Genomic DNA, 57,180 nt, shown 5'->3' on the forward strand with positions numbered 1-57,180 from the left:
TGCTGTTGGTACTAGAAGAACCGCCGTAATGAATTCACGTACTGTACGACCTTTCGATACGCGTGCGATAAACATGCCCACGAATGGTGACCAAGAAATCCACCAAGCCCAGTAGAATACAGTCCAGCCTTGGAACCAAGCTTCGTCTTCACGGCCGTGAGGGTTACTTAAAGGTACTAGGTTCTCTAGGTAAGCCATTAACGTTGTACCAATGTTACCTACTACGATTGCATAGCCAATTAGTGCAACTAGAATCAGCAGTAAGAAAGCAACGATCATATTGATGTTACTGATTACTTTTACACCGCCATCAATACCACGCAGAACCGAAACCACAGCAAGCAATGTCACCACTGTAATCACGACAATTTGCAGGCCGAGACCAGATTCAACGCCAAATACGTGGTGAATACCACTTGCTGCTTGCTGAGCACCTAAGCCTAATGAAGTCGCAAGACCGAACAAAGTCGCCAATACAGCAAGAATATCAACAATATGACCAGCCCAGCCCCACGCACGATCACCAAGAATTGGATAGAAAATCGAGCGAATAGAAAGCGGTAGGCCTTTATTGTATGCAAAAAATGCCAGTGACAGTGCAACAACACCATAGATCGCCCAAGGGTGAAGACCCCAATGGAACATGGTGGCACCCAATGCTAGTTTAGCTGCTTCTGGTGTGTTGGCTTCTACGCCCAATGGTGTTTCATACCACCCAGTAAAATAGGCGACAGGTTCTGCGACACTCCAGAACATCAGGCCAATACCCATGCCCGCAGCAAACAGCATTGACAACCAAGAAAGGTAAGAATAGTCTGCCGTCGCGTCTGTCCCACCTAAACGAATTTTACCAAGAGGCGAAACAATCAAAGCTAAACAGAAAACTACAAAGATGTTACCTGACCAAATAAACAACCAATCAAAGCTGCCAATGATCTGCCACTTAATGCCATCTAGCGTCGCTTTTGCCGACTCCGCGTCCATAACTAGAACAGCAATCAAAAATACTGCTATAAGACCTGCACTCCAGCCAAATACTGGATTGTGCACATCGAATCCCCATTTCTGTACGTTATCTTGACCGATCGTATAGTCGGTACTGTCAATACTGTACTTATCTATGCCTTTAGTCATCATTCCTCTCTAGCATCTGATCCTTAATGCGTATCAGTAAATCACACTCAAATCATTAGAGTTAAAATTGATTTTCATAGCAATACTATCTGATACAGCTCTCAATATTGTACGCTTCTCGCTGTTTTGTTCCAGTAATAAGCTGTTTTTTCGCCACAATTTGGAAAAATGGTGACTTGTTCGGTTGGATATTAACCAATTTAAGTTACACTCAAAAATCCATATTGTTCGAGTACTAAGTAAGTACACCAATCCATAAAGAGAAGCAGGCAAAAACAGAGTAAAAATTTGTGATAATTGAGACTTTTTTTCGTCGACTATTTCCTGTATTTTTCGCCTACTTTTGTCCACTAACTCGCTAGGGTCTGTTGACCTAATACCAAGGAAACGCATTGGAAAAGCACGAAGAAGTTCTGGTCTCGATTCGCCAAATCATTAGAGCGATCGATTTACACTCAAAAAAACTCAGTAAGGAATCTGGTCTTACTGGCCCGCAACTGATCCTAATGCGTTCAATCAAAGAATTAGGTGAAGTCACGATTCGCCAACTGTCAGATCACACCAACATGAGTCAAGCGACGGCGACCACAATCTTGGATCGTCTTGAACGCAATGGCCTAGTGCAACGTGTACGTAGCGTTAAAGATAAGCGTAAAGTCCACGCTCATTTAACTGATAAAGGACAAGCGTTGCTACAAGAAGCTCCAACCCCTCTCCAACAAAGCTTTATTACTAAATTTCAACGTTTGGAAGAGTGGGAACAATCATTGCTGCTTTCGTCAGTTCAGCGTATTTCATCTATGATGAACGCAGAAGATATTGATGTCGCGCCTGTACTGGAGCTAGGCAGTATTACCAAACCTGAATAGCTACCTAGAAATTTGCTTTCATCCTGCTTTGAGCATACGTTTATTGATACCACAATAAACTCTCATGCACTCAAAGAGGTTGTAATGGGTAAGAGTGATATATTACACAAACCAGATGACGAAGCGATTCTCGACTTAACACAGCAAAAGAAGCTATTGAAAGTCATCGCTACCATCACCCTGCTTGTGTTTGTACCACTTGGTATAAAAAACATTATTGTTGGCGAGCTAATGCTAGGCATTGTATTACTCGCCTTTGAGATTTCACTGTTATTAGAAGTCGCTGCCATTGTTTATAACAAGCAGACTTTTTTCAGCTACTATTTACCTCTTTGCCTACTAGTCACCTCTTCCATACTGACGGTGGGCATATTTGGTACCCTTGGTACATATTGGCTCTATCCGGTCGTGATAGGCATAATATTTCTTCTACGTAAGCGAGAAGCTATCATTTCAAACGCTATAGTCATCAGCGCGTCTGGGTATGCGACAACGATGCATGTAGACTATTCGGTTAGCGCTCGATATGTCATCTCGCTAATTGTCACTGCTATTTTAGTTCATGTTGTTGTTAAAGCAGTGCGTAAACTTCAAGTCGACATGCATAATCTGCTAGTGCGCGACCCCATGACGGGAGCATTTAACCGTCATGAGCTTAATATCTCGCTAGAAAAGGCCATTCAACAATACACCACTTCAACCATCGCCATTATTGATGTCGATAGGTTTAAATACATCAATGATCGATATGGCCATGATGAAGGTGACAACGTGCTTATGATGATTGTAAGAACATTCAATCGCTTTACGGGACCTACAGACAAACTATTTCGTCTTGGTGGTGATGAGTTTCTATTGCTATTCCATGGTAGAGAACGTGTGCTGACAGAAGAAATCATGAACTACATTGCTAAGGAAATCAGACATACAGTTCACGCCAACTCTACAGGAGTAAGCATTAGCGTAGGTATCGCCGAGTCCGAGCCTTTTAAACATATCCGAGAGTGGATGAAACGAGCAGATCTGGCCCTGTACGAATCCAAACGTTTGGGGCGCGATAGAGTCTCTTGCTATACCCCCTCTATGTCAGCGCAGTTTGAGCAGCGAGAAGTAGAAATCTCTCGTCGCACTAACCTCCGTTAAAAATTGGCAATTCACTGCCCCCTTTCACTTGGCGAATCGCTAAATGGGTGTGAATATCTTTGACGTTTTCTAAACGTTGAAGCTTGCGGGTGAATGATTCATATCCTGCCAAATCATGACTTACCACCTCCAGAAGATAATCGTATGCGCCAGACACGACGTGGCAACTGATCACTTCATCCATTTCTTGGACTGCCAGTTCAAAGTCTTCAATGCTTGATGCTTGATGATTGTTTAGGCTGACTTCTACAAACACCGTCATACCCACACCAATCAGATCTTTATTAAGTCTGGCGCGATAGTTGGCTATGATGCCTGACTCTTCTAGCCGTTTAATTCGCCTAGCACAAGGCGAGGCAGATAGGCCGACTTTATCTGCAATGTCTGCAGTTGACTGACGAGCGTCTTGCTGCAGCAAACGCAAAATATGTTTATCAATTCTATCCATAACTTTAACGCTAGTTTCTAGCTCAATATCTAGGTATATTAATTGTTTTAACCAAAACTATTAGTAAACATAATAAATATTGCCAGATATCACCTCCAATTACGTTCCATAATGTTTACAACTTTCGCTTTGGTCACATATGGATATGCTTTCTGGATACTTGGCAATGATTGCCACCCTATTACTTTGGTCAGGTTTTTTCCTTTCGCTCAGAAGCGGCGCACACTCAGAATTGCTCACCGCTGATATCGCGCTGGCTCGTTTTATTATCCCCTGCGTGATCCTTCTGCCCTTAGTTGTTAAAGCCAAAGACGCAATATTGACTGTTCCAAAGCGATATCTGCTGGGCATGTTTATTGGTAGTGGTTTGCCCTACCTGCTTGTCGCAGGCACTGGAATGAGTTACGCGCCCGTTTCTGATGGCAGTGCATTGATACCTGGAACCCTTCCTTTATTTGTCTCAGGAATAGCAGTGGTACTTTTTAAACAGCCGCTTAGCTCACACAGAATTGGGGGCTTGTTCCTGGTAATAGGAGGAATTGCACTCTTTCTCATGCATAGTTTTGGCAACGCAGATTCTGAACTATTGCAAGGCCACTTACTGTTTCTACTCGGTAGCAGCATGTGGGCAACCTTCACCATTTGTGCGCGAGTTTCAAACTTAAATCCTTTAGCTGCTTCAGGACTTGTTTCACTGATGTCTATGCTTGCTCTGTGTATTCTCATCGCGACTGGGGCTTTGAACAGCTACCTTTATCAGCAAAACGTCAGTGACTGGCCGTGGGGAGAACTCAGTGGCCATATCTTGCTTCAAGGTGTCGGTGCTGGTCTCATTGCCGCCTTTACCTACCTCCACGCGATTTCAGTTTTGGGGGCGGAACGAACCGCAGCTTTTGGTGCAGCCACACCCGGTATTGCAACGCTACTGGCCATACCTGTATTTAATGAGAGCCCTTCGCCACTAAGCTGGGCGGCCCTAGCGTTAATCTGCATCGGCAGTTTAATTGCCAGTAATGTTCTACTGAAAAAAGATACATCTCTGCAGTATCAACCACCGTCATTTAAGAGCGATACCGAGTAAGGCAATAATACGGGTATTTTTGAAGTTGCGCGGTTAACTGGGTATAGTTCTACTTTACCTAACTTGAACGGAAACACGTTTTGAAGACACCTTGTATCGCGGCTTGCAAAAATAACGAAGGGATCTGTAGTGGATGTCACCGCACCATGGTTGAGATAGTAAACTGGTGTCATCTGTCTGATCAAAAACGGGATGAACTTATGGCGAACCTGAGTGGCGAGACGTCTACGCATACCTGCCCTTCGTGCAGTCAGCCTGCTCAATGTGATATCAGCCAAGGTAAGTCTAACTGCTGGTGTTTTGAGATTGAAAAGCGCGATACCTCCCTGCTACCAAACACTGGAACCTGCTTGTGTCGCCAGTGTTTATCTAAGCTGCCTACCGCATAAACCCAGGCTTTAACAACACACAAATAAGGATAAGTTTTTCTAATCCAAACCCGAAAATTTTATCTCGCTTAAGATCACACTTTTCGATTGCCACATAGCCCAACTCACTCTAATATCTCGCGCCTGAAAGCTCCCTTTATTTATTCTAGTTATTAGCTTTGCTTACGCAATGCTAGTGTTTTTTACGCGTTGATTTTAGGTGTTTAAGAAATGTCTGCGTCTTCTCAAGTGATGAAGTTAACCTTCTTGATTGCAATTTTGACCGCGGTTGGTCAAATGACTCAAACCATGTATGTACCCTCGATTGGTCATATGGCAAGTGAGTTTTTGGTGTCACCAGCCGCATTGCAAGCAGTCATGGCGTGTTACTTGATCCCGTACGGTTTGTCGCAATTTGTTTATGGGCCACTGTCAGATCGACTTGGACGTAAGCCAATCATTGTCGTTGGTCTACTGATCTATATTCTTGGAACCATCATTGCCCTATTCGCCCACAGCTATGATTGGTTCTTAGCAGGTAGCTTTATTCAGGGTTTAGGTATTGGCTGTGGTGGCGCCATGTCACGCACACTAACGCGCGACTTGTTTGAAGGAGCTGAGCTGCACAAAGTAAACAGCCTGATTAGCATGTGTGTGATCTTCTCACCTTTGGTAGCCCCAGTATTGGGGGGATACCTAACAGAAACGTTAGGGTGGCGCTCGAGTTACTTATTCCTCGCACTATTTGGCATCGCCGTGGTTATCACTATGATGACAAGCTTTATGGAGACATTGCCACGTGAAAAACGTCGCTATGAGAAAGTCACCAACAGCTACCGATATGTTCTGTCAGATCGTCGCTTTCAAGGCTATTTGATCTGCTTGGTTGCAACGTTCTCAGGCATCGCTATTTTTGAAGCAGCCGCTGGAGTTCTGCTCGGGGGTGTTTTACAGCTTCCTGCGACAACCGTAAGCCTATTGTTTGTATTGCCCATTCCAGGCTATCTATTAGGTGCAGGGTTATCGAGCTATATCGCAAGTAAGCGCAATGAGAAAAGCGCACTGATCGTTGGTTTAGTTGCCATCATGCTTGGCTCCATCATTATTTTGTTGCCAGGGTTACTTGGTGATACCAATGCCATGAGCTTAATTGGTGGGGCAACGATTTACTTCTTGGGCGCGGGCATACTGTTTCCGGCGGCAACCACAGGAGCTTTATCTCCGCTACCCTACCACGCAGGTACTGGTGGTGCTGTGTTAGGTGGTATGCAAAACCTTGGCGCAGGTTTGGCAACATTAGGCGCATCATTAATCCCAACTCCAGACCAAATGCCACTTGGCGTTCTAATGCTGGTGATGTCTGTACTGGCGTTAATCGGTTTAATTCGCGTTTACCGTAAGAAAGATCCGTCCAACGACGAAATGCCCCTAGCGATTTAGCCAATAAATAAAGGAGCTCACTGAGCTCCTTTATCGTTTAGCGATTACCATTTCTTCATTAATCGGCCAACCAAATTCGGGTGGTACGCCCAGCTATGGTCGAACATGGCCATAAGCTCCGGATTACCATACTTTGACAAGCAAATCGCATGAAAGCGGTTCTTCCTCGCTCTAAGCTCTTCAACTCTGACAAGTATCTCATCCGACTGCTTAGGGGCGATAAAGTCAGAAATCACCACCAAGTCAGCATTCTTGTATTTGTCACCACACATCAAATCAATCGATTTCATGATCACAGGGCCAATATCCGTACCACCGTGAAAGTTATAGCTCAAGAAGTCACTCGCTTCACGTAAACCATCTTGCTTGGTTAGCTCATAGGTAATCTGCTCTGTGGAAAACATCATCACATAACAGTCTCTGTCTTCCGCTAAGGCAATTTGCATTAAGGCGTAAGCCATTGCTTTAGCACACTGCTCTGGGAAACCATTCATCGACCCTGAAGCATCTACACAAATAATAAACGGCCCTTTTTCTACATCAACTTGCTTGCTATCTGGTTGCTGAGCACGAATTTTACGTAGCGTTCTTGATTTACCCTGCATTCGGTAATTCATCAAACGCTTATCTACTAGATGTTTATAGAACACGACTTCAAGTTCTGGATAAGCAAGAAACATGGTTTCATTAGGTAGAAGCTTATTGAGATCATCACTTTCATGGATACCCACTATGTCGTCAGTCGCTTCGTCTGACTTCTCCTCAACCATTTGCAATTCTTCAGCTGGAGTGCGATTTAGTTCAGGGTCATTGACTTGGCCCGCCATCCGACCTAGCTTCTCACTGATCTCTTGCAAACCTTTGTTCTTTTTCAAAAACTCGGCGTGACGTTTCATTACGTTAAGGTCAGATTTGCTTAATTTTGCAGATGCCATATCCCACAAACGACCAACACTACTTTCATCACCTTCTTCGGCGACCTTATCCATGTTTTTCATGGTTTCCATTCGTTGGTAGAGGTCTTTAAGTACTTTTTCTTTGTTTGCTTCCAACTCAGTCACCTGAGCTTGACGAATAGCATCTGAGAGACTTTGATACCACTGGTCACAGAAGTAGTGTGGGAACATGGGGTTATTTAGCCCTTTGTTCTTCTCTATTAGACGGCGAGCTTGCAAGTAGAAAGCAGAATGCCATTCTAGCTTCTTGATAACATCTGATATTTCGTTAAAGAATCGAGGTTCATCCCAATGAATCACTTCTTGATACAAGGCTAATTCTTGCTGGAACCGGTCGGTTTCACACACCTTAGTAATGCGCTTTTTAACGCTACTACGCCATTTAAGCAGGTGATTTTTTACCGAGCTTTTGACACCACGGTTTTCCGCCATCGCCATCACTTGCGTACGCGCTAACAGATCATTCACCGCAGAGTCTATTATCCCTGAATCTGCCACCGCTAACGCTAGATTTAAACCGTCTGCTCCTAACATGTCGGCTCCTTATGAGAAGAACTGATTTAAGTTCTTAAAACGGAAAACCGTACGCTCACACTCGGTTTTAGCAGACTCCAACACTTGCTGGAGATTTTGTAGGCTTGCTTCCATAACTCGTGGAAGTTCTTGATCTATAAAGCCATGTGGCAATGCACCATGAAAATTCGAACGCACTTTACGTAAATGATGCTCGGCGTGCTCCAACTGCACCATTGCTTGTTCAGACTTGGTTAACCACTCTTGATAGATTGAGTCGTCTAGACCCTTGTTAGTCACCACTGACACCAATACGCCACGATTCGCGATATCCTTGATCACTAAGTTGTTCGCCGCATCGACATCAAATCTTAAACGGCACATATTGGTATTTTGGTTAACATAGCCATAAACATCCCCTTGCCCATCTTTTATCACCCGCTCAAGTTCATTTTTCGGAACATATACCCAGCGGCTATCACCTTTTTCTGATTCAGAAACCGACATATTACTTTGTAATAGAACGAGCTTCACAAGGCCAAAAGTACTACCCACTTTGTAGCTCTTAGCATTGGAAAGATCATAGCTATTGATTTGCTTCTTGAGTAAGCCTGTCGTCGACTCCATCGAGAGCATGATACCGAACTCTGATTCAAGCTCTTCTTGAATGTCGCCCAGCTCTTCACGACACAATGTAATCTGTTGCTCGACTTCTTGCTGATCAAAAGCGTGGTTGAGAGCAAACTGCTTGATCACACTCCGCACGACATCGCGCGATTCGGGGCTATTCCACAAGCAGTCTTGGAGCAAAAGGAGATCAAGTGGGTTAATCGAATCTCGTCCGTTAAAGTACGCACTTGCTTTAAGCAACTTTACGGCTTTCTTCCAGCGGCGGTCTGAGACATACATGTCGGTATCTGCCACATCGACACCACTTTCTGCTGTTGCGGCACTTTCTAGCATACTCTTAAGCTCAAACAGCTTTTCAAATACCTCATCAGATAGCTCCAACTGTTCCAGCTCAGATTGCCACTGATGATACTCTTGATCGGTAATTGCTAGCCCCTCAGGGATTACTGCCTCTTGAGGTGTACCTACCGTCAGCATGGATTTGAAGTTTTGCTTGTTTTGGATTCTATTGACGAACACGCGCACTAGCATACGATCGTATAAAGCTTCTAGACCGCTGTCTTGATCTGGTAGCTCGTTAGATGCAGAAACTAACAGCCTCATTGGTACGCGCTCAATATCGCTACCATTCTTAAAGGTCTTCTCGTTCACCACTGTCAGTAACGTATTAAGAATCGCAGGACCCGCTTTCCAGATCTCATCAAGGAACACCACCTGAGCCGTAGGTAGATACCCTTTGGTCAAACGTAAGTAACGGCCGTTATCTTTCAGCTCTTGAATGCTCAAAGGGCCAAACACTTCTTCCGGTGTTGAAAAGCGGGTCATTAGGTATTCAAAGTAAGAAGAATTATCGAACGCTTGAATAAGGCGCTTTGCAATAAGGCTTTTTGCTATACCTGGAGGCCCTAACAAGAAAACACTCTCTCCGGCCAAAGCGGCAAGCAAACACAATTTGATGGTTTCTTCACGCTCATAAACGCCGTCAGATAATGCTTGCGCCAACTTGTTGATTCGTTCAGAGAGCAACGCTTTTTGTGAGTGAGACACTCGATTCTGGCTAATCATATTCGCGCTCTCCTAAGGCTAACTGGATGGTATGTATGTATAATTTTATACATTTGTTATCACTTTGTTACAAGTGCAATTTGCAAATTGGACAAATCTTTATATCAGATGGAGTTTTTACGTAACTGGCTGAAAACAATGTTTGCACTTTTGAGATATTCATCACTTAAGGTGCACATAGTTTGCGACCCATTCTCGAGATTGAGCTTTATCTCCAAAGCTTGAGACGTTAATGTACCTCCTGTCAGGAGCTAGGACTTAACAAATATCAAATGGAAAACAGTATAAAAACGATCCATTCATGGAAGCGTATCTCCCTTATCGAAGAGTCAATCCCTCTACCTAACGGCCAAGAGATCACCCATACAACGATATCTCATCCGGGCGCTGCAGTGATTCTACCCATCAACGAGCATGGCCATATCATTGTTATCAATCAATACCGCCCCTCCCTAAAGAAATGGTTATTGGAACTTCCAGCAGGTACATTAGAGTCTGATGAGCCGATTGAATTCTGTGCGCACCGTGAGTTGGAAGAAGAAACTGGTTACAGCGCGAAAAGAATGATATCTCTAGGGCAAGTAACACCATTGGCCGGGTTTTGTGATGAAATTCAATATTTGTTCGTCGCTAAGCAACTGACCCAAACAAAACGTTACCAGTGCGATGACGATGAAGTCATAGAAGTACTTTCTTTGTCAGTACAACAACTCGAACAAAAGATTATTGATGGCGAAATCACCGATGCAAAAACCATCGCGTGTTTGAGCAAAGCAAAGCTGTGTGGATATATTTAGGAGTTAAGATTATGGATTTTCGTTCAGATACAGTGACCAAGCCAACTGAAGCAATGCGTAAAGCAATGGCGGAAGCGCTTGTAGGGGATGATGTGTATGGCGATGACCCAACCGTGAACGAATTAGAACAATGGACGGCAGAGCGACACGGATTTGAAGCAGCACTGTTTACCACCTCAGGAACTCAAGCTAACCTGCTAGGTTTGATGGCTCACTGTGAGCGTGGCGAAGAGTACCTTTGCGGTCAACAAGCGCACAACTACAAGTATGAAGCAGGTGGTGCAGCTGTGTTGGGGTCTATTCAGCCTCAACCGATTGAAAACAATCCAGATGGAACGCTCGACTTTGCCAAACTCAAAGCGGCAATTAAACCTGACGATTCACATTTTGCTCGCACTAAGTTACTTAGCCTAGAAAACACCATCAATGGAAAGGTGTTACCACTTTCATACCTAGCTGAGGCAAGAAAGTTCGTTGACGAGCATGGCCTGTCACTTCACCTTGATGGTGCTCGCGTATATAACGCTGCCGCCGCACTCGATGTTGACGTAAAAGAGATAGCTCAACACTTCGACTCAATGACCATCTGTTTATCAAAAGGATTGTGTGCACCCATTGGCTCCCTCCTTCTAGGCAGTAAAGCCTTCATCGCCAAAGCTCGCCGACTGCGTAAAATGGTGGGTGGTGGTATGCGTCAAGCAGGTATTCTTGCTGCAGCGGGTAAACTGGCATTAACCGAGCAAGTTGAGCAGTTAGACGTCGATCATCAAAACGCTAAGAAATTAGCAATAGGTTTAAGTAAGTTGCAAGGCGTTCATGTCAACCCAGACTTTGTACAAACCAACATCGTGTTTGCCAAACTGGATGCAACCGTTCAAATCGAAAAGATTGCCAACCAATTGGCTGATGACGGTATTACCGTATCTCCGGGGAATCCGATTCGTTTCGTGACCCATAAAGATGTATCAAGCGATGATATTGAGCTTTTATTAGCGAAACTTGCGCAATACATCAAATAATAGACTTTGAGCTTCCCCTAGGGGGAAGCTTTATTGTTTGCGTATTGACGGCTAAACGAGAGGCAACAATGATACGCACTCTTCCCTTACTGCTCTTAATTCCTTCACTCGCCCTAGCAAGCAACCAATTTGGCGATCCGGAATTAGGTAAAATCAAATCACCTAGCTGCGTATTTTGTCACGGTCAGGACGGCACTGCATCCAATCCTGCTTACCCTCACCTAAAAGGGCAAAACGCCCAATACCTATTTCAATCGATGAAAGACTATCAAGATGGCAATCGGACAGGTGCACTGGCCGAGATGATGAAGGTTCAGCTTTCTAGGCTCAATAACCAAGATTTGAAAGACATTTCTGCTTACTTTTCTAGCCAAGAATAAAGAACACGAAACGCTTCGGAAAATAAATCGCGGTAGTTCTCGTTTAACTTAAGTTCTGTATAACACCTTCACTACATGCCAACCAAACTTGGTTTTAACTAAATGCGGAACCAGAGTTTCGCCAGAAAAACACACTTTATCGAATTGTGGTACCATCTGGCCTTTTCTGAACTCACCTAAGTCCCCCCCTTTTTTACCCGACGGACACGTTGAGTATTTCTTCGCAAGGGTCTGAAACTTTGCGCCTTTCTTTAGTTGCTTGATGATGTCTTCTGCTTGCTCTTTATGCTTAACTAAAATATGAAGTGCGTGCGCTGTTTTAGCCATAATGATGCCTCTGATAATGACTCTGTTTTGCGGGAATTGTACCCGAATAAAACGAGATCTTCACCCAAGCAATTGTCGTTCTAAATAACGAATGTCTATCTTATCAGCGTTTAGAAGCAAATTTGATTTGCATCCATTGATCATCGGGGTAAATCCGTTACCATTTATAAATATAGTCGCACATACGAGAAGCCCATGGCCAAACCAGCTAGTAAAGCGAATCAGTCTCAAGGCATGCTGATGTTTACTTTAACCAGCAGTAAACAGTTGTTCGCAATTGGCACTCTAAAAGTCAGAGAAATTGTGCCATTTCAACCGACGACTCAGATCCCTTACTCGCATCACCATGTCCTTGGAACGGTTACGATTCGTGATAAGACGATTCCGGTAATTAATATGCCCGCCGCGATTGGTTTTCGCCCAATCCAACCCGACGAGTACGATTCGTGCTATTTGATTGTCACGGACTGTCTACGCACCATTGTTGCCTTTATGGTGCGTTCAATTGAAAAAATCATTGAGTGTGATTGGAAATCGATCGAGTCTACTCCTGCAAGTGCTGGCTCTAATGTATTCGTGACAGGCATTACTCGCTTTGAAGATCACATCGTGCAGATGTTGGATGTTGAGCTGTTATTATCTAAAATCTATCCGCAGTACGAATCAACCAGTATCCCAATGCTTACAGACATTGAACGTGAGCGATTAAAAGCGCTCAATATTCTGTTGGTAGACGACTCTTCTATTGCTCGAAAACAGCTATCCGATGCGTTAGATAGCATTAATATTTCTTACCAAATCTGCAACAATGGCCTTGATGCACTTGAGCTGATGAGAAAAGAAGCATCTGCTGATCGGGCGATCGATCTTCTGGTGAGCGATATCGAAATGCCAGGGCTCGATGGTTATGAACTCGCATTCGAGACTCAGAATGACCCTGCCCTAAAAAACAGTTATGTAATTCTGCATACTTCACTTTCCAGTGAGATATGTGTTGATCGCGCCCAACAAGTCGGTGCTCATGAAGCACTCGAAAAGTTTAATGCCGGAGAGTTAATTCAAGCGATGTTGCGTGGAGCAAGCAAACTTGAGTCAGGTAATGTTCGCGAAGAAGTACCGCAAGGGGTTTAGCGCAATGTGATAGCTAGTTGTATCGTGATTCTGACCTTGCTATCGCTATATTTTGTCAATATAAACATATACATGTGATAAAGTTTATATAAACTATTAATTAATCGTCCAAAAGTGATACAAAGCATACATCCAGAGTAGAAATCCGCTACTCTTAATGTACAGGTGTCGAGATAAGAATATTCCTAAGAAATGACTGACAACGACTTCAAAAAATCGACGGATAATTTAAAAAGAGCCGTCCCATTAATGATGAAAAACCATGTGGCTGCCACACCTGCAAACTATGCACTCTGGTATACCTATGTGGACAACGCGATTCCCCAGCTCAATCGTGAGCTAGACAGTGTCGTTGAGAATTACGGTATCTGCCCACCAGCAGCAGGCGAGCAGCTATACAACAACTATGTTGCCAGTCGTTCAGAAACAGATATGCGTGAACTGCGCAACAGCATAGAAATCCTAGTGAACGAAGTTGCTAGCTCGATGAGTGACACCCTTTCAGACACTTCACAGTTTTCACAAATGATTGACAAAAGCTTCGACAACCTAGAGCGTGTGGAAGATCAAGCGATGTCAATGGATGAAGTCATGACTGTAATTCGTCAACTGGTCGCGGAGTCACGAGAAATCAGGCACTCAACCCGTTTTCTGAATAACCAGCTCGAAACGGCTTCCAAAGAGATCAGCCTACTAAAAACTCAGCTTGCAGAGGTTCAGCAAGACGCGCTATTTGATGCATTAACGAGCTTGTACAACCGCCGCGCCTTCGATAATGATATTAGCACCTTGTGCCGCTCTGAGCAGAAGATGTGTCTAGTACTGGCAGATATTGACCACTTTAAATCATTCAACGACACCTATGGTCACTTGTTTGGTGATACCGTCATCAAGGGGATTGCACGTAGACTTCAGCTAGGTTGCCGAGACGGTATCCAAGCTTATAGATTTGGTGGCGAAGAGTTCGCTTTGATAGTACCAAATAAGTCACTGCGCATTGCAAGGCAGTTTGCTGAGAGCTTACGCCGCACAATAGAGAAGCTCTCGATCAAAGATCGTCGCACTTCGCAGCAGGTTGGCAATATTACGATTTCTATGGGCGTTGCTGAGCTTCAACCAGGTGAAGCAGCAGAGTCTCTGATCGAGCGCGCAGACAAGCTTCTGTATGAGGCCAAAGAACTAGGGCGAAATCGTGTAATGCCGTTATAAGTCACAAAGCAAAAAATTGACAAGGCCCTAAGACATACTCTTAGGGTCTTTTTTATCCATCAGCAGTGATAGCGGTAATCAGCTCCTGCTGAACAATGTCGGCTTTATCATTGTCGATCTGACAAGTCCCCGCAGCTTTATGCCCTCCACCTCCATACTTGAGCATTAGCTCTCCTACATTGGTTTTAGAACTGCGGTCAAAAATGGATTTCCCAGTGGCGAACACCGTATTTTGCTTTTGAAAACCCCACATTTTGTGAATAGATATATTGCACTGCGGATACAGAGCATAAACAATAAAGCGATTACCTGCGTATATAACCTCTTCCCCGGTTAAATCGAGCAGGATAAGATTGTCATACACTGTCGCGCATCGTTGAATCTGCGCTTTAAATAAATTTTCATGCTCTCGATATAGCTCGATGCGTTCCTTGACATCAGGTAGCGCAAGCAATTCATCAATCGTATGATTTTTGCAATACTCAATTAAGTCCATCATCAAAGCGTAATTAGAGATACGGAACTCGCGGAAACGCCCCAGTCCAGTTCTTGCATCCATCAGGAAGTTCAATAGGTTCCAACCTGTCGAGTCCAACACTTCATCACGATTAAACTGCGCAGAATCCCCCTTATCTACCGCTTCCATCATATCGTCCCATTCGGTTGGAAAAACCTTATTCCCGCCATAATGCTCCCAAACTACGCGCGCGGCTGAAGGAGCATCGGGGTCGATGATGTGATTTTCATACCGTTCAGGGTTGCGTAACAATTCAGACAAGTGGTGATCAAAGACAAGGTGTGCCTGTTTTACATAAGGCAGGTTAGTCACAATATCATTAGAAGTAATCTCAATGATTCCGTCTTGCATGTCTTTAGGATGGACGAATTTAATATCGTCAATTAGGTCAAGTTGCTTAAACAAAACGGCGCACACTAGACCGTCAAAGTCGCTTCGCGTAACAAGTCGATATTTTTGCTCGGACATCTGGCACTTCCTATGCTTAGTCTTCTTATGTTAATACTCATTGGTCATACAAACGCATTTAGCTAAGTTATATAGCTTTGTTGTATAACTTCTTTTAATTTTAGACATCACTAACTTTTTAACAAATTCTAGACAGAGTTTTTCATACCTTACCCTATAATCGATATGCTACTCATTGATTCAATATAGGTTTTATTATGAAGAAAACGTGTTTTGCCGTCTCTATTGCTAGTGTCGCAATACTCTCTGGTTGTGCAACCAAAACAGACGAATACGAAGTCAAAGGCTACACTTCGATGGCAAACCCTGCTTCGGTGTACTGTGTCCAGCAAGGAGGTACACTAGAAACGGTCACTGAAAATGAACAACGTCTGACCTACTGCTTGTTGCCAAACGATGAGCGAATCGAAGAGTGGGATTATTACCGCCAAAACCATAAAGAGCAGTAAACGCCAACGAAGGAGAGAGTAAGTTAGCGACTTTGTAGTCTTCGTTTAATCACCTCGCAATTTAGACATCTATTAGGCTTTGTCTTTCGGGATCATAGCGGCGGTTCATTTTGGTTAAATGCTTATCCAGAAGTGCTAATTGCTGTATCAAATCTTCAGGTAAAGCTTCAACGCATGTCTTATTGATCGCTTTCTCTATCGTGCTCAACGAATACAGATCACTAGGGTCAGAAATAAGATCTTTCAGCGCTTCCAGTGCTTTACGCGCTGCTGCGTAGGGCTTTTCCCTGACTATCTCCAAAGGTCTGGCAAAGGCTTGGTTTTTCACCCCTTCAAGATAAACGCGATAAGTCGTCAGCTCATCAAGTAACAAGAATATCCGACCTAGAGTATTGTGATGTGGGTAAGGAACTGCGGTATGCTTGTCGAGTATTGGGGAGATAGCCAAATCCAAACCACTTTGAGCACATTGGTTTCTCAATGTGGTCAGTAGACCCTGTTCATCCATGAGTCGCTGTATTTCAAAAATTCGATTAAGGTGATAATCGTTTGATACAAGCAACACGTTGATTACCTGCCCTACCCGACACAACTTACTCGCGACTAGCTTATCTGCTGCGTTACAGATGTTCTCAATCGTATTGGTCGATTGGTCTTCGAGGATAATATGAGGCGGCATTTGCCCCTGATGAAAAGACTTGAAGCAATCAAACATAGCTTGAGCTTCAGTTTGCATTTGCCCTTCCGTCGCACCACCACAGAAAATGACTGCCGTTTGATCGAGGTTTAATGTATTTAACGTTGCGCTTAACGCTTGGACTCTTGATCTACCCTCTAACGTAAGCACATTGTTGACGAGCCGCTTACCCAGTATCAGTACAACATTAATAATGTTCATTATTTATCCATGTCTCAATTATTCCTACTGAGTAACGCTTAAACTGTACAAGCATCCACTTTATCGCTAGCTTATCAGAGGTTAATATTTTGTTAACAGGCCGCATGCGAGACGTTATCTCCACTTGCGTGCCATACTTGTAATTAAAAGAGCCTGAAAGACAGGCCACTACAACAGGAAGTAAAGTTTATGCTGTCGATATTTGATATCTTCAAGGTGGGAGTGGGGCCTTCAAGCTCTCATACCAACGGGCCAATGCTCGCAGGTTATCATTTTACGCGCTATCTCGCCTCATCAATCACAAAAGTCAGTCGCGTACAGGTTGATCTTTACGGTTCACTATCTCTGACTGGCAAAGGTCACCACACAGACCGAGCGGTTATCTTAGGCTTGCTGGGCAACAAGCCCGACACGATTAAAATGGGCAGTGCGAAACAAACACTGGCAACAACATTAGAAGAAGGCAACTTAGTTCTTGCTGGGGCCCACACTATAGATTTCAGCTATGAAAGCGATATTTTGTTTCATGACGACAACCTACCCCTGCATGAAAATGGGATGACCGTTACCGCTTATGATCCATTCGGCCATCAACTTGCACTTGAAACCTACTATTCAATCGGTGGCGGCTTTATTGCTACGGCAAAAGAGCTCGAAGAAGGTGGCTCGGCCAACAAAGTGGATGTTCCATTTCCTTTCACCAGTGCTGACGAAATGCTAGAAATGGCAGAAAACAGTGGCCTCAGCCTTGGCGGAATGATTCTGAAAAATGAGCAAAACTTCTTTTCAGACGATGAAATTACCCGCAAAGCAGAGCAAATCTGGAAAGTCATGTCGTTGTGTATGCAGCGCGGTTTTGAAACCGAAGGCATTTTGGAAGGCGGCCTCAATGTCACTCGACGTGCGCCAAACTTACTAAAGAAACTTGAGGCCAATGCCTCAATTGAAAACGATCCTATGGAAATCATGGATTGGATTAACCTATTCGCATTTGCCGTAAGTGAAGAGAATGCTGCCGGTGGGCAGGTCGTCACATCGCCAACCAACGGTGCTGCTGGGGTCATTCCTGCGGTATTAATGTATTACCATAGATTTGTTAAAGAACTCGACACTAAGCAGCTCAAAGACTTCCTTGCTGTGGCGGGTGCTATTGGTATTTTATATAAAACCAACGCTTCAATCTCGGGGGCTGAGGTTGGCTGTCAGGGAGAGGTTGGCGTGTCATCATCGATGGCAGCCGCAGGGCTAACAGCGCTTCGCGGTGGCAGCAACGAGCAAATCTGTATTGCAGCTGAAATTGCTATGGAGCACTCATTGGGGATGACCTGTGACCCGATCGGTGGATTAGTTCAAGTACCTTGTATTGAGCGCAATGCGATGGGCGCTATGAAAGCAATCAATGCATCCCGCATGGCACTCAAACGCACCAGCAAATGTTTAATCTCTCTTGATAAGGTCATCGCGACCATGTATCAAACAGGTAAGGATATGAATAAGAAGTACCGCGAAACATCACTCGGAGGTCTCGCTGTTATCCATATGTCCCCGCCTTGTGAGTAGTTTAATGGAAAGGCGCGGAATTGTCCGCGCCTTAGATCAACGATGAGTGTAAGACGATTAAATCTTATCGACCACTGCGAGAGTTGCCGTCAGCATATCGTGCCCGAACTTAACACTGCGCTCAGGTGACCAGCCGTATAAAGGGTCTGGGTACTCATTGTTGTCTTTAAATGGCATCTCTACCGTATAAGACAAACACTTAAATTGCTCACCAACCCAGTTTGAGCCTACTGTTAGGTTTGCCTTACCTGGCTCATCTTTGTCATAACCCTGCTCATCTTGAAACTCTGGGGTAACCGTAAGCAACGCTTGCTTAAACGCCGCCTCTAAATTCGCTAAACGCTCGTCATAAGAAGGAATGCCTTCAGAGCCCGCAACAAAGTTAAATGGGATCGCTTCATCACCGTGGATATCTAGGAACATATCAGCACCCGTTTCCAGCATTCGCTCTCGTACCAAATAGACTTCTGGGCTACGCGCCATAGACGGTGTTTGCCATTCACGGTTGAGGTTAACACCAATTGCATTACAGCGTAGGTGGCCACGAATCGAACCATCTGGATTCATGTTAGGTACGACATAAAGTACAGCCTTCTCTAACAAAGCACGCACTGTGGTGTCATCATCATCGAGCAGACGTTGAATTAAGCCTTCTATAAACCATTCCGCCATAGTCTCACCCGGGTGTTGGCGGGCAATCAGCCAGATTTTCTTTTTCCCTTCTTCAAATTCACCAAACGTCAGTAGACTCATATCATTACCATCTAACGTACCACCTAGTGTTTCAAGCCGACAATGATGAGCACTCTGCGCCATATGAAGCAGGTCTAGATGGCGGTCGTAAGTATAAGGGGCAAAGTAAGCAAAATAGATAGAACCACGTTCTGGAATAACCTGAAAGGTCAGCGTATCACCATCAAATTGTGCCGGAATACGGAACCATTCTTCACGGTCGTATGAAGCTACGATATCGTAGCCACTCCACCCTTCCGGGTAAGCTGAATTTTTTAGATCGAGCAATTGAATAGTATGTGACTGCTCAGCTTGCGTTTCTAGTCGAAAGTGGAACCACTGATAGAACTCTGACTGATTGTCGTTGGGAACCTTGAGTTGAATCTGATCTTTATTCTCGATACTCACGACTTCTATGCTGCCACTATCGAAGTTACTAAAAATCTTCATGCTTACATTCCTTAACTATTTAAAGAGCAAAGTAGGAGGCTAGCACAGTTCTCAGTCGATAATAAGTCTCTTTACCATGCTTTCTCGTACAGGTATTGCCGAAAAATATCCCACGCAAACGTTTTGGATCAAACTCATTATAAAAAATTATGCGAACTTGAGAAAATATCGTGCATAGAATAGTAATTCTGCGATAATTGTTTCAATTTATAACATAGCGCAAATGATAAGATAATCAGATATTAACTCTGTGTTATATCAACAAAAAGAGACTATTATGTGGAATAAACTCAATAAATCAATGATGTTCTGCCAAGCAATGTTTGGCCTATCATTCTATGGTGTGATGGTAATTTTGACCCGTTTCTTCTTAGAAGATCTAGGGTACAGTGAAGCAGATACCATGATGGTTGTCGGCGCATTCTCATCCATTGGCCCACTTTTTGCGATTGCCGGTGGCTTTATTGTCGACAAGTTTCTTGGGGCGTACCGTTCTTTAACTATTGCTTATGGTGCATTTGCAACTGGCTATACACTACTGGTTCTAGGCGCTTCAACAACCAACATTCCAATGAGCTTGGCAGGTATCGCACTTGCTAGTTATGCTCGTGGATTGATGTCCCCTTCTTACCCAAGTCTTTACAAACGTACCTTTGCTTCAGAAGAGGAATTCGAGAACGGCTACCCCGTCAACTACTCCGTCAACAACGTCGGCGCTTTATTAGGCCAATACCTTTTCCCAATGTTTGTATTGGTGATTGGCTTCCACGGCAGCTTCACCCTATCGGCAGTCATGGCCGCGTTCGCATTTGCGGTACTTGTTATTTTCAACAAGCAGCTAGTTGGTGCAGGGGCAGAAATTGACCAAAAACCAGTGAGCGCGAAAAACTGGGCAGCTTTCTTAACCGTCTCTGCCGTAATGATTGGCCTAGTGTTCTTCATGTTCTCTAACATGGATATTGGTCAGAATATCGTTTACGCCATCGGCGCTGCAGCGATCTTGTACTTCATCTCTCTGATGTTTAAATCCAGTAAGTCAGATGCACTTAAGATGGGCACTATTCTCATTATGACGGTACTGACAACCTGCTTCTTCGTTTACTACGGTCAAATGATGACATCAATGACGATGGTCACCATCAACACCATGCGCGGGGATCTGTTTAACCTGATCCCAATTGCTCCTGAAGCTTCAATGGCGATGAACCCTCTATGGTGTATTGTTGCTGGTCCTGTTATTGCGATGACTTTTTCTTCCCTTGAGAAGAAAGGCATTAACTTTTCAACAGCAACTAAAATCGGGTTTGCGTTTATCTTTACTGCGATTGCCTTTGGTATCTTAACCATGGCTGTTATGAGTATCGGTGAAGACGTCGTGATTCGCCCTGAAGTTTTCTTAGCCATTCACTTCTTCCAAGCTTTTGCTGAAGTAATTGTTGGCAGCTTAGTGGTCGCCTTTATTCTTTCGGTCGCGCCCAAGCATATCGAAGGTTTCTCGGTGTCACTTTTCTCAGTAGCTATCGCATTAAGTGGCATTGTTGGCGCAGTGTTTTCTACCTCTATCGCACTTGAGAAAGGCCAAGAAATCACGCAAGAAATCGTTCAAACCGTTTATGGCGACTACTTCCAACTACTGACTGTGCTAGCGGTTGTAATGGTGGCGATTGCTCTGGTTTCTTCACTGGTTATTCGTAAGATGCTTGAGGCGGCTCGTGCAGAGGAACAACCGGAAATGGTTGAAGCGGAAAGCTAATTTCTAAACACGTTTAACAAATAAAACCCAAGCAACAAGCTTGGGTTTTTTATTATTTGCTAGCAAAACGGTATTTCTATAATTAATCTCGATCACGAGCTCTGAACTCGTAGCTGACATTAATAACAGGTTGGAAAGCAATTTCACCTTCACTGGTTACAATTTCATTTACTGTTACGTGTGAACCCCGAAGTTCAAATGAATTAACATCGACAAGGTCGTTGCTTGGGTATGAGACCGCGCGGCTCAATTCATATGGAGATTTATCGTTGATTTCCATAATCATTGTTTTACCAGCAGCAAGAGCGGCTTCTTTTGATGCCATAGGGTTACCATTCATAGTTTCACTTTGAACCACTGTATTGTAAGCGCCACCCAAACCTGCCATTGCGACTGAACTAAACAACATTAAGCTTACTAAACTCACTACTTTAATCATAACTGACTCCTTAGCTACCTATCTTACTTACCTTAAACTTACTTAAATATTTTTAATAATCAGGCGTTATTCCATTGCCCGAGTACATTTATAGTACGTAACAGAAGACCAGTTTGAATTAGAAATAGTTGCACTTCTTATTCGAATAATTTGAAATAGGTAATGCAATAATCATCACATTAAATGTAAGGGAATATTGGCTTGTTTTATGCCGGAAATTAAAGTCGAATCCCTTCAATATGTTGTTAGTTCGATTCACAAACGAAGAAAGAGAAACCACTTCATACTTTAGAGTTATTTGTTATAATACTGAAAGAAAATATCATATAAATTTTATGAACTTTCCGATAATTTTGTCTTCTTTTTACGTTATACAACCGTGAGGACAAGCCCTACGAAGATTAACCCTGTACCTACACTTCGAGTTAACGCCAAACGTTCACCAAGCAAAACAACACCGAAAATCATGCCAAACACGATACTTAACTGTCGAAGCGCCACAACATAACTGACATTCTCCGTCATTGTCATGGCGTACAGCACCAAGCCATAAGTGGTCGACATCATAATTCCCGCCACTGTGGATGTTTTCTTAATGCTCCAAGCTTGCGAGAACTCATTCCACTGCCGTGTTCCTATTACGTAGATGGTGATCACCAAAAATATTGTCCAAAATTGAATTCCTAGATAAAAGATGGCTGACTGTAGATTCGAGATAATCGCTGACAACTCGACATCAACAATATGTAGCGCTTCTTTATCTAAGATCGAGTAACCTGTTGTTCCGATTGCTGCGATCAGCGCCCATAAAACACCAGTATTCATATAATCAGAAACACTCAATTGTCTCAATGAAGTAAGCGGTACAAGTAGGCAACCGATGGTAATTAATATGAATCCCCCCCAGACTAGCGTCGTCAATTGGTAGCCGAGAATCGCCGTTCCTGCTCCCACCATCAGTACTGGCAACGCGCGTGCAATAGGATATATTACTCCAATATCACCATGTTTATAGGCATGGCCCAAGCCAATGAGATAAACAAACTGAGCCACCCCACTGATGAGCAACATCCACCAAAATGTCGAAGGAATATTAGTGACGCCAACCTGGCCTAAATACCAAATGACATAAGGGGCTAGTACTAACGAAGCGGCTGCACTACTGGACAAGAAAAATGCCGTTCCTGACGATTTATTGCTTTTGCTTAGAAGGTTCCATCCTGCATGCAGAAATGCCGATACGACAACCAAACATATCGCCCATACTGACATAGTCATTCCTTATTTTTAGAGATGCTGGAATATAAAGGGCTTCTGGTCACCGAACAGAAGCCTAAATAGAGGTTTCAATTTAACGTTGAAGCTGCGCCACTGACTCGATGCTGATTGCATCGTGTCTCCAATACTCGATATCACAATCAATTAACTCGCCATTTTGATTGTAGTTAATCCGCTCAACCACCATGGCAGGTGTCCCTGAGGTAGCGCGAAGCGCTTGAGCAGTGTTACCAAGTAAAGTACTGGTACTAATGCGGTAACGGATTTTTTCATACACAATACCGTAATGTTCTCGGTAAATATCGGTCAGAGACTTAGACAAATCGAAATCAAGTAAATTTGGAAACAGCTCAGGACGAATATAGTTCGTTACATACACCACTGGGCGATCTTCTAAATACCGTACCCTATCGACTCGATATACATCCGAGAATGGCTGTAAGGCAAGCAAACTGGCCGCTTGTTTATTTGCAAGTATGCCTTTCGCTGCAATTAATTCCGTTTTTGGTATCCGGTCTTGCGACTGTGCCATGTTAATAAAGTTGAGCGTTTGCGTCGGATCATATCTAAGTGGCTGCGGAGAGATAAACCAGCCACGTCGGTCTTCTCGGTAGATACGTCCTTCTGCTTCAAGCAAGGATAACGCCTCTCTGAGCGTGACTCGTGTGGTATCAAACGACTCTGCAAGCTTCCTTTCTGCTGGCAATTTCTGCCTTGGCGATAACATGCCTGATTCAATTTGCTCAACAATTGAATCTTTAATTTTTACGTACTGCACCCTTGTCCTTACCTTTTACGCCATGCTTGCGTTTTATTTTCTAGCCACTTACCTAGCGTCATATGCGCTATTTTAGCAACAGCAGCAGACATCATGATCATCACTGCCATCGCCGCAGCCGCACCAGTTTGCCCTGCATCATCCATATTCAATACCGACACTGAGGCAGGGATAGTTTCCGTAGAGTAGATAAATACTACCGCAGAAGTGGTGGTTAATGCATTAATAAACAAGTAGGTAGCGATATCTAGTGTCGCGGGGACGCATACTGGCAGCGTGACTTTAAAGAATAACTTGTATTGCGGAAGCTTTACCGAGGCCGCTGTTGCTTCAACTTCTGCTGGGATTTGCTTCAATGCTGTAACCGCTGTCATATGTCCGACAGTGTAATAGTGAACCACGGTGTTAATAACAAGAAACGCCATGCCGCCGTATAATACACTGAGTGGGTTGTTGGCATCATTAAAATAGAAGATATACCCCAACCCCAGTACCATCCCCGGCACTGCCATAGGAACAACACTGAGCATTTGCATAGCTTGTCGAACAGGCGCAAACGCCCGCCCTTTCTCAATACAGTACGCTCCAACAAAAATAATTGCTGTACCAATAATTGCAGTCCATGTTGCGAGTGTGAGCGAGTTAAAGTATGGAGACCACCCATAGGTACTCATTTCAGCAAAATTATAGTTGTTTAGAGTCAAAGCCTTATTCCAAGGCCAGAAGGTCACCAATGAGCCATATACTGCCATCCCAAGTACGACAATCACCGCTGCAGAAATCACCAAACAATAGGCAAAACAGATCCCATCCCTGACTTTATTAGGCTCTGGTTGGTAAGGTACAGAACGAGTATCAAATAGGCTTTTTTGTTTCTTTTGTACCCAGCGGTCAGCGATGAATGCGAGCAAAGCAGGCATTAGCAGTAATATACTGGTCACCGCACCCATAGAGAAGTTTTGCTGCCCCACAACCTGTTTGAAGATATCTGTCGCCAGAACGTTGTAATTCCCGCCGATCACTTTAGGTACACCAAAATCGCACACAACCAAAGTGAACACGACAATCAAGGTACTGATCAAGCCATACTTAGCAGCAGGAAGAGTGACAACAAAGAAAGTCTTAAACGGTGACGTTTTTAGCGCTCGCGCCGCTTCATACAATCTCGCGTCCGAGGTTCTCAATGAGGTGGTGAGTATCATCAGGGCATGAGGGAAAGTCCAAAAAATAAGGCCTAGTGAGATGCCCACCAAGCCGTAGACTGAATGACCACCGAGCATCTCTTTAGCGATACCTTGATTACCAAACAAAAAGATAAGACTGATCGCAGGAAGCAACGAAGGTGCCAAAATAGGAGCCGTCCCTAACATGTGGAACACGCCTTTCATTGGCATGCACGATCTCGTCAGTGCGTAGGCATAACCAAAAGCGAGCACACCTACTACGGCAGTCACCAGAAGCCCTAATGTAAATGTGTTGCCAACAGAGTACCAAAGGCTGTCATTGGCAAAATAGGTAGCAAAGTTCTCCAGCCCAACAAACTCGCCACTGTTGTTCTGAACACTTTTTGTCAGCATCGCCCATAGAGGCATCACAATAAAAATCGTGAGCGCTGAAAATAGAAATACCAATAAGCCAAATAGCACTAGGTTATCTTTACTGACCCTGTGTAAAAGAGATGAAGGGCGAAATGAGCGAGAGTTAACCCCAGAGTTGTACATAGTTCTGCTTTCCATTAGTGATACCTTAAGCCGCAATTGCTTTAGTGCCATTGGGGCTTAACGTTGGGTATGCACGTATTCCCTGTTTTGAGAACTGAATGTATCGAATATCGCCAATACGCAGCTTTTGCTCGGTGACCACTTCGCCAGCGACATCGATGAAGATCGGCGCGGCTTGTTTATCATGCTGAAGTTCACATTCAAAGCGGTAAAATGCTCCGAGGAACTCTCTGTCTCGGATCTTCACTGGTAGCGCATTATTAAATTGCTCGGCAAAACGAATACTTTCTGGACGTATAGCAAGATCAAAACAATCCCCTCTCACCACCTGTTTGTTTTCAATAACGGGAGCAGGAATCAGCGACTCTGCGATACGAAGTTGAGTATCTGTCGCTGCTGAGGCAGAAATAAAATTCATACTGCCAACAAACTCAGCAACAAAACGAGTAGCAGGGTGTTGATAGATCTCTTGTGGCGTGCCCACTTGCTCAATGACGCCATGATTCATCACAACGATTCTGTCGGCCATAGATAGCGCTTCATCTTGGTCATGAGTCACCATGATTGTGGTAATACCCAGTTTGCGCTGAAGCTTGCAAATCTCATCTCTTAAGTGAACACGAACTTTGGCATCAAGTGCAGAGAGAGGTTCATCCAGAAGCAATAACCCTGGAGACAAGGCTAACGCTCTCGCAAGGGCAACACGCTGCTGCTGTCCACCAGACAATTGGTTAGGGTATTTCTCACCAGAAGTCGGTAAACCAATCATATCAAGCCAATATTCAACCTTTTCTAAAGCTTCTTGATTGGTCATCCCTTGGTTCTTTAATCCGATGGCAATATTCTCTTGCACGGTTAGGTTTGGAAATAGCGCGTACGATTGAAAAACAATACCAAAGTCGCGTTTTTCCGGAGGGAGAAAGGTCGTCTCTTGTCCGTCTTGATAAATGCCACCTGAAGTCGGTAGGTCAAGTCCAGCGATAGCTCGCAGTAAGGTCGTTTTTCCGCAGCCAGACGGGCCAAGAAAGCAGACAAACTCGCCCTTCTCTATCGCCAGTGAAATTTGCTTTAACGCAGTGAACTGGCCAAATTGCTTCACTACATTTTCAATTTGTAAGTAAGGTTGGTTAGTTGACATAACACACTCTCCAAATGGTATATACCAACCTTAAATCTGGTTTATTTCAGTGGCATGACAAATTTATAGAGCAAAGATGACAATAAAATGAATTCACTCGGTTAGCGTATTGTCTGTGACCGAACAATTAGCTAGGTCAATTTACGCCCTAAACCTCACAGCTCAATAGACATCTTAAAGTACGGAATTTCCCCTTTGTAAAAGCGCTCACCTTGTTTACTCATACCGAATTTGCGATAGATACCCAGTGCTGATTCACGTGCATCACACCAAAAAAATGTCACTTGAAAATCTCGAACTTCACTTAGCATGGTTTCCAACATCATTGAGCCTATACCCTGCCCTTGATACTCAGGCAAAACAGCAAATTTGCGTAGTCGAGCTTCATCTTGCTCAACAAAGACCGATGCGACACCGGCTAACTGATCTCCGATAAAGCCTCCGTAGTGAAAGCCAAATTCATCTTCTGCCACGCGACAAAACTCTAAGCTCTTTGTCGGCCATAACACCGCATGCCTCAACGCGAGTGTTTGTTCTGCTGTAACTCTTTCTACTCTCATGATGCTCTCCTTGCCCTCCAGTTATCCCGTTATCCCGTTATCCTGTTATCCTGTTATCCTGTTATCCTGTTATCCTGTTATCCTAATTCGCACTTAACTTTGCTGAAAAGCAAAAAGGAGAGCAACCCTGCTCTCCTTTGTTATCTCAATGACCAATCAGCTTACGATTTCGGCTCTGATTTAGCGTCAAATTTCGCCGACCAAGCCGCTAGGATATCCGCACGCTTGCTGCCCATCTGAGCAAAGTCCATCCTAGCCATATTCGCTTCAACATTCGGGAAGTTAGACACCGTTGCTTTCACATCTTTGTGACCAACCACTGGGTACATCTCTATATAAAGCTCATTTGCTGCTTTCGAAATAGACCAATCAACAAGACGCATAGCTGCGTCAGACTCTTTCACTAAGCCGACCGCTTCTGATTCCCAACCGATGCCTTTAGGTGTAATCACCGCTAAAGGAGCGCCTTGTGTTTTTAGCTTAGCGCCACGACTTGCCATTGAAATACCAATCGCAACTTCACCCATGCCTGCTTGTACACATGGCTTAGAACCGGAATGCGTGTAGTGTGCAATGTTCTTATCTAGATCGCGCATGTAGTTCCACGCTTTGTCTTCGCCCATATTCTGCAGCCAAGCTGAAACTTGCATATAGCCAGTCCCTGAAGAAGCTGGGTTAGGCATTGCGATATGACCTTTGTATACAGGTTTAGTCAGATCTTGCCAAGACGTCGGCTTTGGCAGGTTCAGCTGCTTAGCAACCGCTTCGTTAAAACATACCGCGTTAAAGAATGCGTCGTTACCAAACCAAGCTTGGTTTGATTGCGGGTCATTCAAACTGGCATTCAGTTGATCCAGGCCTTTAGGCGTGTATGGCTGTAGAAGACCTTCTTCTTTTAGTAACGCCATTGAAGAACCAGCCAGGCCCCAAACAACCTCTGCACGCGGGTTGTTTTTTTCTGCAAGTAGCTTAGCAGTCATGATGCCTGTTGAGTCACGAACCCATTTGATTTTGATATCAGGGTTTTCTTTTTCGAAAGCATTTTTGTACTTTGCCAGAATGTCAGTTTCGAAAGCCGTGTAAACCGTCACTTCCTGTGCTGCCATTGCGTTTGTTGCCAGCAGAGAAACAAGTGCAGCTAGCGATCCTTTCATCAAACGGTTTTTCATCATCTTCTCCAATTAAGACTATTACGTTTGTTAAACCTTGCCGAATTAGCATTGGTCTGTACCAGTTGACGTAATACACCCTAAAAGCGCTTTATTACGATTAAATGAACAAAAAATGGCACTTTTTTAAATAATTGACGAAAAACTGCGCGGAATTTTGCCGACGAATTTTTCATATGAAAGTTTTATTAAATTCGATTTTCTGACCTTTACTGTTGTTTTTTCCTCTTGCTAAAGTAAATCTAAACTCTGGTGTAGACCACTTATAGTTAAAATGGAAATCGAGATGAAAAACGAATACCTACTGCTGACTCCGGGTCCTTTATCGACATCTGAAACCGTTCGTGAAGCCATGCTTAAAGATTGGTGTACATGGGATGATGACTACAACAAAGACATAGTAGAAGTTATTCGCACTAAGCTAGTAAAACTCGCAACAGAGCAAGATGGCTACACTAGCGTACTGATGCAAGGCAGTGGCACTGCATCTGTAGAAGCGACGATTGGCAGCGCGATTAGCAAAGACGGCAAATTGTTGGTTGTTGACAACGGCGCATACGGCGCACGTATCGCTCAAATTGCTGAGTATCTAAATATTCCATGCCATGTAGTTTCCCCTGGCGAAACATCACAGCCACACTTGAATGAGGTGGAAACTGCATTGGCATCGGATCCTACCATCACCCATGTTGCGATTGTTCACTGCGAAACCACGACAGGCATGCTTAACCCAATTGAAGCTTTTGCGTCGATGGCAAAAGCGCACGACAAAGTGGTGATTCTCGATGCAATGTCGAGCTTTGGTGGGATTCCTATCGATATTGCAAAGCTCAACATCGACTTTATGATCAGCTCTGCAAACAAATGTATTCAAGGCGTACCGGGTTTTGGCTTTGTAATCGCAAAACAAACTGAGCTAGAAAAATGCCAAGGTCAGGCACGCTCTTTAAGCCTTGATCTTTACGACCAATGGCATTGTATGGAAGCGAACCACGGTAAATGGCGTTTCACGTCTCCAACGCACACGGTTCGCGCTTTCTACCAAGCTTTGTTAGAGCTTGAGCAAGAAGGCGGTGTCGAAGCGCGTCACAACCGTTACCAGACTAACCAGAAAACACTGGTTGCGGGTATGCGCTCTCTGGGTTTTGAACCACTACTGAATGATGAGCTTCATTCACCAATCATCACCTCTTTCTACTCTCCAACACACAGTGACTACCAGTTCAAAGAGTTCTACACCCGTTTGAAGGAACAAGGTTTTGTGATTTATCCGGGTAAGGTATCGAACGCAGATTGCTTCCGTATCGGCAACATTGGCGAAGTGTACCCTGCGGATATTGAGCGCCTAATCGGTGCGATTAAAAAAGCCATGTACTGGCAAGTTACTTAAATAGCCTTCAGGAAGAGATAGTGTTATGACTGAAAATGTACAACCGACCCATTTCCGTAGCGAAGGGGACGTCAACACCACAGCAGCGCGCCAAGCATGGAACGCGTCTATGAATGACAAGCGCACACAAGCCTTACTGAAGCGAGATTCTGATGTGTTTCTTCATCAGGCAATGTCGACGCCTTGTCTCGATACATTAGAGGTAGCAGAAGGCATCTACATCCAAGATTCGACAGGCCAAAAGTACATGGACTTCCATGGCAATAATGTTCACCAGTTGGGTTACGGACATCCACATGTGATTGAGCGTGTGCAAGAGCAAATTGCTAAGTTGCCGTTTTCACCACGCCGTTTTACTAACCAAACTGCAATTGAATGTGCTGAGAAGCTAACGCAAATCTGTGGTGGTGAGTTAAATCGTGTCCTGTTTGCACCGGGTGGCACATCCGCTGTTGGTATGGCGCTAAAACTGGCACGCCATATCACAGGCAACTACAAGGTTGTCTCTTTATGGGATTCTTTCCATGGTGCGTCACTGGATGCAATCTCTGTCGGTGGTGAAGCCTGCTTTCGTCAAGGTATGGGACCACTAATGGCCGGCGTAGAACGTATACCACCAGCAGTATCTTACCGAGGCGCCCTTCCATCACCAGACGGCAGTGACGTGCATTACGCCGACTACCTTGAGTACGTGATTGAGAAAGAAGGCGGTGTCGGGGCATTTATCGCCGAAGCAGTTCGCAACACTGATGTACAAGTGCCAAGTAAAGCCTACTGGAAACGCATCCGTGAAATCTGTGATAAACACAATGTCATTCTGATTATCGACGACATTCCCAACGGAATGGGTCGCAGCGGCGAATGGTTTACCTATCAAGCTTACGATATTGAGCCAGACATTCTGTGCATTGGTAAAGGTTTAGGCGGAGGCTTAGTGCCTATCGCCGCTATGATAACCAAAGATAAATACAACACTGCTGAGCAAATCTCTATGGGCCATTATACCCATGAGAAAAGCCCAATCGGCTGCGCGGCGGCACTGGCAACCATGGAAGCGATAGAGCAAGACAGCTTGCTAGACAAAGCCAAAGCCGACAGCCAGTTCATGCGTGACAAGCTGCTACAAATGAAAGCCAAATACCCAGTAATTGGCGATGTGCGCGGCATCGGCATGCTGTGGGGTATTGAACTGGTCACCGACCATGAGAGCAAGCAACGCGCCTATGACGAAGCCGAAACTGTACTCTACCAATGCCTCAACCACGGTATGAGCTTTAAGGTGTCACAAGGCAATGTGATCCAGCTTAGCCCACCGCTGATCATCACTCGCGAACAATTGACAGAAGCCTTAGCCATCTTCGAAGAAGCCATCGCCAAAGTGTGCAAAGACTTTAACTACTCGTAATACGAAACCCATTATATCCGGAGCGTAAATACGCGCTGTAGCAAAACAAAAGGATTAAATATGAACAACTCACCAATTCAGGCAGTCATCTTTGACTGGGCAGGCACTATCGTCGACTTCGGCTCATTTGCGCCAACCAGCATCTTTGTTGAAGCATTCAAACAAGGCTTTGATTTCGATATCGACCTTGAAGAAGCGCGTGAACCAATGGGCCTTGGTAAGTGGGACCACATCCAGGCAGTGGGCCGAATTCCTGCGGTAGATAAACGCTGGAATGAGAAGTTTGGTCGCTCGATGACTAGCGAAGACATTGACGCAATCTACGCGGCGTTTATGCCTCTGCAAAAAGCAAAAGTGGCAGACCACGCAGAACCAATCCTGAATGCAATTGAAGTGGTAAACGACCTCAAAGATAAAGGCATTAAGATTGGCTCTTGTTCTGGTTACCCTCGTGAGGTGATGGACGTACTGGTTCCTGTTGCGGCTGATTACGGCTACAAGCCCGATTACGTAGTGGCAACAGATGATCTTCCTCAAGGTGGTCGACCTGCACCATTTATGGCATTGAAGAACGTGATTGAGCTGAATGTAACCGATGTTAATGCCTGTATCAAAGTCGATGATGCCGCACCGGGCATCGATGAGGGCCACAACGCCGGTATGTGGACTGTTGGTCTGTTGCTTTCTGGTAACGAAGCTGGATTGACGTTTGAAGAGTACCAAGCAGCCGATGAAGTAACGCTAAGTGCCGCTCGTGAAAAGGCGCGCACCAAGCTTATTCAAAGCTCACCACATTATCTAATCGACACAATTGCTGATTTTCCAAAAGTCATCGCTGATATCGAACACCGCCTAGAAGCCGGCGAACGGCCGTAATTAATTAGGCGACTAAACAAAGCAAAGGGCTCACGAGAGCCCTTTGCTGTATGTCTGCGTTAATACAACCGAAGCTGATAAATCACCTGTTGCAGTATCATCGCGCCTTCGTCGGTAATCATCCAGCAGTAAAGTAGGATGTTGATCACGAGTGTTGTCCAAAACAAGAACTTAAAGCCAATATCATGATACTTGTGGTGCATAAACGACTGAGCAAATAAAGCACCAATCCAGCCACCCAACAGATTGAGCGCGTGAAAACTCACCTCAGGAATGCGCCAACTACGCGTCATTTTGGCATGTTTGTCAAACGCATAAACGGTGTAGGTAACAGTACTCACAGCAAAGTAGAACAAACAAGCGACAACTGGAAAATCGAGCAGCACAACACTACCAACCAAAGCGCTACAAAACCAAATAGCAATAGCCAATGAAAAGTTAAATACGACTGGTCTTTTAATTTCAATGGCGCGCATCATTCCATTGCTATCTGCACCAAGCCTAAATATTACGGGTTCACTTACGCTGGGTATCTGAGATGCATTGGCTAAATCGCTAATATGAAATCGAATCTGAGTATCTTGATTCTCAACCGAAATATAGCCATACCCCTTATTCTGATCCCAACAAGCAATCGTTCCTTGAATTGACATGAAAGTCCCTCGCCCTAGCAACAACGTTAATTAGATTTTCATATTGTTAAATAAGCTATAGCACACATAATCCACCATGTGCATATTCTTGCAATTTTCTGTATTTTTTTTGACATGAAACACTACTGACAAGTTCTGACACAAGCTTTGCCTATTCTTATTCCGAATCTAAAACACAAAATAAGGAATATGATTATGAAAAGTGTCATCGAAATCGTTCGCTTCAAGCTATTAGAATCCGCAACGTCAGAACAACTCGTATCAGCTAGCGAACAAAGCCAAAAGTTTGTTTCATCCCTAGAAGGGTTTGAATATCGCTCACTAAGCTTTGACAAAGATTCGAACACTTGGACAGATGTTGTCTATTGGAATTCAATGGAAAATGCACAAGCAGCTGGCAAACAATTTATGTCATGTGAAGACTGCCAACCATTAATGGCATTAATTGACCCGGAGTCGGTCATCATGCAACATCAAACAATCATGATGAGTGACCTTGCGGAAAAATACCAATAGTCTCGCATCGATAGGTAGGGTGTCCTAGTTGGCCTCTACCTAATCAAAAAAACTCTATTGTTGAGAGGAAATGTGAGTAAATCAGAACGACTATTTGAACTTTTAACCTTACTTCGAGCCAAGCGTTATGCGGTAACAGCCGCTCACCTTGCCGAGCAGATGGAAGTCAGTGAAAGGACCATCTATCGTGACATTCAGTCTCTACTTAACTCTGGGGTTCCCATTCAAGGAGAAGCCGGTGTTGGATACATGCTTCAAGCTGATTCTCACCTGCCCCCTCTTATGTTTACTGATAAAGAGATGGTAGCGCTAGAGCTTGGAATGCGCATGGTTCGCGCTTGGTCTGACGATGAACTCGCGGCCGCTTCTAAATCTGCATCATCAAAGATCCTCTCGGTGCTACCCGATAAACTTAAGCAGCAAATTGAACGCTTTCCTATCTTAGTACCTGAAATCCATGCTTCAACAAGAAACGCCACCCGCGGTAAAATGCTTCGCCATGCAACTGACGCCAAATTGAAAATCGAAATTGATTATTGCGATCAAAAAGGTGATAAAACTGTACGCAAGTTACAACCGCTAGGACAGATCTTTTGGGGGAAAATATGGACATTGGTTGCGTGGTGTGAGCTAAGAGATGACTATCGGCATTTTCGCATTGATAGAATTGAGAAACTCAATATTCTTGATGAGGTATTCGAGACATCAACGGAAAAATGCCTCGAACACTATATTAAACAGCATGCACCAGATGCTTAAACCTAGTTCTACTTTGTCAGGGTTGGCAATATATTGAGAGCGAGCCGACAGCCGCTCAGATCACACTCAACATCGAACTCCACCAACTCATTTACATGGGGATCAATTGTTGATTCCGCTATATCTCTGACATGGAAAAATACTTTCCCATCTTCATTTTCTTGTTTAATAAAGCCGTAGCCATGACTTTCATCTAGATCAACGATTTTTCCCAATACCGACATCTTTAAGCCCCTTCAACACAAACTTTAATACTAAGTACTGGAAATTCGCGCAATGGGATCACTCATTAAGCAACTAATATATCTTTCAACTCATGCAACGAACTTACTGTGTAACATGGTGAAATTGAATCATCACTTTCAACATCACTACTATTCAGCCAACAAGTTTCAATACCAAAGTTGATCCCACCCAGAATATCAGAGTGCTGATTATCACCCACCATCAAAACCCTACTCTTGCAAGGCATGCCCATTTTTTCTAACGCATGACTAAAAATTGCCTTATCTGGCTTTGCCACTCCAACTTCTTCTGAGATAATCACGTGTTCAAAGTATTGGCTCATCCCCGTTTTCTCAAGTCTGATCGCCTGAAGGTCTGTAAAGCCATTGGTGATGATGCCCATCTTCGTTTTACCATGTAGGGCTTCCATCAATTCTTTCGCACCGGGCAATACCGTGCATATATCAGCCATCGCCTCCAAAAACGCAGAGTTTAGCTCAGATGTGGTCGTTTCAAGCTTGTCTGCCCACTCTTGAAATCGCGTGTGTTTCAACTCTTGCGCAGTTATCGCTCCATTTTGATAGTCCACCCACAACGGCTTGTTGACCTTTTGATAGTAATCAAAATCGCCTTGAGTGAAGTTTATTCCTTTACGAGAGAACATTAGCTGCATCCCTTTAAAGGCATCGAAGTGAAACAGGGTTTCGTCAGCATCAAACAAGATCCAATCGTATTTCATTATTATCTCCTCAAAATCTTGCTGCTAGTGTAAATTGTTTTCTTTTAGATGATAATACTGCCTATTAGAAACTTATTGTTTACTGGAGCTCAACCATGCAAGCATTCTCTGCCATCCCTATCTTCGTGTCTGTCGTAGAACGTGGCAGTTTTTCTGCAGCAGCCAGTAAACTCAGCATCACGAAATCTGCGGTAAGCAAACGCATCACGCAACTTGAAGATGAACTAGGTATTCGGCTCATCAATCGTACCACAAGAAAACTCAGTCTAACCGAAGCAGGACAGCGATATTATGATTATGTTGTTCGAGCGCTTGACCTCGCCCAGCAAGGTATTGACGCCGTCACTGAACTGCAAGGTAACCCAAGGGGAACTCTCAAAGTCACTGCTCCAATGTCTTTTGGTGTTTTACATATCGCGCCACTTATCTCTGAATTTCTGGCTCTCTACCCTGATATGGAGGTCGACCTAAACCTTGAGGATCGCATGGTGGATCTGGTTGAAGAAAGCGTTGATGTGGGGATCAGAATTGGTCACTTACCTCTATCAAACCTTGTCGCAAAACGTCTTGCTCCATGCAAAAGTGTCTTGTGTGCCTCACCAGCCTATTTAGCTGACAATGGGGTGCCATTGAAACCCAAGGATCTATCTAACCATAGCTGCCTACAATACAGCTACTACCGCGGGGGGAGCGAATGGTCTCTTAGCTCTTCAGGCAACGAGTTTAAAGTCATTCCCAAAGGTCGCTTGATTGTCAACAACAGTGAAGCGATACGCAGAGCCGTCCTCGGAGGAAGCGGTATCGCTAACTTGCCTACATTCATCGCAGGCAAAGATATTGCTGCTGGCAACTTACAGGTGGTTCTTACAGACTATGCTCTACCTAGCCATGCAGTCTATGCGGTGTTCCCCGAGCGCAAAAATATGCCGCATAAAGTAAGAGTATTCATTGACTTTATCAATCAGAAACTAGGCACTGAAGCCCCCTATTGGGATAGCGGTCTGATCTTACATTCTCACAAAAAGTGAGTGTGACACTAAGCTCATAATTTTATACTGGAATAGTTTCTCAGCCAGTTTATGACTTGAGACAAGTTATAGCGCCTATCATCCGTTCAGAATGGTCTTATCACTGCTTCTCTAGGAGACATTGCCAATGAAACGATTCTTCCCATCAAGTGTCATGCTTATTCCGTTTGTGGTTAAAAACTATTCTGAAGAAGATCGAGAAGATAGCTCAAAGCTGGAACAAGAATCTGAATCAAACCCTGAACTCGAACTAGAAGAATGAGATGTCCATCAGATCGTCTCAAAAGATTTTTTACTACCCTAATAGCGCATATTTATAAGGGAAAATGAAATGAAAAAGATTGCAGTTCTTCTCAGTGGCTCGGGAGTATTTGATGGCGCAGAAATTCACGAATCCGTACTCGCGCTACATGAAGTTGAAAAGCAAGGCGCAACATGGCACTGCTTTGCCCCCAATATCGAACAGCTTCATACCGTTAACCATAAAACGGGAGAAGAAATGGATGAGACTCGCAACGTTCTTGTCGAAGCTGCACGCATTGCGCGTGGTAAGATTGAAGACGTCGCTAAGCTTAATGTTGAAGAGTTTGACGCACTTTTGGTCCCTGGTGGGTTTGGCGCAGCTAAAAATCTTACTGATTTCGCGGTAAATGGTGCGGAATGCAGTATTAACACTCATGTCGCATCGGCATGTCGGGCGTTTGCGCAAGCGAAAAAACCTGCGGGTTACATATGTATTGCACCGGTTATTATTCCTATGATCTACGATCACGGTGTGATAGGTACTATCGGCAATGATGAAGCCACAGCCGCGGCTTTCAACGCATTGGGCGGTGTACATGTTGAATGCACAGTGGATGAGATTGTCGTTGATGAACAACACAAGGTGTTATCGACTCCTGCTTACATGCTGGCTGAAAGCATTTCACAGGCAGCAAGTGGTATCGAAAAACTAGTTATGCAATTAATCAAACTCGCATAAATTTCAGTCATTCTTAGCCCCCACCCACATTATGTGAGTGGTTTTTTTTTGTTTTTAATCGGAGATATGAACCTTAGTTAATCCCCATATGTGTTGATTAAACGATTGCTATAACTCACTAATATTTAACAACTTTACATGTAAAAAACAGGTAACAAGACTAACTTCACACTTCACGGCCGATCATACTACTTTTGGGTTAATTACTTGTCTGAGATCAAAATTTTCGACGGGATAGTTATGCGAATCTAATTGCACTTTTTAAATCTATAAGAATATGGAGCAATCCAATGACAAGTGCATTTTTCATCCCTACAGTTAACTTTATGGGTGCTGGCTGCCTAAAAGACGCTACCGATAGCATCCAATCTCAAGGCTTTAAAAAAGGCCTTATCGTTACAGACAAAATTCTTAGCCAAATTGGTATGGTTAAACAGGTTCAGAATTTGCTATCCGAACGTGATGTTGAGACTGTAGTCTTTGATGGCACCCAGCCGAACCCTACAATTGGCAACGTCAATGACGGCTTAGCTTTGCTCGCAGACAACGAATGTGATTTTGTTATCTCTCTAGGTGGTGGGTCACCTCATGATTGTGCAAAAGGCATTGCGCTGGTGGCTGCAAACGGCGGTAAAATTGGCGACTATGAAGGTGTAGACCAGTCAGCGAAACCAATGCTGCCACTGATTGCAATCAACACCACTGCGGGTACCGCCTCTGAAATGACGCGCTTCTGCATCATTACTGATGAAGCGCGTCATATTAAGATGGCGATTGTCGATAAGCACACAACTCCGCTAATTTCGGTAAACGATCCTGAACTGATGCTTGCTAAACCGGCTTCACTAACCGCCGCAACTGGTATGGACGCCTTGACGCACGCGGTAGAAGCGTATGTCTCTATCGCTGCTACGCCAATCACTGACGCGGTAGCAATCAAAGCGATTGAACTTATTCAAGCACACCTTCGCAAAGCCGTAGAAAATGGCGACGATATCGAAGCTCGTGAGCAAATGGCTTACGCCCAATTCATGGCTGGTATGGCTTTCAACAATGCCTCTTTGGGTTATGTACACGCGATGGCACACCAACTAGGTGGCTTCTACGACCTACCTCACGGCGTGTGTAATGCCATTCTTCTTCCGCACGTTCAACGCTACAACGCACAAGTTTGTCCTCAACGCCTACGTGATGTTGCCAAAGCAATGGGTGTTGAAGTTGAGGGTATGACAGACGAGCAAGGCGCTGAAGCGGCAATTGACGCGATTGTTGCACTGGCAAAAGACGTAGGTATTCCAGCAGGTATTCAAGAGCTAGGGGCAAAATCTGAAGATATCCCTACGCTTGCAGACAACGCACTAAAAGATGCCTGTGGTTTCACTAACCCGAAACAAGCCACTCATGAAGAGATCTCTGCCATTTTTGAAGCAGCGATGTAAATCGCTTGTTTTTCTTACAGTCAAAACCTCCTTCGGGAGGTTTTTTTACAGCCTTTTTTGGACATTGGTCAAGATCGTATACTCAATTTCAGGCCTGAAGTGCGTTACCTAATTAGAGAATTTACAATGTAAAGGGCGTTAATTACGGGGCTTAGAAAGCAAAAAAGCCCCAAAAAAATCATCTTGGGGCCTTCATTTTAAGTTCTGCTATTAGGGCGCAGTATCTATCTCCACGGGTAGATAATGTTTAGGCTCTAGTTTCAGCCATTCTGGTAACACGGTTCCCATCGATATTGACGACCAAGTACCAGACAAAATCCCTATGAACATCGCAATTGCAAAGCCTTGCAGCGCACTGCCCCCGAGAATCCACAATGCTGATACCGTCATTAGCGTGGTACCCGATGTCACCATAGTACGCGAAAATGTAGCTATTACGGCTTGATCATTGATCTCTTCTGTTGGCTGCGACTGTTTCGCAACAAGCAACTCACGAATTCGGTCTGCAATGATAATCGAGTCATTCAGTGAGTAGCCCAAAATCGCCAAGATCGCGGCAAATACAGTTAAGTTAAACTCCATCTGTGTCGCAGCAAAAAAACCTAACACCAATACCACATCGTGAATTAAAGCCAACAAAGAGCCACTTGCCAATCGCCATTCAAAGCGGAAACAGAGGTAACCTAAGATACACATCATAGAGATCATCAATGCTAAGCCGCCTTGGTCTACCAAGTCTTGACCTACTTGAGAACCCACCATGCTATTGCTGATCACATCCACTTGGTGAGAGATTGGCGACAGCGTTTTAGCAAGATCCGCAGATTGTTCTCCCTGCTCAGGAATCGGATAACGAATCACCCAGCGACCATCCTGATCTGAATGAGTCACATTGGTGAACTGCCCAAGTTCTGGCTGCAGCACATCAACGAGTTGTTGATGAGTAACATTGTTGTCTACTTTAACTTCAGTCACCATACCGCCAGTAAAGTCTAAGCCCATATTCAGGCCATTCAATCCAAGCGCAACTAACGAGATTATCATCAACGCGAAAGAGACAAAGTTAGTAATGTAGCGAATTCGACGAATATGCTGTTTAAAAAATTCAACCATGGTTACACCCTCACATCGCGACGCGCATCGCGTCCCCAAATTAAATTGATGATTGCACGTGACGCAAACACACCACTAAACATGCTGGTTAATAGACCTAGACCTAGCGTTAAGGCAAAGCCTTGAATCGGACCATTACCAATTGAGTAAAGTACGACTGCAGTGATCATGGTGGTGATATTGGCATCGAGGATGGTACTGAGTGCACTATCGAAGCCAAGATCAATTGACTGGGCAAACGAGCGCCCTTCAGCCAGCTTATCCTTGATACGTTCAAAAATAAGCACATTGGTATCGACGGCCATACCAACGGTCAAAACAAGGCCAGCGATGCCTGGTAAAGTCAGTACTGCACCAGGAAGTAGCGCTATTAAACCTAGCAAGCTCACCATATTGACCATAAGTGCGACGTTTGCCACCCAACCTAGTCGGCGATACCAAAGTGCCATGAAAGTCAGAGTCATCGCCAGGCCAAGTGCCAGTGCAGCAAAACCATTTTGAATATTCTCAGCACCCAATGAGGCACCAATTGTGCGCTCTTCTACGATAGTAACCGGAGCTGTCAATGAGCCCGCACGAAGCAGTAGCGCAAGGTTCTGCGCATCTTCCACTGAGCCTGCTCCTGTGATTCGGAATTGGCTGCCTAGCTGAGATTGAATCGTCGCAACACTAATGATGCGCTCACTACGCTCAGTCTCACCTTTCGCATTGGTTGTATACTCACGGTACACCGTCGCCATTGGTTTACCGATATGTCCGGCGGAAAAGTCACTCATCATCTTGCCACCTGCGTGGTCAAGCGAAATGTTCACTTCAGAAAAACCCATTTTATCGACACCTGCACGAGCATTGATAATGTGCTCACCTGTCAAAACAGGGTGTTTAGCTAACGTAACATCATGGCCATCGTTATTCTTTAGTACCACATCACCATAGGCTTTACCTTCTGACGGCGTACGTGACTCATGAAAAGCGAGAGTCGCAGTGGCACCAATCACGTTTTTAGCCAATGATGGATCTTGTACGCCCGGTAGCTCAATACGGATACTGTGTTCACCTTGACGCTGAACTAGAGCTTCTGTAATACCTAGCTCTTCAATTCGATCGCGCATGATCTTCAAGTTTTGCTTGATGGTGACCGACTGGAATTCAGATTTGCTCACTGGCGTTGGCTTAACTGCTAGGTAGTCAGAGTGACGCTTCACATCCCAGTTTGGGTAGTTCTGTTTTAGGAAGGTGTTGACCTTAGTTAGCGCAGTATCCGTGTCACTTTTAATATCAAAAGCTTCAGAACCTACAGAGGAAATTTGGATTCCACGTAGTCGCTCTTGACGCAAGAAGTCTCTTACTTCATCTACTAAGCTGTTACGCTGGTCTTCAAATGCTTTGTCAATATCGACATTTAGCAAAAACTGCACGCCACCACGTAAATCCAAACCAAGCTTGATTGGACTAAAACCCATCTCACCTAGCCATTTCGGCGCAACGGACACATACGAAAAGGTAATGGTGTCTTCTTTACCGAGCAGTTTATCTAGCTCCTGACGTGCCTGAGTTTGTTCAGTTTCATTTTCAAATACAAGTGTCGTTTTACTACCTACTTGCTCGATTTCGGCTACTTGAATGTCGCGTTGGTCAAGATATTGGTTCAGTTCAGTGACGTTATTAAGAATACTGCTTTGGACATCTAGTGACGTTGTCACCTGTATCGAAGGTTTTTCACCATACCAGGTTGGGATTGCACTCAGGGTTAACATAACCACAGTGGCAATAAGAACCACGTATTTCCACGCTGAATAGTGGTTCATCAGACGAGTAGACTTCGCCTGTTTTACAGGAATTTTTTTCATAAAATTTCTTAACTTAACTGGGAACAGACGGATCTGTGCCTAGGAATAAACAATGAAGGCGAAAGCACTTCGATAGAATAAGTTAGGAAATGGTTAGGTATTGCCCATTAAGCGCAACATAAAGGGTATTCGAGTCTTTCCAACCGGAAATTCGATAAGGAGAGCAATAGCGATTTGTTAAACCAAAGTTGGCTTCTACTTTTGGTAACTTATAGAGCCTAAACAACGCAATTGCGACGGGGTCGAAATCAAGTAGATTGAACTCAGAGGCTGAATCTCCATCATCCAAATAACGAGTAACATTTATGCCACGGTTAGCATTAACAATAGCAAGCCAGTTTTGGGAAAAGTCAGCTTTGGTGGCAGGCTCGGATTGACGCTCTTGCTTCACTTTATCAAATAAAGCTTGTTCGTCACTTTTTGAATGTGGAAGTAAGGTGCTTGCACGATAGTTTAGGCGTGCAGATGCTTCATTTTCAGCTTGCTGTAAATAGGCAAAAGCCTGCGTTGGCAAGGCCATCGCAAGAATACAAAGCCATATATAAGAAACAATTCGTTGAAGCATTGATGAACCAAATAATAATCAGCAACGAGATAGTAGATCTAACCTCTAACTCACACAACTAAAATAATCTAAAAGCTAACATTCCAAATTTGATAAGCATTAGCGATAGAAAATCTTACCCGTTTGCACATCCAAATAGATCTTATTGGCTTGCTTTAAACCACCGCAATAAACAAAGTACGCATCAATATCCTCAAACGTCACTGAGCGTATCCAGCCCTGCGTTTCCTCAAAGTCCTCTGGCGTACAGGTCCCTTCTTTCAGTAAGCTATCCGTTGTTTTAATGAATATCTCAAAATGCAGCTTAAAGTCATCTGAATTTTCAATATAAGTAGTAACGGTTTCAACACGCTCTTGCTTAGTAATGGTAGGGGCTACCTCTAAAAGTGCTTCCATCGGTACCCATTCTGCAACTTCAGGCCCCCCCTCTTCGTACACATAGTAAGGAGAGATTCTTCCCCAGCCATCGCGTTTTTCAAGGATATGAAGCTTGTCGCCACGATAGACCACATTTTCAACAAACGCAGAATAGTCTGGTGCTTCTCGAACCCCCAGTTTAGGTGGGCTAACGTAATAGTCTGTGATAGACGGCAGTGGCTCAACTTCTTCCTCTTCTTCGACTAAAGGAATCGGCGTTATTGGTTCTTCTTCCTCTGCCCCTTTCATCGCCAATGCGTCTTGCTGAGGTTTGTAATAGAAGATGTAATAGCCACCCGCTGCGCAGCCTATTCCAAGTAGCAGCAAAAGGATCATTATAACCTTTTTCATATCGCCTTAATTCTTTTCCTATACTTATGAGGTGACAAAATTCGCAACCATGATAATGAAATGGCACAGTATTAATATAACTATAGCGGCAGCAATGCTGATCACTTTACCTTCAGGGGTAAATAGTGCTCACTGTGACGCTAAATCTTGGAATCGTGCCCTCAAACTGCAATATGAGTTAGAGCAGCTATATAACTTCCATTCCAATCGATTCAATCAGTTCCTGCAAATACATCAGATCCAACCTTTTTTGTATCAAGAGTTCACTGCAAAAGAGTTGAGCAGCCTTTGGCAAAGTGGTAATCAAGCCTTTCATCAGCAAATGCGCTCTCAGGCTGAGGCCTCCGCGGCTGTAATAGAGAGGATTGAAGAAGAACAGAGTCTGCTTATTCCTTTGAGCAACCAAGCCCGAGCATTGGAGCAGCGTTGGATTACAATTAGTCAGCACTGTCAAGATACCGGAAACCAGCCGAACGTCATTAACAGTTGGCAGTATTCACAGCTCAACCAAGCACTAAATGTCGATATTGAAGACCTGATTAGTAAGCTCAATGTGCTCAAATCTCGCTATGGGAGAGAAATCGAAGCTTTAGAAAACGCCAAACCTCACGATACTCGGCCCGAAAACTAGAGCGATGTACGCAAATCCACAACAAGCACAGAAACCAACTCATTCGCAATGACAATTAAATCAACTCTCACAGTCACCCTAAAACTTAGCCCATTCAATATCAATTATCATTTGCATTAATATCAATTGCAGTTACCATTTATGTACACGTAACAGACTATCGCTGAAACTACCTTGAAACTCGCTTTGTCTCTTAAACATCTCGCACTCATTTGGTTGATTGGTACCTCCTTTGCAGCAGCAACCTACCTGACTGTTCACCATTACGAAACCCAAAAGCTCAATGCTCAGCTTGAAGGGCAATTGAATAACCAGGTACAAACTCTCCAGCAGTCACTCTACACTATTAAAAATCTACTCTATTCAACTAGGGCATTTCTATCCCATGGGAATCAACCAACCCCTAAGCAATTTGAAGCCTATTTTTCAGAACAATCGACTCAACTTTCAACCATTCAATCCGTTGTTTGGGCCCCTGTCGTTTCAATAAATGATGTCGATAAATTTGAACAAGTCGCACGAAAAAATGGATTTTTGGGCTTCAAGCTCGCGCCCCCTTTATCGAGTAACGGCTCCAAGGCGTGGTTTTTAGACAACGAGACTCTTCCAGTGTTTTACCTTTCTTCCTCTTTTGAAGGAAGTGATTACCTGGGCTTTCGATTAGAGAGTGAAGACACATTGGTTAACGCCATGTCACGCTCCATTACCACCAAGCGAATAGGTGCTGTCGACTTTATTAAAGAGGGACAGTTGGGCGCACACCTTGTTTTACCTAAGTTTTCGAACAATGGAAAGTTAGACGGATTTATTGTTGCTAAGGTAGTTTTCCATGAACTACTTGGCGAAATATGGCAAAGAGAAGTCAACTCCGCATCGTCAGAGATTGAAGTTTACACCCAGCCCGGCCATGAGCTTGCGTTCGAATCACACATCAATACTAAGCTGAAAGAAGAGGGGCTAACAACTCGACTTGTTTCTCTAACTCAGAACATACAAGTCCCTCTGTTTAATCAGGAGTGGATAGTCTCAGTTTCTAAAATGGACAATAGCGGAAGCACAGTACTCTACAGCACCGCATCTGTACTTCTTATTTTTCTGTTAACGGGCACCATCAGCATAGCAGCTAACTTTTACGCCACCCGACTGAAAGTCTCTGACCAACTAATCGAAGAGAAGACTCGAACACTTGAAATCCAAGCGGTGAGGGACAACTTAACTGGATTAAGTAATCGAACTGCACTCAACCGAGAAGTGGAGAATCAACTCCAACAGCTACGACAAGCCTCATCTTGTGGTTTTTCAATACTCTTTATTGATCTTGACCGATTCAAAGTCATTAACGATTCCATGGGACATCTACATGGCGACAAATTGCTCATGGAAGTCGCTTCACGATTAACAAGCCACTGCCGAGATGATGATATGAGTTTCCGATTCGGCGGTGACGAATTTATCATCTGCTTACCTCGCTTAACGTCACGTGGTGCACTCACTCACATTTGTCATCGCTATGCTAAAGTACTGAGCCAACCATATGTTATTGAGGATCAGGCGTGTCATATTGGCGCGAGTATCGGGATTTCTGTGGTAACCGACCCCAATCAAACCTTGGCAGGCATATTGCGTGAAGCTGACACCGCTATGTATAGAGCCAAAAACTCTTCCAATGAAAAAGTGGTATTTTTCCACGAGCAAATGTTTAACCAAGCCAAAAAGCGCTTTACGTTAGAGCAAGAGCTGACAGGAGCCCTTGCCTTCAAGCAGTTGTCTTTGGTCTATCAACCCATTTATTCGACCAGCAGCGATACCGTCGTAGCATTTGAATCCTTGCTCCGATGGAACCACCCTAAACTTGGTTTTATCTCACCTGAAGAATTCATTCCAATTGCAGAAGAGACAGGACAGATCATATTAATTGGAGATTGGGTAGCCCAAGAGTGCTGTAAAATAATAGACAGACTTTGGCACACGCATTCAGCAAAGCACGTCCCACGTTTTAACATTAATGTTTCAGCGAAACAGTTTGAGTCTGAACATATTTACCACACGCTATTACACCTTCTAGACAAGCACAATTTTCCAGCCCACCTAATTGGTATTGAGATAACAGAGTCTATGCTTTTGGCTGACGAGTGTACGGCAACTCAGCTACAGCGGATTAAGGATCTGGGCGTATCGCTCTATTTGGATGACTTTGGCACCGGGTTCTCATCTCTCTCAGTACTGAATGATTACCCAGTCGACGTCCTTAAAGTTGACCGCAGCTTTGTTAGCCGCATTGCACTAGGCCAACACAACGCCGACAGCCTTTGCCAGGCAATTATCAACATGGCTCATACCATTGACCTTGAAGTCGTCGCAGAAGGCGTAGAAACACCAGAACAGCTCGCTTTTCTCACTCAGCATCGCTGTAACTTCATTCAAGGATATTTAAAGTCTAAACCTCTTACAGTATGTGGGTTAGAAAGTGTGCTCAATAGCCAAACAAAAGTGTCAGCCTAACCTTATTCGAAAATTCTGAACAACAATAACGAATTTATATTATTTTTTGTGAGTTAATTCACACATATTATTTCTCTCAAGCGCACAAGACGCAGTTTACAAACTTAAACCTAACCAAGCGTTGAGAGGAATAGATTATGAGAACAATACTTAAAGCCATCGCACTTACAGCTCTAACTTCTACAGTAGCATTTGCAATGCCAGCGAAAGAGCAGTCAATTAGAATCAAAACGATTGAAAACCAAGCTATCGTGACAATTCTTGAAGGTGGAACTCCGGTCAGCGATGTAAAAGTTAGGGTTTTAGGCAATGGGGTAAAATACTTCACAACAGGTGAAAAAGGCACTTTCATGGCCGCAAACCTGCTGGACAATGGACGCACATTTACTTTCGAAATTATTGATGACAACGGTGACATTATCCGTGAGCAACGCTATCTTTCATCGTTCTAGTCACTGAGAATGAGTTTATAATGCGAAAGCCTGAGTACTGCTACTCAGGCTTTGTTTTTTACTAGTCTAATCTGTCGCACTTGGCAGCACATATAAAATCATTCTGATGCAGCCCTTTGATCGAGTGGCTCCACCAAGTAATGGTCACCTTACCCCATTCCAATAAAATTGACGGATGATGAAATTCGTCTTCAGCAAGTTCAGAAACTTTATTAGCAAACGCCCACGCCAACTTATAGTTCTTAAATTTATACTCTTTTTCAAGTTGAGGAATACCATCACGTTCCAATATCTGCCAGCCTTGTAACTCAGTAAGTAATAGCCGTCTTTCTTCTGCCCCTAATGCCACTGCACTACTAGTACAAGACTCACAACGTAATTCATCAAGCATGTGTCACTTCCTTTGGTTCAAATAATGGGGGTAATAGTCCCGCCTGCATGGCTTGTTTGACATGAAACATCAAATCCATTTTGCTGAGCTTGTACAGTTGTTGGATGTTGTCCAAAACAAAGTACTCAGGCTGCATAATGTCGATTCGGTAAGGAGTACGAAGCACAGTATGAATATCAAACTCTACTCGTTGTGTATTTGGATCATCGAGTGCGTACACCGTTTCACCAGGGGAAGATAAGATACCACCACCATAAATCTTGGTTTGATCGCCCTCTTTCACCAAACCAAACTCGACAGTAAACCAGTATAACCTTGCGAGATACACTCGCTGTTTATCAGTAGCATTGCAACCCAACGCACCATACGTATGAGTAAACTCAGCAAACTCGGGATTGGTCAGCATGGCACAATGACCGAAGATCTCATGAAAGAAATCCGGCTCTTGTAGGTAGTCGAATTCATCTCGATTGCGAAGAAAAGTGGCAACTGGAAACTTCTTCTCAGATAGAAGGGCAAAAAAACGGTCAAAATTGATCAATGCAGGAACAGGTTCTACCTGCCACCCTGTCGTGTCTTTAAGGACACGGTTAATATCAACTAACTGTGGCGCTCTATCTATAGGTAAATCGAGCAATTCGAGCCCCGCCAAATACTCTTTGCAGGCGCGCTGTTTTACCAAATGAAGCTGCCGTTCAACCAAATCACGCCAAACAGCGTTCTCTTCAGAACTCCACTCCACAATCCCGTGTTCATTCACAGGTTTAGAATGATACCGTGCCATACCTAGCTCCATTAACAAATCCATTACATTAAGCCTATCGTCATGCTAGGACGCTGACAATTTTCCAAGTAAACTCTCCCTCCGAACTCACCTGTAACATAAATTTTACATTTAACAGCTTTTTGCTTATTTTTCATGTATCTGAAGTCAGTCTATATGTTTGACTTTGGCTATATTTTCATCAAAGCTTATCTGAATAACGGAGAACAATACGACGAGGATGTCATGTCTAATTCAGAGCCAACCTTCCCTTCCCCTATCTGGGCGCCTAGTCTCGAACGAATTGAATCATCAAACTTAAAACAATTTATAAAACACATTAATATTCAAGGCGATGCGATAGAAAATTACGCTGATTTACACCGTTGGTCTGTCGAATGCAAAAAAGATTTTTGGTTAGAAGTTTGGCAGTTTTGTGATGTCATCGGCTACAAAGGTGACTGTATTTTAGGTGAAGGATTAGCAAAGTGGGACACATTTAGCCCAAGCAGAGACACTATATGGTTTCCACAATCGCAGCTTAACTATGCTGAAAATTTACTCGCCTACGCATTTCAAGCCCCTGACGATATCGCCATTTGGTTTAAGAATGAGCGTGGAGACTGCCGTAAACTTTCGTGGCAGGAGTTGTGTGATCAGGTGTCCGTTCTTCAGCAATGGCTAAAGCAAAATGGTGTCGAAAAAGGCGACGTTGTCGCTGGATATTTACCTCATATGCCAGAAACCATCATTGCCATGTTAGCGACAACCAGTTTAGGGGCAATTTGGACTTCAACGTCTCCTGACTTTGGTGCTGAAAGCGTCATTGAACGCTTTGGCCAAGTACAACCTAAAGTGCTTTTTTGTTGCAATGGCTACGACTTCAATGGCAAAACCTTTCATATGGAGGAAAAAAACCGCCAAATCGTCGATGCAATACCTAGTTTGATCAATACCTGTCAAATCGACTATTTATCTTCCCAATCTAGCAATCAGGGGCATAGTGACTCTTTCTCCGATTGGGAGGCCATTTTAGCCAGCTACTTGCCACGTGGTATGCGATACCAAAGAATCAGCTTTAATGATCCTTTGTTTGTGCTCTACTCTTCTGGTACTACAGGAAAACCAAAGTGTATTGTTCACTCCGTTGGCGGAACCATTTTAAACCATTTAAAGGAGCATCAACTTCATTGTGATGTTCAGCCTAAGGATCGGGTTTTCTACTATACGACTTGTGGTTGGATGATGTGGAATTGGCATGTTTCAGCACTGGCAAGCGGCGCTACCTTAGTCATTTATGATGGCAGTCCTATGCACCCTAATCCCAATACACTTTGGCAGTTATGCGAAGACGCCGAGGTGACTTTGTTTGGAACATCAGCGAAATACCTCGAAGCCTTAGAGAAAACACAGTTCAATCCAAGTAGCAGTTATTCGCTTAAGTCTCTTCGCACATTGTGTTCTACAGGTTCTGTCTTGTATCCCGAACAGTTTGACTATGTATATGCTAACATCAAAGTCGACCTCCATCTTGCCTCTATCTCTGGAGGTACTGATATCTGCGGATGCTTCGTCTTGGGTAACCCTATTTCGCCAGTTTATCGTGGGGAATGCCAAGGTGCCGGTTTGGGTATGGATGTCACTGTATTTAATGAAATGGGTAATGAGGTGATTGCAGAACGAGGTGAACTGGTTTGCCGCAACAGCTTTCCCAATCAACCGATCGGCTTTTGGCATGACAATGGTGAACGCTATCACCACGCCTATTGGGGCAAATTTACTAATACTTGGCACCATGGGGACGATGTCGAAATAACGCTACGAGATGGTATGATTTTCTACGGACGAAGTGACACTACTCTCAACCCTGGAGGGGTGCGAATTGGTACCGCTGAAATTTATCAGAAAGTAAACCAGTTAGCTGAAATTCAAGACTCAATTGCAGTAGGAAGACGCGTCAATGGGGATGAAAAAATTGTATTGTTTGTCCAACTGAATCCCGATCACACTCTGACTGATCAGTTAACGTCAGTAATAAAACAAACTCTGCGAGAGCAATGTTCTCCACGTCACATACCATCAGAAATCTATACCTTAAGTGAAATACCAAAGACCAAATCAGGCAAACTGGTAGAGCTCGCCGTGAAACAAGTTCTCCATGGCCAAGAGATCAAAAACAAAGGTGCTATCGCCAACCCGTGGGTGTTGGAAGAAGTCAAAAAGCACCAAAACACCCCTGTTACATAAACAAAAAAGCCCGACACATTCCATCGGGCTTTTATAATCTCATCAAGAGCTATTATTTCTTAGCTACAGCCATTAAAACTTTTAGTGAACCATCGGGTGCTTCAATATCGAACGGCGTCGTGACGACCACTTCACTGAAACCTACGCTAGACAACACTTGCTGCGCGTGCGTAATAGTCATACCACCAACTTGGTCTTTATCTGACAGCCAATCCCAATGGACAAAATAGCTACCTTCATCAAGCAAGCTAAAGACAATGTCTGCAGTATCAGAGTAACTTGGTAAGAAACTACACACCGAGGATGCAACTACCAAATCAAATTGAGCACGAAATGCTGGGTGCATAGCCACAAGACCACGGCTTAAGATATCAACCACTGGCTCTACGTTAGTTAGTTCTTTCATATCTAGCTGTTCGATCATGGCCTCTGAACTGTCTAATGCAACAATGTCTTTTGTAAATGGTGACAACCGCTGACTCAGCAAACCCGTGCCACAACCAAAGTCCAGAATATGCATTCCTTTAATATCGACAACTTTCTGTAACGATTCAAACGCCTTGTCTGCGTAATCATTGGTCGCGGTATCCGCATCCCAATTCGCTGCGACATCGTCCCAACTCTTAGCCATCATGATCTCCCTGTTACTACATTCATTTGGCGCTGCTCAAGAGTATCAAAACTGCATGAAATTCATAGCATTTCAATGCTGAAAACAGACAACTGCCTAGGATTAATATAATATCGACTTTAAGCTAATCAAATTGAACAAAAGATGAACTTAACTCAAGTCGAAGCTTTTTGTACGGTTGCTGATACCGGTTCTGTCTCGGAAGCCGCACGCCAACTTGAATGTAACCGTACTAAATTAAGTATGGCAATCAAGGCATTGGAAAAAGATCTTGATGTAGAACTTTTTGTTCGCAGCGGGAATAACCTTGTGCTCTCAGAAGCAGGCAAAGCCATCTACAAAGATTGCCACAATCTTTTGGTAACGGCTTCGCGTATTCGTCAGACTTGCGCTCAAGTTTCAGGAAAGTTTAACGCAGAAGTATGGATAGCACGGGATGATTCCTTACCAGATGAACTGTGGCACGACTTATCCCATCGACTAAACAATCACTTTCCAGCCACGACTTTCAATATCGTGCTTGCGTCCAGCGGTGACCTAGCCAATCTCGTTGCCACCTCTCAAGTCGACTTTGCTTTTGGTGTTGATTATGAACGCCTCGACGACCCACTAGTAACGTATCAGCCACTCGGAAAGATAAGGTTAATGTCGGTTTGTCGAACCAGCCACCCGTTAGCCCGGTTACGCCGCGTTTCCGACGATGTACTACGCAACGCCATGCAAGCTGTCATGGTCTACCTTAATGAGAAAGATAACCCTGAGCTACAACCCTTTTCTCTTCGCTATATCGGTTTCTCAAGTTTTGAATACATGCTCAATACGATTATGGAAGAAGACGCTTGGGGCGTGCTACCCGAACCTCTTATCCGCCATTTACTGAGAAAACAAGATCTTGCAGTCATTAAGCATACTTACGGTTTAACACAGGAAGACTATTGTATGTTTACCGCAGCAGGTATGACAGAGCACCCTGGAATGTCTTGGCTAGCCGACAAGCTCAACGAGTACCTGTTTGATTTCTAGCGCCTTGCTCAAGAAACAACCATCAGTGAGCGTCAATAATCATGACACCAAGAATCTACTCTATCTTGTTGAATTTTAATGACAAAGCAAAATAGAACAAAAATACACCATACTTAAAACGTATATAATGTTTGTGAAATGCTCTAGTTTTGAGAACACTGTAAGTGTCTATAAACAAGAGATTTCAGTATGTGTGCTAGGACAAGCTTAAATGAAAAACGAATTCTAACCTTCTCAGCAATACTCGCATCAGGTTTTGCAGGTGCAGGTTTAGTACTCGGATTGCTTGTCGGCTCATTAGTTATCGTCTTTGACGGTGTATACTCTCTGGTCAGCTTGCTGTTAACTTTATTGTCGCTGGCCGTTTCACGCTTTATTGAGCGTCCTTCAACCCGCCAATTTCCATTTGGTAAAGCGGTATTAGAACCTGTTGTGATTGCCGTTAAAGGCAGCGTCATCCTCGCTATTGTTAGCTTCTCGTTATATTCGGCAGTTTCGGCCATGTTTACTGGTGGTAGGGAGGTAGATGCCAGTATTGCGACACTATTCGGCATTGTAAACGTATTAGGTTGTGGCTATGCGTGGTGGCATATCGCCAATAAATCAAAACGCTTTTCATCTGGTTTAATTGAAGCAGAAAGCAAGCAATGGCAGATGGATACCCTATTGAGCGTTGCGGTAACCTTAGGTTTTATTGCTGCTTGGCTGGTGTCAGTGTCTCCATTTGCCAAATATGCCGTCTATGCCGATCCAACGATGATGATCCTAATGTCGTTTTATTTTATCAAAGTGCCATTTGATATGTTGATGGGCGCACTTCGTGAATTACTAATGATGAAGCCAGACGAAGTAATTTGTCGCGCAGTAGATAAAGAGGTTTTGGCACTAGACAAACTAATAACCCAGCAGCTAAAAGTCACAGCAGTCACCAAAGTCGGGCGTGAACTGCGAGTAAACCTTGACGTGTACTCTAAAGGCAAACAAGTCGAAGTAGCGGAGCTTGATAGAACAAGACAAGTGCTTAAGGATAAGCTGTCTAATTTATCGTTAGACTTAAACCTAACCTTGAATATAGCAAGTTAGCGAGTGTGGAAGCGAGAAAGCGTTCTTTAATTCTGCCCTCTCCTAATTGAGAAACTGCAAAGACAAGCACGCTACAAAGGCGGGTATACCGGCAATAAACAGAACAAATCCATCTTGGTAATTTTGACGATAGTTTTCTCGCTCATCTTTGTCAAAGTCGTGGTCTTTTACCATCGTATAAGCACTGTCTGTTTTGGCATTATCATAGCGGGTTACCTTACTGTGCATCCCGCCTTCCCACATCAATTTGGCGAAAGCCCAAATTATAATAACAATGAAAAACAGATAATCGATCAATCGCGTTGTTTTAAAAAACTCAACATATTGCGATAAGCCAAAGACGATAATCGCCGCAGTGAGATTAATTAGCAGTACTTTTTGAAGCAGAACAAACACTTTTTAATCCTTGTTTCATTAAGCTATAAGTGCAGTATCCCAGAAATGGTAGTACGTGCTGTACCACTTAACTTCACTCGGTTGCCTTCAACTTTAACTCCGACATATCCGCCACGGGATGATGCTTGGTAAGCATAAAAGTCACTTTTCCCTAGCTCCTGCTGCCAGTACACGGCTAATGCACAATGAGCAGAACCAGTGACAGGATCTTCGCTGACCCCCACCCATGGCGCAAAGTAGCGAGAAACAAAATCAGTTCCAGTATTCTTACTTTGCGCAGTAACAACAACTCCACGACCCTCTAGTTGCTTCAATGCATCAAAATTAGGACTCAATTGACAGAGCACTTCTGAATCCGATACATGTATCAACACTTTTTCATCAAACTGCTTTACTGCATTAACTTGATTCAGGTTGAGACCCAAAGCTTCAAACAGCTGCGAACTACAAACCTCATAACAAGATAAGCTCGCGATAGGAAAGTCAAGTTCAATGCAACTTTCATTAACTTTGGCAGTTAAAAGGCCAGACAGAGTATTGAAACTGATGCTCTCGCCAACGCTAAGTTTACCTTTCTGCTGAAGAATATGTGCGACTGCAAGTGTTCCATGCCCACAAAGGACAACCTCGACTTTTGGCGTAAACCATCTCAATTGCATGTTGCTTAAAGTCAGGAATGCAGTCTCTGATACGGCCATTTCCTCAGCAATCGAGTACATCACTGACTCTTCGAGAGGCTCTTGGGTAATACAAACGCCTGCCGGGTTTCCTTTAAAAGGCTGGCAGGTAAATGAGTCTACTTGATAAATGTCTAGTTCCATACTAATTCTTCAGCGCAAATAATAGAAGGTGGGCTTACTTAGCAACATCAAGCCACTGGCCGCCAGTCAAACTATCTAAGTCACTCACCTTAAGCCTAAATACCGTATTTGGCGTTCCCGCTGCGGCCCAAATCTCGCCGTATTGCTTTAAATCCTGATCGAGTATGGTTTGGACCTTCGACGTATGAGCAACGGGGGGGACGCCGCCAATCGCGTATCCAACTTTCTCACGAACAAATGTCGCATTTGCCTTTTCAAGTGGGATCCCCGTTTGCTGTTTAATTTTGTCTGCACAAACCATGTTGGTCCCTGAAGCAACAACAAGCACAGCCTCCCCTGTTTCGCCGTTTTTAAAAATTAGCGACTTGGCAATTTGGGCGACACCACAACCTATCGCATCAGCCGCTTCGAGTGCGGTACGGGTCGAGGCAGGCATTTTCTGAATGACAAAATCATGGTCACGACTTAATAGAAATTCCTGAACTTTAATTGAAGACGCTTTCAGCTCCGTTGACATGGTATTCCCTCTAACTGTTCGTTCTTATAGCTGTATATAAACTCAACTCACACCTTTGCCTGCTTCCGTATCCTGTATAACTTAAAAAGCTGCCTTTGTGACTCAAGGTTTAGTAGTTAAACTTGGGTTCTCAGCCAAAAAATTTTTCATCGGCAAAAACAATGGCTCAGGAAGTGAATCTACTGCAAACCATTTCCACTGCTTGCACTTATTCGGCTCCATAACCTTTGCGTCACCAATCGCGTTTTCTGCCACAACAAACAAAGTAATATAGTGCTTACCTTCTTGTTCGAACACGTCGTTGGTGAAACCCAGTTTCGTGGTAGCGCTAATCTGTAGCCCGGTTTCCTCAAGTACTTCACGCTGAACACATTCTGCAATTGACTCACCAAACTCTAAATGCCCTCCTGGTGTCGCCCATGTATTAGCCCCATGAGCGCCAATTCGCTCACCCAAAAGGATCCGATTATCTCGTTTAATAATGGCGGCTACGCCAACACGTACTTCTTGACTCATGCTTAACCTTTAATCTGGCAGTTGGAAAAATCTAAGCTCATTGAAGCTTCTCTACAATCAAATAGGTATGAAACTCTGGATATTGGTCAAATTCGAGGTGTCGAACCATACAGTCCAACTCAATAAACAAGCTTAGAAAACCGTTGGTTCCTAGTGACGAGTAATAGACTTCAGGCCCCATAAAGCTGTTAGTATGAAAGCCCTCTTCACTTGTTCCGCCAAATGAAAAAATAAAGATACCACCGATATTAAGAATATCGACTATCTTTGTCATAACTTGGCGCTGTTGATCTATAGGAATATGCCAAATACTGTCCCAAGCGGTTATAAAGTCATATTTGTCATCAAATTCGTGCTGACAGATATCAGCATTGATAAACTCTACCTTTGGGTGTTTCTCTTTGGCTAGCGCCAACATCTCACTCGATATATCCATACCTGAAGGAGTGAATCCTTCCCTAGACAACAAATCAATAAATCGCCCAGTACAACCGCAACCAATATCGAGTGCTTTTCCGCGTTTCTCCGTAAACGAAATGGCACGCTTGTGTTGATCAATGCCATTCTCTAAGTTGAAACTTTCACCTTGCCAAATGTGAGTAATTTGGTCGTATGCCTTGCCTATTTGTTCTGGCTTCATATCAGTATCTATCGTTCCCTTTGTTCGTCGTAGTGGCTATTACAGGTTCTCTCAGTCAACTTAGTTAAGCTCCAACTGCCAATAACCTACGGAAATATGTTGATCAAACTTGAAGCCAATGTTGGCAAACTCACCGACCTTTCTAAAGCCCAACTTCTCATGTAGTGCCACACTCGAGGGGTTTGGAAGTGCAATCGTTCCTATCGCATTCTTAATGCCTAGTTCGCGTAATTGAGCAATGAGAGAGCGATATAGCTTTTGACCTGCCCCTTTACCTTTCGCATCACTGGATAGGTATATGGATGGCTCAACCGTATATCGATAAGCACTTCGAGACTTCCATTTAGCTGCATAGGCATACCCAAGAGGCAGCCCCTCTTCTTCGAGCACTATCCAAGGAAGCTCTGCGGTGAGAACAGCATCGATCCTTAGCTCCATCTCCTCAACAGAAATTGGTTCTTCTTCGAAGGAAATCGCAGTAGTAGCAATGTAGTGATTGTAGATACCCACAATCCATCGAGCATCCGTGAGCTGTACTTGTCTTAGTTCCATTTGTCCTCCTTGACGAATAGCTAGGCTACTCATCGTACACTCGATTGAGCCTGGAGATAAGCCTAAGATTCGAATTCAAAAGCAGGGCAAGGCGTACCTTGATGATATTTAAGTTGCCAATTGCACCCAGTAAATGCCCAAATCGAAGAGCGTTTGGCATAATTGCTCACTTCGCCATCCACAGAGATTAGTGCGGATTTATACAAGAGAAGCTGAACAGAAGGTTCGAGTTGAATACATTCATAGTCCTGTGAATGAATGACAACCTCAGAAGTTTCTTCACCTTCCATCATTTCAACGATGGTCGCAAAGTCAAAACTGGTACCCGACCTCCCCACTTCACGAAATGTTGGGTGGATTAGTCGCTCTCGCTCAGTATTATCTTGTCTAACTGAAAACTGATGTAGCGCTTTTTCTTGTTCAATCAGTATATCCATATCAACCCTGTTCGCTTATTTTATTTTTGACCAATATGGTTCGATAACATCACAAGAAGTTTAAAGATATTGTGCAGCCTTACCCCTAGGCGCAAGGGCTTTGCGTTATCATTAATACTTACCGCCACTTTAATAACAGAGATTTTAGCGTAGATATTTTCAATCACTTGCTGAGTTTCCCAACCGTGATACCGTTCAAGTTGCTTGATCCCGTTGGTACTAGCAGCATCAATTTTAGAGCGATTGAGTGAGTTAAAGTTAAACCCTTGCTGTAAGGCTTGTCGATAGGCGGATTCTTTAATTTGTGGAATGAGTTGTTCATACCCAGAACGTGTCTCTACATACAAACGAATTAGTTCGATGTTTTCTTGCAGTTCAACTGCAACTGTTCTTTTAAGCCCGCGATTGCCTGCAATCCATTTGTACAACGAGCTCGCGACTTTCTCTGCACTACTTGCCGCTTCAAATGCTTCCTTTGCTTGCATACTACCCTCACTGTTCATCTAGCCTATTGTCATAGATGCATAATAGGTTGAATGCAAAATATTAAGTGATTTCAGTAGGTTTGCAATAGATGGAGTGACGATGAACGACTGGTTAATCGTATTTGAGTGGATAATTGAGCAAAGATCAAAATCTAGATACAAAAAGGAGAGCCGAAGCTCTCCTTTCCTTAATCCTAATCACTGACTCTAATTAAAGAGCAGCTTTCGCTTTTTCAACTAGAACTGCGAATGCAGCTTTGTCGAATACCGCGATGTCAGCAAGGATCTTGCGGTCGATCTCGATAGATGCTTTCTTAAGACCGTTGATGAAACGGCTGTAAGATAGACCATTCTGACGAGATGCA

At 43.9% G+C, this 57,180-nt stretch carries 62 protein-coding genes (2 of these 62 running past the window's edge); 28 read left to right on the forward strand and 34 right to left on the reverse strand.

Going from position 1 to position 57,180, the window contains the following annotated elements:
- Positions 1–1,134 carry the 5' portion of a BCCT family transporter gene (locus APB76_RS18655; RefSeq protein WP_049843114.1) on the reverse strand. The gene continues 438 nt to the left of window position 1, outside the view, so 1,134 of the gene's 1,572 nt are visible here — the first part of the coding sequence; its start codon is at positions 1,132–1,134; its stop codon lies beyond the left edge, outside the window.
- A gap of 392 nt (positions 1,135–1,526) precedes the next feature.
- On the opposite strand from APB76_RS18655, the gene APB76_RS18660 reads away from it, so the two are divergent.
- Positions 1,527–2,003: a MarR family winged helix-turn-helix transcriptional regulator gene (locus APB76_RS18660; RefSeq protein WP_049843115.1), complete on the forward strand. Its 477-nt coding sequence runs from the start codon at positions 1,527–1,529 to the stop codon at positions 2,001–2,003.
- Positions 2,004–2,087: 84 nt separating this feature from the next.
- Complete coding sequence (locus tag APB76_RS18665) at positions 2,088–3,146, forward strand: GGDEF domain-containing protein (protein ID WP_049843116.1); 1,059 nt, start codon at positions 2,088–2,090, stop codon at positions 3,144–3,146.
- Here APB76_RS18665 and APB76_RS18670 read toward each other — a convergent pair.
- Positions 3,133–3,594 carry an Lrp/AsnC family transcriptional regulator gene (locus tag APB76_RS18670; protein WP_049843117.1) on the reverse strand — a complete coding sequence of 154 codons (462 nt, stop codon included), beginning with the start codon at positions 3,592–3,594 and terminating at the stop codon, positions 3,133–3,135. The two genes, APB76_RS18665 and APB76_RS18670, sit on opposite strands and share 14 nt — an antisense overlap.
- Positions 3,595–3,739: 145 nt before the next feature.
- Here APB76_RS18670 and APB76_RS18675 point away from each other — a divergent pair, with 145 nt between their 5' ends.
- From APB76_RS18675 to emrD, 3 genes are all read left to right on the forward strand, one after another.
- Complete coding sequence (locus APB76_RS18675) at positions 3,740–4,675, forward strand: DMT family transporter (RefSeq protein WP_193395095.1); 936 nt, start codon at positions 3,740–3,742, stop codon at positions 4,673–4,675.
- An 80-nt stretch (positions 4,676–4,755) separates the two neighbouring features.
- Positions 4,756–5,064 (forward strand): DUF1289 domain-containing protein, encoded by a 309-nt coding sequence (locus tag APB76_RS22735; protein ID WP_074181731.1) that lies wholly within the window; start codon positions 4,756–4,758, stop codon positions 5,062–5,064.
- A gap of 210 nt (positions 5,065–5,274) precedes the next feature.
- Positions 5,275–6,483, forward strand: a complete 1,209-nt coding sequence (emrD, locus tag APB76_RS18680) for a multidrug efflux MFS transporter EmrD (RefSeq protein ID WP_049843118.1) — start codon at positions 5,275–5,277, stop codon at positions 6,481–6,483.
- 44 nt (positions 6,484–6,527) lie between these two features.
- Here emrD and viaA read toward each other — a convergent pair whose 3' ends face one another.
- Entirely contained in the window at positions 6,528–7,973 is a 1,446-nt protein-coding gene (viaA, locus tag APB76_RS18685) for an ATPase RavA stimulator ViaA (protein ID WP_054962286.1), read from the reverse strand.
- A 9-nt stretch (positions 7,974–7,982) separates the two neighbouring features.
- Positions 7,983–9,647, reverse strand: coding sequence for an ATPase RavA domain-containing protein (locus tag APB76_RS18690; RefSeq protein WP_049843120.1), 1,665 nt, complete (start codon positions 9,645–9,647; stop codon positions 7,983–7,985).
- Positions 9,648–9,919: 272 nt separating this feature from the next.
- Here APB76_RS18690 and APB76_RS18695 point away from each other — a divergent pair, with 272 nt between their 5' ends.
- From APB76_RS18695 to APB76_RS18705, 3 genes are all read left to right on the forward strand, one after another.
- On the forward strand, positions 9,920–10,444 hold the full coding sequence (locus APB76_RS18695; RefSeq protein ID WP_049843121.1) for an NUDIX hydrolase: 525 nt from the start codon (positions 9,920–9,922) through the stop codon (positions 10,442–10,444).
- 11 nt (positions 10,445–10,455) lie between these two features.
- A complete protein-coding gene (gene ltaE, locus APB76_RS18700; RefSeq protein ID WP_054962287.1) occupies positions 10,456–11,463 on the forward strand; it encodes a low-specificity L-threonine aldolase in 1,008 nt (335 codons plus the stop codon).
- Between the two features lie 68 nt (positions 11,464–11,531).
- The gene (locus tag APB76_RS18705; protein WP_049843123.1) at positions 11,532–11,843 is read left to right on the forward strand and encodes a c-type cytochrome; all 312 of its coding nucleotides are present in this window, start codon (positions 11,532–11,534) and stop codon (positions 11,841–11,843) included.
- 48 nt (positions 11,844–11,891) lie between these two features.
- Here APB76_RS18705 and ppiC read toward each other — a convergent pair whose 3' ends face one another.
- Positions 11,892–12,170: a peptidylprolyl isomerase PpiC gene (gene ppiC, locus APB76_RS18710; RefSeq protein WP_045955815.1), complete on the reverse strand. Its 279-nt coding sequence runs from the start codon at positions 12,168–12,170 to the stop codon at positions 11,892–11,894.
- Positions 12,171–12,365: 195 nt separating this feature from the next.
- On the opposite strand from ppiC, the gene APB76_RS18715 reads away from it, so the two are divergent.
- Both APB76_RS18715 and APB76_RS18720 read left to right on the forward strand, forming a co-directional pair.
- Positions 12,366–13,301: a chemotaxis protein gene (locus APB76_RS18715; RefSeq protein ID WP_049843124.1), complete on the forward strand. Its 936-nt coding sequence runs from the start codon at positions 12,366–12,368 to the stop codon at positions 13,299–13,301.
- 192 nt (positions 13,302–13,493) lie between these two features.
- Positions 13,494–14,510, forward strand: coding sequence for a GGDEF domain-containing protein (locus APB76_RS18720; RefSeq protein ID WP_049843125.1), 1,017 nt, complete (start codon positions 13,494–13,496; stop codon positions 14,508–14,510).
- Positions 14,511–14,562: 52 nt separating this feature from the next.
- Here the strand turns inward: APB76_RS18720 and APB76_RS18725 are convergent, their stop codons facing one another.
- Positions 14,563–15,495, reverse strand: a complete 933-nt coding sequence (locus APB76_RS18725; RefSeq protein WP_049843126.1) for a DHH family phosphoesterase — start codon at positions 15,493–15,495, stop codon at positions 14,563–14,565.
- Positions 15,496–15,692: 197 nt separating this feature from the next.
- Between APB76_RS18725 and APB76_RS18730 the strand changes: the two genes are divergently transcribed.
- Complete coding sequence (locus APB76_RS18730) at positions 15,693–15,944, forward strand: putative hemolysin (protein WP_049843127.1); 252 nt, start codon at positions 15,693–15,695, stop codon at positions 15,942–15,944.
- Between the two features lie 61 nt (positions 15,945–16,005).
- Here APB76_RS18730 and APB76_RS18735 read toward each other — a convergent pair whose 3' ends face one another.
- Positions 16,006–16,842 (reverse strand): YdcF family protein, encoded by an 837-nt coding sequence (locus APB76_RS18735; protein ID WP_049843128.1) that lies wholly within the window; start codon positions 16,840–16,842, stop codon positions 16,006–16,008.
- Between the two features lie 189 nt (positions 16,843–17,031).
- Here APB76_RS18735 and APB76_RS18740 point away from each other — a divergent pair, with 189 nt between their 5' ends.
- Positions 17,032–18,402 carry an L-serine ammonia-lyase gene (locus APB76_RS18740; protein ID WP_049843129.1) on the forward strand — a complete coding sequence of 457 codons (1,371 nt, stop codon included), beginning with the start codon at positions 17,032–17,034 and terminating at the stop codon, positions 18,400–18,402.
- A gap of 57 nt (positions 18,403–18,459) precedes the next feature.
- Here APB76_RS18740 and APB76_RS18745 read toward each other — a convergent pair whose 3' ends face one another.
- Positions 18,460–19,584, reverse strand: coding sequence for a M14 family metallopeptidase (locus tag APB76_RS18745; RefSeq protein WP_054962288.1), 1,125 nt, complete (start codon positions 19,582–19,584; stop codon positions 18,460–18,462).
- 277 nt (positions 19,585–19,861) lie between these two features.
- On the opposite strand from APB76_RS18745, the gene APB76_RS18750 reads away from it, so the two are divergent.
- Positions 19,862–21,337 (forward strand): peptide MFS transporter, encoded by a 1,476-nt coding sequence (locus APB76_RS18750; protein WP_054962289.1) that lies wholly within the window; start codon positions 19,862–19,864, stop codon positions 21,335–21,337.
- 82 nt (positions 21,338–21,419) lie between these two features.
- On the opposite strand, the gene APB76_RS18755 is transcribed toward APB76_RS18750, so the two are convergent.
- From APB76_RS18755 to APB76_RS18785, 7 genes are all read right to left on the reverse strand, one after another.
- Positions 21,420–21,776 (reverse strand): DUF3316 domain-containing protein, encoded by a 357-nt coding sequence (locus APB76_RS18755; protein ID WP_054962290.1) that lies wholly within the window; start codon positions 21,774–21,776, stop codon positions 21,420–21,422.
- Positions 21,777–22,145: 369 nt separating this feature from the next.
- A complete protein-coding gene (locus APB76_RS18760; protein WP_054962291.1) occupies positions 22,146–23,048 on the reverse strand; it encodes an EamA family transporter in 903 nt (300 codons plus the stop codon).
- A gap of 79 nt (positions 23,049–23,127) precedes the next feature.
- Positions 23,128–23,832, reverse strand: coding sequence for a phosphonate utilization transcriptional regulator PhnR (phnR, locus tag APB76_RS18765; protein ID WP_054962292.1), 705 nt, complete (start codon positions 23,830–23,832; stop codon positions 23,128–23,130).
- A gap of 8 nt (positions 23,833–23,840) precedes the next feature.
- On the reverse strand, positions 23,841–25,553 hold the full coding sequence (locus APB76_RS18770; protein WP_408058724.1) for a putative 2-aminoethylphosphonate ABC transporter permease subunit: 1,713 nt from the start codon (positions 25,551–25,553) through the stop codon (positions 23,841–23,843).
- 25 nt (positions 25,554–25,578) lie between these two features.
- Positions 25,579–26,691: a putative 2-aminoethylphosphonate ABC transporter ATP-binding protein gene (locus APB76_RS18775; RefSeq protein ID WP_054962294.1), complete on the reverse strand. Its 1,113-nt coding sequence runs from the start codon at positions 26,689–26,691 to the stop codon at positions 25,579–25,581.
- Positions 26,692–26,846: 155 nt separating this feature from the next.
- Positions 26,847–27,251 (reverse strand): GNAT family N-acetyltransferase, encoded by a 405-nt coding sequence (locus tag APB76_RS18780; RefSeq protein ID WP_054962295.1) that lies wholly within the window; start codon positions 27,249–27,251, stop codon positions 26,847–26,849.
- Between the two features lie 161 nt (positions 27,252–27,412).
- On the reverse strand, positions 27,413–28,423 hold the full coding sequence (locus APB76_RS18785) for a putative 2-aminoethylphosphonate ABC transporter substrate-binding protein (RefSeq protein WP_157633224.1): 1,011 nt from the start codon (positions 28,421–28,423) through the stop codon (positions 27,413–27,415).
- Between the two features lie 283 nt (positions 28,424–28,706).
- Here APB76_RS18785 and phnW point away from each other — a divergent pair, with 283 nt between their 5' ends.
- Genes phnW through phnX form a run of 3 tightly spaced genes read left to right on the forward strand, consistent with a single transcriptional unit; the run spans position 28,707 to position 32,091 of the window.
- Entirely contained in the window at positions 28,707–29,810 is a 1,104-nt protein-coding gene (gene phnW, locus APB76_RS18790; RefSeq protein WP_054962297.1) for a 2-aminoethylphosphonate--pyruvate transaminase, read from the forward strand.
- A gap of 25 nt (positions 29,811–29,835) precedes the next feature.
- A complete protein-coding gene (locus APB76_RS18795) occupies positions 29,836–31,215 on the forward strand; it encodes an aspartate aminotransferase family protein (protein WP_054962298.1) in 1,380 nt (459 codons plus the stop codon).
- A gap of 60 nt (positions 31,216–31,275) precedes the next feature.
- On the forward strand, positions 31,276–32,091 hold the full coding sequence (phnX, locus tag APB76_RS18800; protein ID WP_054962299.1) for a phosphonoacetaldehyde hydrolase: 816 nt from the start codon (positions 31,276–31,278) through the stop codon (positions 32,089–32,091).
- A gap of 59 nt (positions 32,092–32,150) precedes the next feature.
- On the opposite strand, the gene APB76_RS18805 is transcribed toward phnX, so the two are convergent.
- Positions 32,151–32,744 carry a DUF1294 domain-containing protein gene (locus tag APB76_RS18805; RefSeq protein ID WP_054962300.1) on the reverse strand — a complete coding sequence of 198 codons (594 nt, stop codon included), beginning with the start codon at positions 32,742–32,744 and terminating at the stop codon, positions 32,151–32,153.
- A 195-nt stretch (positions 32,745–32,939) separates the two neighbouring features.
- Between APB76_RS18805 and APB76_RS18810 the strand changes: the two genes are divergently transcribed.
- The gene (locus APB76_RS18810; RefSeq protein ID WP_054962301.1) at positions 32,940–33,260 is read left to right on the forward strand and encodes a hypothetical protein; all 321 of its coding nucleotides are present in this window, start codon (positions 32,940–32,942) and stop codon (positions 33,258–33,260) included.
- 72 nt (positions 33,261–33,332) lie between these two features.
- Positions 33,333–34,019, forward strand: coding sequence for a helix-turn-helix transcriptional regulator (locus tag APB76_RS18815; RefSeq protein ID WP_054962302.1), 687 nt, complete (start codon positions 33,333–33,335; stop codon positions 34,017–34,019).
- 8 nt (positions 34,020–34,027) lie between these two features.
- Here the strand turns inward: APB76_RS18815 and APB76_RS18820 are convergent, their stop codons facing one another.
- Positions 34,028–34,243 (reverse strand): cold shock domain-containing protein, encoded by a 216-nt coding sequence (locus APB76_RS18820; RefSeq protein ID WP_049843152.1) that lies wholly within the window; start codon positions 34,241–34,243, stop codon positions 34,028–34,030.
- A gap of 65 nt (positions 34,244–34,308) precedes the next feature.
- Positions 34,309–34,983 carry a pyrimidine 5'-nucleotidase gene (yjjG, locus tag APB76_RS18825; RefSeq protein WP_049843153.1) on the reverse strand — a complete coding sequence of 225 codons (675 nt, stop codon included), beginning with the start codon at positions 34,981–34,983 and terminating at the stop codon, positions 34,309–34,311.
- 95 nt (positions 34,984–35,078) lie between these two features.
- Between yjjG and APB76_RS18830 the strand changes: the two genes are divergently transcribed.
- The 4 genes from APB76_RS18830 to yiaY all read left to right on the forward strand — a co-directional run bounded on the left by APB76_RS18830 (position 35,079) and on the right by yiaY (position 38,432).
- A complete protein-coding gene (locus APB76_RS18830; protein ID WP_054962303.1) occupies positions 35,079–36,011 on the forward strand; it encodes a LysR family transcriptional regulator in 933 nt (310 codons plus the stop codon).
- A 127-nt stretch (positions 36,012–36,138) separates the two neighbouring features.
- The gene (locus APB76_RS23455; protein WP_268808134.1) at positions 36,139–36,273 is read left to right on the forward strand and encodes a hypothetical protein; all 135 of its coding nucleotides are present in this window, start codon (positions 36,139–36,141) and stop codon (positions 36,271–36,273) included.
- Positions 36,274–36,342: 69 nt separating this feature from the next.
- Complete coding sequence (gene elbB / locus APB76_RS18835) at positions 36,343–36,993, forward strand: isoprenoid biosynthesis glyoxalase ElbB (protein WP_054962304.1); 651 nt, start codon at positions 36,343–36,345, stop codon at positions 36,991–36,993.
- Between the two features lie 290 nt (positions 36,994–37,283).
- Positions 37,284–38,432 carry an L-threonine dehydrogenase gene (gene yiaY, locus APB76_RS18840; protein WP_054962305.1) on the forward strand — a complete coding sequence of 383 codons (1,149 nt, stop codon included), beginning with the start codon at positions 37,284–37,286 and terminating at the stop codon, positions 38,430–38,432.
- Positions 38,433–38,642: 210 nt separating this feature from the next.
- Here the strand turns inward: yiaY and secF are convergent, their stop codons facing one another.
- The 4 genes from secF to APB76_RS18860 all read right to left on the reverse strand — a co-directional run bounded on the left by secF (position 38,643) and on the right by APB76_RS18860 (position 42,728).
- Positions 38,643–39,545 carry a protein translocase subunit SecF gene (gene secF / locus APB76_RS18845; protein ID WP_054962306.1) on the reverse strand — a complete coding sequence of 301 codons (903 nt, stop codon included), beginning with the start codon at positions 39,543–39,545 and terminating at the stop codon, positions 38,643–38,645.
- A 2-nt stretch (positions 39,546–39,547) separates the two neighbouring features.
- Positions 39,548–41,395, reverse strand: a complete 1,848-nt coding sequence (gene secD, locus APB76_RS18850; RefSeq protein ID WP_054962307.1) for a protein translocase subunit SecD — start codon at positions 41,393–41,395, stop codon at positions 39,548–39,550.
- Between the two features lie 82 nt (positions 41,396–41,477).
- Positions 41,478–41,960, reverse strand: coding sequence for a hypothetical protein (locus APB76_RS18855; protein WP_049843159.1), 483 nt, complete (start codon positions 41,958–41,960; stop codon positions 41,478–41,480).
- Between the two features lie 99 nt (positions 41,961–42,059).
- Positions 42,060–42,728 (reverse strand): SH3 domain-containing protein, encoded by a 669-nt coding sequence (locus APB76_RS18860; protein WP_082173351.1) that lies wholly within the window; start codon positions 42,726–42,728, stop codon positions 42,060–42,062.
- Positions 42,729–42,822: 94 nt separating this feature from the next.
- On the opposite strand from APB76_RS18860, the gene APB76_RS18865 reads away from it, so the two are divergent.
- The 3 genes from APB76_RS18865 (at position 42,823) to APB76_RS18875 (ending at position 46,313) form a co-directional block, all read left to right on the forward strand.
- On the forward strand, positions 42,823–43,359 hold the full coding sequence (locus APB76_RS18865; protein ID WP_235431284.1) for a hypothetical protein: 537 nt from the start codon (positions 42,823–42,825) through the stop codon (positions 43,357–43,359).
- A 174-nt stretch (positions 43,360–43,533) separates the two neighbouring features.
- A complete protein-coding gene (locus APB76_RS18870) occupies positions 43,534–45,861 on the forward strand; it encodes a bifunctional diguanylate cyclase/phosphodiesterase (RefSeq protein ID WP_049843161.1) in 2,328 nt (775 codons plus the stop codon).
- A 137-nt stretch (positions 45,862–45,998) separates the two neighbouring features.
- Positions 45,999–46,313 (forward strand): hypothetical protein, encoded by a 315-nt coding sequence (locus tag APB76_RS18875; RefSeq protein ID WP_049843162.1) that lies wholly within the window; start codon positions 45,999–46,001, stop codon positions 46,311–46,313.
- Between the two features lie 61 nt (positions 46,314–46,374).
- Here the strand turns inward: APB76_RS18875 and APB76_RS18880 are convergent, their stop codons facing one another.
- Both APB76_RS18880 and phhA read right to left on the reverse strand, forming a co-directional pair.
- A complete protein-coding gene (locus APB76_RS18880) occupies positions 46,375–46,704 on the reverse strand; it encodes a 4a-hydroxytetrahydrobiopterin dehydratase (protein WP_049843163.1) in 330 nt (109 codons plus the stop codon).
- A complete protein-coding gene (gene phhA / locus APB76_RS18885; protein ID WP_049843438.1) occupies positions 46,697–47,488 on the reverse strand; it encodes a phenylalanine 4-monooxygenase in 792 nt (263 codons plus the stop codon). The genes APB76_RS18880 and phhA overlap by 8 nt, the downstream gene beginning before the upstream one ends.
- Before the next feature lie 225 nt (positions 47,489–47,713).
- Here phhA and APB76_RS18890 point away from each other — a divergent pair, with 225 nt between their 5' ends.
- The gene (locus tag APB76_RS18890) at positions 47,714–49,714 is read left to right on the forward strand and encodes an acetoacetate--CoA ligase (protein ID WP_054962328.1); all 2,001 of its coding nucleotides are present in this window, start codon (positions 47,714–47,716) and stop codon (positions 49,712–49,714) included.
- Between the two features lie 52 nt (positions 49,715–49,766).
- Here APB76_RS18890 and APB76_RS18895 read toward each other — a convergent pair whose 3' ends face one another.
- The gene (locus tag APB76_RS18895; RefSeq protein WP_054962308.1) at positions 49,767–50,345 is read right to left on the reverse strand and encodes a class I SAM-dependent DNA methyltransferase; all 579 of its coding nucleotides are present in this window, start codon (positions 50,343–50,345) and stop codon (positions 49,767–49,769) included.
- 144 nt (positions 50,346–50,489) lie between these two features.
- Here APB76_RS18895 and APB76_RS18900 point away from each other — a divergent pair, with 144 nt between their 5' ends.
- On the forward strand, positions 50,490–51,368 hold the full coding sequence (locus APB76_RS18900; RefSeq protein WP_054962309.1) for a LysR family transcriptional regulator: 879 nt from the start codon (positions 50,490–50,492) through the stop codon (positions 51,366–51,368).
- A 189-nt stretch (positions 51,369–51,557) separates the two neighbouring features.
- The gene (locus APB76_RS18905; protein WP_054962310.1) at positions 51,558–52,451 is read left to right on the forward strand and encodes a cation diffusion facilitator family transporter; all 894 of its coding nucleotides are present in this window, start codon (positions 51,558–51,560) and stop codon (positions 52,449–52,451) included.
- Between the two features lie 42 nt (positions 52,452–52,493).
- On the opposite strand, the gene APB76_RS18910 is transcribed toward APB76_RS18905, so the two are convergent.
- The 9 genes from APB76_RS18910 to rplT all read right to left on the reverse strand — a co-directional run.
- Entirely contained in the window at positions 52,494–52,847 is a 354-nt protein-coding gene (locus APB76_RS18910) for a hypothetical protein (RefSeq protein ID WP_054962311.1), read from the reverse strand.
- Positions 52,848–52,870: 23 nt separating this feature from the next.
- Entirely contained in the window at positions 52,871–53,668 is a 798-nt protein-coding gene (locus APB76_RS18915) for a PhzF family phenazine biosynthesis protein (RefSeq protein WP_054962312.1), read from the reverse strand.
- A gap of 34 nt (positions 53,669–53,702) precedes the next feature.
- On the reverse strand, positions 53,703–54,185 hold the full coding sequence (locus APB76_RS18920) for a YbaK/EbsC family protein (protein ID WP_054962313.1): 483 nt from the start codon (positions 54,183–54,185) through the stop codon (positions 53,703–53,705).
- Positions 54,186–54,287: 102 nt separating this feature from the next.
- Complete coding sequence (locus tag APB76_RS18925; RefSeq protein ID WP_049843169.1) at positions 54,288–54,701, reverse strand: nucleotide triphosphate diphosphatase NUDT15; 414 nt, start codon at positions 54,699–54,701, stop codon at positions 54,288–54,290.
- Positions 54,702–54,738: 37 nt separating this feature from the next.
- A complete protein-coding gene (locus APB76_RS18930; RefSeq protein ID WP_054962314.1) occupies positions 54,739–55,341 on the reverse strand; it encodes a class I SAM-dependent DNA methyltransferase in 603 nt (200 codons plus the stop codon).
- Positions 55,342–55,401: 60 nt separating this feature from the next.
- Positions 55,402–55,893 carry a GNAT family N-acetyltransferase gene (locus tag APB76_RS18935; protein ID WP_049843171.1) on the reverse strand — a complete coding sequence of 164 codons (492 nt, stop codon included), beginning with the start codon at positions 55,891–55,893 and terminating at the stop codon, positions 55,402–55,404.
- A gap of 62 nt (positions 55,894–55,955) precedes the next feature.
- Positions 55,956–56,330, reverse strand: coding sequence for a nuclear transport factor 2 family protein (locus APB76_RS18940; RefSeq protein ID WP_054962315.1), 375 nt, complete (start codon positions 56,328–56,330; stop codon positions 55,956–55,958).
- Positions 56,331–56,350: 20 nt separating this feature from the next.
- Positions 56,351–56,815: a hypothetical protein gene (locus APB76_RS18945; protein WP_054962316.1), complete on the reverse strand. Its 465-nt coding sequence runs from the start codon at positions 56,813–56,815 to the stop codon at positions 56,351–56,353.
- Between the two features lie 211 nt (positions 56,816–57,026).
- Positions 57,027–57,180, reverse strand: partial view of a 50S ribosomal protein L20 gene (gene rplT, locus APB76_RS18950; protein WP_004401084.1) — the 3' end only. Its footprint extends 200 nt past the window's final position; 154 of the gene's 354 nt are visible here — the last part of the coding sequence; its start codon lies off the right edge, out of view — the gene reads right to left on this strand; it ends in the stop codon at positions 57,027–57,029.

This window comes from Vibrio bivalvicida (genome assembly GCF_001399455.2).
GTDB classification, from domain to species: domain Bacteria; phylum Pseudomonadota; class Gammaproteobacteria; order Enterobacterales; family Vibrionaceae; genus Vibrio; species Vibrio bivalvicida.

Coding starts and splice junctions, on each gene's coding strand:
- yiaY (WP_054962305.1), top strand. CDS start 37,284: ATGACAAGTGCATTTTTCATCCCTACAGTTAACTTTATGGGTGCTGGC.
- APB76_RS18830 (WP_054962303.1), top strand. CDS start 35,079: ATGCAAGCATTCTCTGCCATCCCTATCTTCGTGTCTGTCGTAGAACGT.
- APB76_RS18755 (WP_054962290.1), bottom strand. CDS start 21,776: ATGATTAAAGTAGTGAGTTTAGTAAGCTTAATGTTGTTTAGTTCAGTC.
- elbB (WP_054962304.1), top strand. CDS start 36,343: ATGAAAAAGATTGCAGTTCTTCTCAGTGGCTCGGGAGTATTTGATGGC.
- APB76_RS18915 (WP_054962312.1), bottom strand. CDS start 53,668: ATGGAACTAGACATTTATCAAGTAGACTCATTTACCTGCCAGCCTTTT.
- APB76_RS18695 (WP_049843121.1), top strand. CDS start 9,920: ATGGAAAACAGTATAAAAACGATCCATTCATGGAAGCGTATCTCCCTT.
- viaA (WP_054962286.1), bottom strand. CDS start 7,973: ATGTTAGGAGCAGACGGTTTAAATCTAGCGTTAGCGGTGGCAGATTCA.
- APB76_RS18855 (WP_049843159.1), bottom strand. CDS start 41,960: ATGCTTCAACGAATTGTTTCTTATATATGGCTTTGTATTCTTGCGATG.
- APB76_RS18780 (WP_054962295.1), bottom strand. CDS start 27,251: ATGAGAGTAGAAAGAGTTACAGCAGAACAAACACTCGCGTTGAGGCAT.
- phhA (WP_049843438.1), bottom strand. CDS start 47,488: ATGGCACGGTATCATTCTAAACCTGTGAATGAACACGGGATTGTGGAG.
- emrD (WP_049843118.1), top strand. CDS start 5,275: ATGTCTGCGTCTTCTCAAGTGATGAAGTTAACCTTCTTGATTGCAATT.
- APB76_RS18675 (WP_193395095.1), top strand. CDS start 3,740: ATGCTTTCTGGATACTTGGCAATGATTGCCACCCTATTACTTTGGTCA.
- APB76_RS18775 (WP_054962294.1), bottom strand. CDS start 26,691: ATGTCAACTAACCAACCTTACTTACAAATTGAAAATGTAGTGAAGCAA.
- APB76_RS18720 (WP_049843125.1), top strand. CDS start 13,494: ATGACTGACAACGACTTCAAAAAATCGACGGATAATTTAAAAAGAGCC.
- APB76_RS18735 (WP_049843128.1), bottom strand. CDS start 16,842: ATGAACATTATTAATGTTGTACTGATACTGGGTAAGCGGCTCGTCAAC.
- APB76_RS18940 (WP_054962315.1), bottom strand. CDS start 56,330: ATGGATATACTGATTGAACAAGAAAAAGCGCTACATCAGTTTTCAGTT.
- APB76_RS18820 (WP_049843152.1), bottom strand. CDS start 34,243: ATGTCGGTATTGGGAAAAATCGTTGATCTAGATGAAAGTCATGGCTAC.
- APB76_RS18705 (WP_049843123.1), top strand. CDS start 11,532: ATGATACGCACTCTTCCCTTACTGCTCTTAATTCCTTCACTCGCCCTA.
- secF (WP_054962306.1), bottom strand. CDS start 39,545: ATGGTTGAATTTTTTAAACAGCATATTCGTCGAATTCGCTACATTACT.
- APB76_RS18745 (WP_054962288.1), bottom strand. CDS start 19,584: ATGAAGATTTTTAGTAACTTCGATAGTGGCAGCATAGAAGTCGTGAGT.
- APB76_RS18715 (WP_049843124.1), top strand. CDS start 12,366: ATGGCCAAACCAGCTAGTAAAGCGAATCAGTCTCAAGGCATGCTGATG.
- ltaE (WP_054962287.1), top strand. CDS start 10,456: ATGGATTTTCGTTCAGATACAGTGACCAAGCCAACTGAAGCAATGCGT.
- APB76_RS18730 (WP_049843127.1), top strand. CDS start 15,693: ATGAAGAAAACGTGTTTTGCCGTCTCTATTGCTAGTGTCGCAATACTC.
- APB76_RS18785 (WP_157633224.1), bottom strand. CDS start 28,423: ATGATGAAAAACCGTTTGATGAAAGGATCGCTAGCTGCACTTGTTTCT.
- APB76_RS18860 (WP_082173351.1), bottom strand. CDS start 42,728: ATGAAAAAGGTTATAATGATCCTTTTGCTGCTACTTGGAATAGGCTGC.
- phnW (WP_054962297.1), top strand. CDS start 28,707: ATGAAAAACGAATACCTACTGCTGACTCCGGGTCCTTTATCGACATCT.
- APB76_RS23455 (WP_268808134.1), top strand. CDS start 36,139: ATGAAACGATTCTTCCCATCAAGTGTCATGCTTATTCCGTTTGTGGTT.
- APB76_RS18740 (WP_049843129.1), top strand. CDS start 17,032: ATGCTGTCGATATTTGATATCTTCAAGGTGGGAGTGGGGCCTTCAAGC.
- APB76_RS18725 (WP_049843126.1), bottom strand. CDS start 15,495: ATGTCCGAGCAAAAATATCGACTTGTTACGCGAAGCGACTTTGACGGT.
- APB76_RS18935 (WP_049843171.1), bottom strand. CDS start 55,893: ATGGAACTAAGACAAGTACAGCTCACGGATGCTCGATGGATTGTGGGT.
- phnX (WP_054962299.1), top strand. CDS start 31,276: ATGAACAACTCACCAATTCAGGCAGTCATCTTTGACTGGGCAGGCACT.
- APB76_RS18795 (WP_054962298.1), top strand. CDS start 29,836: ATGACTGAAAATGTACAACCGACCCATTTCCGTAGCGAAGGGGACGTC.
- APB76_RS18665 (WP_049843116.1), top strand. CDS start 2,088: ATGGGTAAGAGTGATATATTACACAAACCAGATGACGAAGCGATTCTC.
- secD (WP_054962307.1), bottom strand. CDS start 41,395: ATGAAAAAAATTCCTGTAAAACAGGCGAAGTCTACTCGTCTGATGAAC.
- APB76_RS18895 (WP_054962308.1), bottom strand. CDS start 50,345: ATGGCTAAGAGTTGGGACGATGTCGCAGCGAATTGGGATGCGGATACC.
- APB76_RS18805 (WP_054962300.1), bottom strand. CDS start 32,744: ATGTCAATTCAAGGAACGATTGCTTGTTGGGATCAGAATAAGGGGTAT.
- APB76_RS18930 (WP_054962314.1), bottom strand. CDS start 55,341: ATGAAGCCAGAACAAATAGGCAAGGCATACGACCAAATTACTCACATT.
- APB76_RS18865 (WP_235431284.1), top strand. CDS start 42,823: ATGCTGATCACTTTACCTTCAGGGGTAAATAGTGCTCACTGTGACGCT.
- APB76_RS18925 (WP_049843169.1), bottom strand. CDS start 54,701: ATGAGTCAAGAAGTACGTGTTGGCGTAGCCGCCATTATTAAACGAGAT.
- APB76_RS18770 (WP_408058724.1), bottom strand. CDS start 25,553: ATGTACAACTCTGGGGTTAACTCTCGCTCATTTCGCCCTTCATCTCTT.
- APB76_RS18880 (WP_049843163.1), bottom strand. CDS start 46,704: ATGCTTGATGAATTACGTTGTGAGTCTTGTACTAGTAGTGCAGTGGCA.
- yjjG (WP_049843153.1), bottom strand. CDS start 34,983: ATGAAATACGATTGGATCTTGTTTGATGCTGACGAAACCCTGTTTCAC.
- ppiC (WP_045955815.1), bottom strand. CDS start 12,170: ATGGCTAAAACAGCGCACGCACTTCATATTTTAGTTAAGCATAAAGAG.
- APB76_RS18900 (WP_054962309.1), top strand. CDS start 50,490: ATGAACTTAACTCAAGTCGAAGCTTTTTGTACGGTTGCTGATACCGGT.
- APB76_RS18945 (WP_054962316.1), bottom strand. CDS start 56,815: ATGCAAGCAAAGGAAGCATTTGAAGCGGCAAGTAGTGCAGAGAAAGTC.
- APB76_RS18670 (WP_049843117.1), bottom strand. CDS start 3,594: ATGGATAGAATTGATAAACATATTTTGCGTTTGCTGCAGCAAGACGCT.
- APB76_RS18890 (WP_054962328.1), top strand. CDS start 47,714: ATGTCTAATTCAGAGCCAACCTTCCCTTCCCCTATCTGGGCGCCTAGT.
- APB76_RS18750 (WP_054962289.1), top strand. CDS start 19,862: ATGTGGAATAAACTCAATAAATCAATGATGTTCTGCCAAGCAATGTTT.
- APB76_RS18810 (WP_054962301.1), top strand. CDS start 32,940: ATGAAAAGTGTCATCGAAATCGTTCGCTTCAAGCTATTAGAATCCGCA.
- APB76_RS18875 (WP_049843162.1), top strand. CDS start 45,999: ATGAGAACAATACTTAAAGCCATCGCACTTACAGCTCTAACTTCTACA.
- APB76_RS18905 (WP_054962310.1), top strand. CDS start 51,558: ATGTGTGCTAGGACAAGCTTAAATGAAAAACGAATTCTAACCTTCTCA.
- APB76_RS18690 (WP_049843120.1), bottom strand. CDS start 9,647: ATGATTAGCCAGAATCGAGTGTCTCACTCACAAAAAGCGTTGCTCTCT.
- APB76_RS18760 (WP_054962291.1), bottom strand. CDS start 23,048: ATGTCAGTATGGGCGATATGTTTGGTTGTCGTATCGGCATTTCTGCAT.
- APB76_RS18920 (WP_054962313.1), bottom strand. CDS start 54,185: ATGTCAACGGAGCTGAAAGCGTCTTCAATTAAAGTTCAGGAATTTCTA.